Below are 56,053 nucleotides of genomic sequence, written 5' to 3' on the forward strand. Positions count from 1 at the left end.
GATCGAGATCGCCAATGATACGCCTTATGGTCTTGCAGCCTATGTTCAGGGTAAGCCGGAACATGCAAGGCAGATCGCGCCGTTCCTCAGGGCCGGATCGGTCTATCTCAACTATCCGGACTGGGACCTGTTTTCTTCCTTTGGCGGTTACAAGCAGTCCGGCAACGGGCGCGAATATGCCGACTGGGGCATTCACGATTTTCTCGAAATCAAGAGCGTCGTCGGTTACGGCAATTGAAATTCTGCGATCCGCGGGCGGCAGTGTCGCTCGCGGAGGCCCGGATGACCTCATCGACTATTTTCTGAGCAAGATTCTGTTAACTCTGGTTAAAGCTTTTCCCCTCTGCTTAGATCTCCGCTAATCCAACCTTATGTGCGAAACCGTACAGTGGTTTGGAAATGGTCAGCATGATGCTGACGTGAGGGTTATGCTTTGAACAGTCTCTGGGTCGGATTGCTTGCGAATATGGCGGTGGTGGCACTGGTCATTACGCTTTGGTCCAATATCCGCCTGCCGATCTTTGGCCAAAAGGGTGCAGTTCAGGGGTTGGCTTTCGGAATCCTGTTCGGACTGGGTGCGATCGGCGTGATGCTGATACCCTTCCAGCTCGGCGCGGGTTTCTTCATCGATCTCCGGATGACGATGATCGGAACCGCAGCGTTTATCGGCGGGCCGATTGCGGGTCTTGTCACCACAATCATCGCTGCAACTTTCCGTCTTTATCTCGGTGGGGCAGGGGCTGCTATCGGACTGGTCGGAATAGCGTTCGCATGTGCTGCCGGGCTTATCGGCTGGCGAGTGAAGGTAAAGGACGCGCCGACACTGAAGGCCAGCGTGCTGTTTTCACTGGTCATGGCAATAGGTGCCATGGCTCCGGCTTTTATCTACGCCATGTACCAGGATATCGATACCGGCCCGCAGATCCGCCTGCCTTACATGACGCTCGTCTTCGTCGCGACCCTGATGGCATCCGTGGCGCTTTCCAACGAGATCAGGCGGCGCGAGACGGAGGTGCGGAATCATATGTACCGGCATGTCATCGATAGCCTGCCGGAGGCGCTGAACGTGAAGGATCGCGAAGGGCGGTTCATCATGGCGAATCCTGCAACCGCTGTGCTGATGCAGGCGGAAAATGCCGATGCGCTGATCGGCAAGACGGATTTCGATTTCTACTGCCAGGACGTGGCTGCGGCTTTCCGGGCGGATGAGGACAAGGCGCTGAATGCCGGCAGCCCGATCGTCGAGGAGCAGATGCTCGCCCGGATGGACGGCAGCAGATCGTATCTATCAACTCTTAAGGCGCCATTTACCGATATCGACGGCAACATCATAGGGCTCATCACCCATAGTCGCGACACGACGGACAAGAAGCTGCTGGAAACAGCGCTCGCTCAAAGCGACCGGCGTGCCGCCGAAGCGTTGTCGAGCATTTCCGATGGACTCGTGATGTTCGACAAGGACCTTACGCTTGTCTTCTGCAACGAACGCTACCGCGCCATGTTCTCTGTCACTGCCGATCTTCGCGTTCCTGGTACGCCGGCTACAGCTATTCTTTATGCGTCGATTGCCCGCGGAGAACTGATCGGGATTCCGCAGGAACAGGTTGCTCAGTGGGTGGACAATGCGCTGGCCCGGTTGAAGCAGGGTGGCACCGTGCAGTTTCCGCTTGCCGATGGACGGTGGATCGAATCGCGCACGCGTCCGACGCCGGAAGGGGCCTGTTTCGTCATCTGCTCGGACATCACGGCGGCCAAGCTGCATGAACTGGAATTGCAGAACCTCAATGACCGTCTCTCGGTACTTGCAGAAACGGACAGCCTGACCGGTCTTTTGAACAGACGGGCTTTCGATGCGGTCATGGCAGAAGAGCTCGACAGGGTGGAGCGTGGCGATAGCTCGCTTGCGCTGCTGCTGATCGACGTCGATTATTTCAAGCGTTTCAACGACACTTACGGCCATGGCGCGGGTGATTCCTGCCTGAAAATGGTCGCGGATTGCCTGCGTGCCACCGCTCGCCGGACGGACGACCGGGCCGCCCGCTACGGCGGCGAAGAGTTGGCGCTTATCTTGCCGGATACCGACGAAAAGGCTGCCGTCATTATCGCAGAGGAATATTGCGAGCGGCTACGTGGTCTGCGCATTCCCCATACGGGAAGCGACAAGGGGATTGTCACCGTCAGCATCGGTGTTTCCACTCTTGGACGCGGTTCCATTCCAACGGATGCTGCGCGTCTCATCGCCCGGGCCGACGAAGCACTTTACACGGCCAAGCGGGACGGTCGCGACGGTGTCAGGCTCTGGGAGCCAAGCCGTCCGCGCATCGTGCATTCGGATAGCGCGCGGTCCTGAGCCTCTATTGTGGAGTGGAACCGGTAGAGCGGCCGGTCGTCCGCATGCGCTTTGCGCAACATTGAAAAGCCCGTGCGGGCTTCCCCATAAATCATCAGTAACCGCAGCCTTTCAGCTGCGCTGCATAGCGGGCCGCCATGCCTGCGGATTTCTGCGCCGTCTGCCTCAGGCTACCGCTGAAATTGCCGCGGTCATATCCTGCGTGTCCGGCATAATAGGCAAGATAGAGATTGTAGGCGTCGTTTCGCGCAACGCCGTTCCGAGCCGAGGTCTGGTTGTGGTACCAGCCGACGAACCGGATCGCGTCGCCAAAATCGTTGCGGCGAGCGCCCCAGCGGCCGGTGGCGCGCTGATAGGTCTCCCAGGTGCCGTCAAGCGCCTGGGCGTAGCCGTAGGCCGAGGATGCCCGCTTGCCGGGAATGAAGCCGAGGAACCATTTGCGGGGTGGGCGGGCATTGGATCGGAAACTCGACTCGACGTAGATCGTCGCCATCAGGATCGGGACGGGCACGCCATATTCGCGTTCCGCGGCACGGGCCTGTCGCTCCCAGTTGTTGAAGAAGCCGTCTCGCTGCTCGAAAATCGCGCAGGCATTGCTGATCCTGCTCGGCGCGCTGGCGCAGCCGGCGAGAGTGAGGAGCGCGATGAAAAACGCAATACGCATCGCAGAAACACGGGTCATTCCCGATAGATGACTCTTAAGATTTAATGAAAAGTTTAAGGACCGGCTATTCTGTCGGTATGTCGACTGCCGGTCATCTTGAAAAGCAGAGGGGAACGGCGTCTTCTGCGGCAAAGCGCCGCGTCGTGTGCTCACGTGTATTTGATAATAGTCAATCCTTGGATGGGCCGCGATGGTCCTGTTGGGGTGCCATGAATGTCGAAGCGCAGCTTTTCGTTTCCGGTCGCTGATGTAAGAGCGCGCGCGCTCGGTGAAATCCATGCGCGGCCCTATACGCTGCTGCCATTGCCGCGCGTCATTTTCCAGCTGGCGTTTCTCACCGAAGCCAATCTGGATGCAGACCATGCGATCCTGGCTGAACTGTCTTTAGGGCAGGGTGTGCCTGCGCCTTCTCCCGATACCAGCCACCACACGATGAGCTGGGGCAGTGGCACGCTGCGTTGGGAGCGGCATACGGAATTTTCGACCTATTTCTGGGATACGCCGGCGCCGGCTGCATTCGGTGGAGAGATTGCGGTCAACCCGTTCGGCGCGAGCTTTGCCGCGCCCGGTCCCTTCATTTCCGGTGTTCGTATCGAAGTCCGGCCCGCCGGCGATGACATGTCGGATATCACGTCGCGTTTCGATCCCACGAGCCTCTGTCAAAGTATGGTCGCCGACAATCAGGCGGTGCTGATCACCGATTTCCGTCAGGATGGCGACGGGCTGACGAAATTCCTCATTCTCGATCACGGCATGACCGATGCTGCGCGCGGCATGCTTGCCCAGCGTATTCTCGACATCGAGACATACCGCACGCTGGCGATGATGGGACTGCCGATGGCGCAGGGCCTGTCACCGGAAATCCGGCAGTTCGAGGCGCGCTTTACCGCGATCACGCAACGCATGAAGCAGCACGCCCGCGACGAGGCGGACGAGATGCTTCTCGAAATCACCACGCTTGCAGCCGAACTGGAAGCCAATGCCGCGTTCAGCCTTTACCGGTTCGGCGCCAGCCGCGCCTATAACGACATTGTTCTCGATCGCGTGGGCATGCTGGCCGAAAGGGCGCTGCCCGGCAACGAGACGCTGGGCGCCTTTCTCCATCGTCGTCTGGCGCCGGCGATGCGGACATGCCAGTCGGTCGAGGAGCGGCAGGTAAACCTGTCGCGCAAGCTGACCCGTGCGACGGCACTGCTGCGCAGCTGGATCGACGTCGATCTGCAGAAGTTCAACACCGAAATCCTTGCCTCTATGGACAAGCGCTCGCATTTGCAGCTGCGTCTGCAGCAGACGGTCGAAGGCCTTTCGGTGGCGGCGATTTCATACTACGTTATCGGTCTGGTCGGTTATCTCGCCAAGCTGATGCACTATACCGGTCTGGATATTACGCCGGAGGCGCTGACCGGAGCGTCCGTGCCTTTCGTGGTGGTTGCGATATGGCTGCTTGTCCGGCGTATCCGCAACAGGCATGACGACGACGGTGGGCGCAAGCTCAGCTGGCGTCAACGCTGTGCCGAGGCGCGTGAGGTCGACAAGCGGCCGACTGTCTAACGCTTTCTCCATATTGAGCGCCATGCCTCCTGTGCCAAGGCGGGAAAAACGGTCATTTCAGTAAAATTGCATCTTTCCATTTAAGCCCGCCGAAAAGTTGTGCGGCCTATTGTCGTGCCAGAACGAAACGCGATGGCCTCAGAGCCGTCCGTAAAACAGGGTTCAGGCAATGATCAGGAAGCTTATTATTTCGGCGGCTGTTCTGGCCGCGCTCATTCACGGCAAGGAAGCCAGTGCCGCCGGTCCAGGCGGTTTTGCGCGGGAGCTTGCGTCTATCTTCGTCAATCGGGCCGAAGTCGATCACGCGATCAGCGAAGTCGATGCCTATCTGGACACGTTTGTTGTCGATGAGGCCAAACCCGTGGCTCGGCAAGACTGTGTCGACTGCATCGATATCTGACGCTCGACGCATTTGCGGGAAACGGCCGGCCCTCAGGTGAGGGTCGGCTTTCCGCGTTCGGCTATGGCAATGCCGATCAATGCGAGTGCGAGTGCCGCAACATGGAAGAGTTGCAGGTCTTCGCCGAGAACGATGACTGACAGTAACGTGCCGAAGACCGGCACCAGATTGATGAACAGTCCGGCGCGGTTGGCGCCGATTTCCATGACACCGCGGATGTAGAGGACCTGCGCCACCAGCGATGCGAATATCGCCGTGTAGAGCGCCACCATCCAGCCCGTCGTATCCGGCCAGATCATGTTACCGCTCGAATATTCCCAGGCCGCAAGCGGAGTGCTGAAAACGAGAGCAAAAAGCGCCGGCACAGCCATCAGGCTCTTCCAGCTGATCGGCGGGCGCCAGCGCAGCGCGATCGTGTAAAGCGCGTAAGCGGCAATCGCTATTATCATGATCGCATCGCCGAAATTGACCGTCAGGGTGAGGAGCGTTGTGATGTCTCCGTGAGCGGCAGTCAGCAGGCTGCCTATGGCGGTTAGACTGAAGCCGAGGATCTGCAGCCATGACACCCTGGTTCTGAACAGGGCGAAATTCACCACGAAGATCAGAACCGGGATCAGCGTCTGTTCGACTGTGACGTTGATGGCACTGGTATAGGTGACGGCGGTGTAGAGCACCGCATTGAAGACGACATATCCGACCACGCCGAGAAAACCGAGAACGGGAATATTTCTGCGGATCACCGGCCAGTCATGGCGCAGGTCCTTCAGTGAAATCGCGAAGATGATGACGACGGCAAAGAACCATCTCCAGAAGGTCAGCATCATCGGGCTGATATGGCCGATCGCAAGCTTGCCTGCGACTGCATTGCCGCCCCAACACAAAGCGGCGATTACGAGAAACAGATAGGCTTGGCGATGCAAATGCGTTCTCCATGCGCCGTCCTGTCGGTTTCGGCGCCTTTGATATTACATGGCCAATAACTTGCGATTTCGGCGTCTGTCACGCAAAAACCTTAGCGGGGTCACAAACAGGTCGCTTTCCTCACGCCAAGGCATTATAGATGCGCGCGTTTGTGGAGCCGTTGGGTTATCCGATCGGCATTCGAGAAAAAACTGGTGTAAAGCTCGCCGTCGAGCCAGGTCCGGGGACCGGTACTGATGAGCGGGTTTCGTCCTAAGGGCAGGAAGCAGATATGACGAACTGTGTCGTAGTGGGTTCGCAATGGGGTGACGAGGGCAAGGGCAAGATTGTCGACTGGCTCTCGGAGCGTGCCGATATTGTCGTGCGTTACCAGGGCGGCCATAATGCCGGCCATACGCTCGTCATCGACGGCGTCAGCTACAAGCTTTCCCTGCTGCCCTCCGGCGTCGTTCGTCCCGGCAAGATGGCGGTCATCGGCAATGGCGTCGTCGTAGATCCGCATGCGCTGATTGCCGAAATGGGCCGCCTTGCAGCCCAGGGCGTCACAGTGACGCCTGAAAACCTCCGAATCGCTGAAAATGCCACGCTGATCCTGTCGCTGCACCGCGAGCTTGACGGGATGCGCGAAGACGCGGCCTCCAACAGCGGCACCAAGATCGGTACGACCCGCCGCGGCATCGGCCCGGCCTACGAAGACAAGGTCGGCCGTCGCGCCATCCGCGTCATGGATCTGGCGGATCCGGATGCGCTGGAAGCCAAGGTCGAGCGCATCTTGACGCACCACAACGCGCTTCGCCGCGGTTTCGGCGCGCCCGAAGTCGAACACAAGACGATCATGGAAGAGCTGACGTCGATCGCCGACACGGTTCTGCCGTTCATGGACAGCGTCTGGCAGCTGCTCGACAAGGAACGCCGCAAGGGTTCACGTATCCTGTTCGAAGGCGCTCAGGGTTCGCTGCTCGATATCGACCACGGCACGTATCCGTTCGTCACTTCGTCGAACACCGTTGCCGGCCAGGCTGCTGCTGGTTCCGGCATGGGGCCTGGTTCGCTCGGCTACATCCTCGGCATCACCAAGGCTTACACGACGCGAGTCGGCGAAGGCCCGTTCCCGACAGAACTGACCGACGAAATCGGCCAGTTCCTCGGTGAAAAGGGCCATGAATTTGGCACGGTGACGGGCCGCAAGCGCCGCTGCGGCTGGTTTGATGCGGCTCTCGTGCGCCAGTCGGTCGCGACCAATGGCATTACCGGCATCGCGCTGACCAAGCTCGATGTCCTCGACGGTCTCGAAGAGCTGAAGATCTGCGTCGGTTACACGCTGGACGGCCAGAGGATCGACTATCTGCCCGCTTCGCAGGCCGCTCAGGCCCGAGTCGAGCCGATCTACATCACGCTCGAAGGCTGGAAAGAATCGACGGTCGGAGCTCGCACCTGGGCCGAACTGCCGGCGCAGGCGATCAAGTATGTCCGCCAGGTCGAGGAATTGATCGGTGCTCCGGTTGCACTGTTGTCCACAAGCCCGGAACGTGACGACACGATACTTGTGACCGATCCGTTTGAAGATTAATGTCAAGAATTGATTATCCATTCAGCCGGCGGTTGTCGGCTACCATGAGAAAGTGCTGATGGCTGATTTTGTAGCGGTGATCCGCCGCGCTGTTGACGGTTTGGCGACCAACACGCCCGAGGCGCGCACGCGAGTTTATGAAAAGGCTCGCGGTGCCGTCCAGCGCCAGCTTGAGAACATGAAGCCGCGTCCGCCAGAGGAAATGCTGCGGCGGCAGATGGACAAGCTGGAAGCGGCGATCGTCGAGGTGGAGACCGAACATTCGGAAGCGCTCCCGGCTGAACCGGAAGTGTCTGCCGTCCCGGCACCGATATCGGATCCGTATCAGCCACCGGAGCCGGTCGAATACGCTCCCGTCGAAACAACTGCGGCGCCGGAACCTCATCCTGCGGAAGAGTACCCCGCGTCGCCTTCTCATGCGGAGACGTATCGCGAAGAGGAGCCCGTTGCCGCGGAGCCTGCCGCCGATACCTATCAGGCGCCGGACACCCACTGGCCGGAAACACAGCATTCCGAGGCCGTCGCTCAGCCAGCCGAGCATGATTGGCGCGAAGCTCCCGAAGAGCCGCAGGTCGTCGCTCATGCAGAGGAGCCGACAGCCGAACGTTACGGCGATTGGCGTGACGACGTTCCCGAAGAGCGGAACCAATATGCGCAGCCGGTCGCTCCGGCGGAGACGGATTACGGCTATCATCCGGCTGCCGCGAGCGAAGAGGTTTCTCCGGTTGCCGAAGAGCGCCATGAGACGCCATCTTTCGTTGAGCAGGAAACCGTATCCTCCGATTGGCAGACCGAGCAGCATGCTCCGACGCAGGATTATGTCGAGCAGGAAACCGTTTCGCCATATCAGGCCAAATGGCCGGAGCAGGAGCCCGAACCGGTTCATCCGGCCGAAGATAGCCGCGCTACCGCAGCATGGGATGAAGTCGACGATCTTACCCGCCATCTCGATACGGGGCATCGCAGCGAGCCTGTGGCCGCGCATTTCGGTGAAGAGATGCGCGCTTCCGCCGAGCCGGTCCGCATGCCGCCTGCCGCAGATATTCCGCAGGCTTCGCAGCAGACGCGCGACAACCGTGACGACGAAGATCCGTTTGCCGCTTATGTCGATGCCCAGCCGGCCGCGCCTGCAAAGCAGCCGACGCCGCCGCAGCAGGATGAGCGCGATCCCTGGAGCGATCTGGAAGACCTGATCGGCTACACCAAGGAAACACCCGCTTCCGAACAAAAGCCACAGAAGTCTACGCAGGAAGACGATTTCAGCGATCTGCTTTCGCCGCCTGCCAAGCCCTATCGTGTGACGCCCGTCCGCAAGCGCAATTATGCCGGCATCATTCTCGGCCTGCTCGCTCTGATCATTCTCGGCGGCGGCGCCTATGGCGCATGGATGTATCGCGACAAGCTCAACGACATGGTGGGCGGTCTGATCCAGTCCAGCACCGGCGCAAGTGAAACGGCGCAACAGACACCTGTTGCCAACGCTCCGTCCAGCCCTGCAACGACGCCGGCTACGCCTGCGCCGCAGACCCCTGCCGCTCAGCCACAGCAGGGGGCAACCGCGCCGACCCAACCACAGACGAACACACCGCCACCGGCGGACGGTTCGTCGACCGGGACCAAGTTTACCCAGCGGCTCATGGAAAACGGCTCCGAAGTCGATGCCGGCCCGGGTGATGCAGGTAGCCTGGCGCAGAATGCCGAAGGTCAATCGGTCGCGCAGCTCAATGCGCCGCCGGCCGATCCTGCGACGGCAACGCCGCCGGTAAGCGGCTCGGCTCCGACTGCTGGCGCTGCTACGCCCGCACCCGTAGCCCCAACCGCGACCACGACCGAAGCGCCGGCTGCTTCCGGCGAAAAGATGTTCCTTTACGAGGAGCGTATCGGCCAGTCCGCACCGACGGCAATCGAAGGTTCGGTCTCCTGGTCGCTACAGCGCGAACCCGCTCAGAACGGTGGGCCGCCTGAGCCCGTGGTGCAGGGACGCATCACCGTTCCCGGTCGCGGTCTGACCGCTCTGGTGACAGTCAAGCGCAACAATGACTCGTCACTGCCGGCAAGTCATCTGATCGAAATCGTGTTTGCCGTTCCGCCGGACTTTGAAGGCGGCGCGATTGACAGCGTTCTTCGTATCGCGATGAAGCAGACGGAGCAGGATAGGGGCAATGCGCTGGTTGCCGTTCCGGCGAAGATCACCGACGATTTCCATATGATCGCGCTGAACGACTTCCCGGATGCCCAGCGCACCAACCTTGAGCTGATGAGAACCCGCAACTGGATCGACATCCCGCTTGCCTACCGCAACGGCCGCCGTGCGCTGCTGACGCTGCAGAAGGGGCCTGAGGGCGTAAAAGCCTTCGACGAGGCCATTCGCGAGTGGAGCCAGGCTCCGGCAGCACCGACCGGCCAGTAATATCTGCCGTCACGACATTCAAAGCCCCGCGAGTTTCTGACTCGCGGGGCTTTTCTTTGTGCAGCCCTGATGAGGCACCACCAATCATGCGTTGCGGTTGCGCACGACGCGATATGTCGCGCGTCGATATGCGTTAATGTCGCATTGACAATCATCAGCTTCATCGCGATGAACTCCGGCCATGCGCGTCATTCGAGACCTGATCAGAGACGGATTTTGCGGCGGTCCGCTGGCCGCGCTGATCGGCGTTCTGATGGCGCTGCAGGCCCTGATCGGTGGCTTCGGCACCGGTGCCATGACCTATGCCTCCACTGACGAGGCGATTATCTGTTCCGCCGACGATTCCGGCCAACACTCGCAGCATGCGCTCGATCAGCATTCGGCGCATGGTTCCGGCGATGCTCCGGATCTGCCCCACACTCGGGACTGCTGTCTGACCGCCTGCCAGGTGGCGTCTGCGGTCCATGTCGGCATCCCGTCCAAGGCGCCGGCCCCTGCCGTTTTCGTAGCCATCCGTTCGGCAACGGCGGTTGTGACAACCGAAGCATCCACTCCACCGCGACAGCTTGGGCTTAGTGGGGATGCAAGAGGGCCGCCCGTTCTTCCAGTTTGACGTCACCTTCCTTGCCGGTTCTGCCGGCTGTCGTCCTATTGGAGATCATCATGACCTTTTCCCGGATCATCGTTCCGGCGCGCACTGTGCGGCGGCCCTGTCTGGAGGCGCGCATGTCCGCTGAAATCGCGCCATCGCAACCGGCTTTCGCAGCCATCAGGCAGCTTGTCACGCGTCTGCACTTCTATGTCGGCTTGTTTGTCGGGCCGTTCCTGCTCGTTGCTGCGATCACCGGCACGCTTTACGTGCTGACGCCGCAGATTGAGAACCTGCTCTATCGTGACCAGCTGGTGGCGCGTACCGACGGTCCGGCACGTGCTTTGTCCGAGCAGATCGAGGCGGCGCGTGCGTCGATCGGCGAGGGACCACGGCTGTTTGCCGTGCGGCCGGCGGTTGCATCGGGGCTGACGACACGGGTGATGTTCACCCAGCCGGATCTCGGCGAATCGGAGACGCGAACGGTGTTCGTCGATCCGGCGTCACTCGCCGTGCAGGGGGAGTTCATCACCTATGGTACAAGCGGCATTCTGCCGTTCCGCATCACGCTCGATTACCTGCACCGCAACCTGCTTCTCGGCGATATCGGCCGGCATTACAGCGAGCTTGCGGCCTCCTGGCTCTGGATTTCGGTCCTCGGCGGTTTGCTGCTCTGGTACTGGCAGCGGAGCACGAAACGGCCGAAGGCCGCCAAGGTCACAGCGTCAGCGCGCGCGCGCCGGCTGCATATGCTGATCGGCCTGTGGACGGCGCTCGGCCTGCTGTTTCTTTCTGCCACCGGACTTACCTGGTCGCGTTGGGCGGGTGGCAATATCGATGTCTTCCGCACCGAAGTCGGCTGGGTGACGCCGGCGATCACCACGGCCCTCAATCCTGAAGCGGAAGCGCCGGTGCTCGGTGAACATGCCGCTCATGGCATGGGCGGATCCGTGGATACTGCGCCGCCGGTTGCTGAGCGGGATATGGTCGCCCGCTTCGACGGCGTGGTGGCATCGGCGCGTGCTGCCGGTATCGATTCGCCGATGATCGAGATCCGTCCGCCGCGCACCGTCGGCCAGGCATTTCGTGTCAGCGAATACGATCGCAGCTGGCCCACGCAGGTGGATACGATCGCCGTCGATCCGACCGATTTCAAGGTCACGAGCCGGGCCGATTTCGAAACCTTTCCGATCGTCGCCAAGCTGATCCGCTGGGGCATCGACGCGCATATGGGCGTGCTGTTCGGCGTTGCCAATCAGGTGCTGATGGCGGCGCTCGGCATCGCACTGACGGCGATGATCGTCTACGGTTACCGCATGTGGTGGCTGCGTCGTCCGGCACCGGGCGGTTCGCCGCGCACTCTGATCCGCAGTTTTTCCTATCTCTCGCCGGTCGCCAAGGTGTCGGCGCTTTGTGTGGCTGTCGTTTTCGGCGTGGCTTTGCCGGTGATGGGTGTCAGCCTGTTGGTGTTCATGTTGGTCGATTTCTTCCGCGCCGCGTTGGCGGAGATGATGGCGGCCGACCAGCGCAAGATGCCGCCCGGCATGCGCTGAGGCCAGCCTGGGAAAAGAGCAAAGGAAAAGCCCGCAGCCAGTTGAATGACTGCGGGCTTTTGTGTGCTCGAGCGGTCGGTCCGTATCAGTCCGGCGCGCGCACCAGGATCTTGATCTGGGTCTTTTCCGCAACCAGCGTGTCGAACCCCTGGGTGACGATGTCATCCAGTTCGATGCGCTTCGTCACCAGCTTGTCGGCCGAGAAATAACCCTGGACCATCAGGTTCATGACGGCCGGGAAGACGTCGCGATAGGCGATCGTGCCCTTCAGGCTCTTCTCCTTGAGCACGACCGTGTTGGGCTGGAAGGGAGCTTCCTTTTCCCAGATCGAAACGATGATCGTCTCGCCCTCGTAGCGGGTCGCGTCGATGCATTGCTGCAGCACTGCCGGGACACCGGTGACCTCGAACGTGACATCGACGCCGCCGGGCGTCAGTTCACGGATGCGCTGGGCGGCATTTTCCTTGGATGGATCGATGATGCTGGTGGCGCCGAGTTCGAGCGCCTTGGCGCCGCGCTGCGGCGATAGTTCGACGACATGGATCGCCGAGGCGCCTGCCACCTTCAGGGCTTCGACCACGAGCAAGCCGATCGGGCCTGCGCCGAAAACGGCAGCGGTGCCGCCGGCCTTGAGGCTGGAGAGGCGCACGGCATGCAGCGCGACGGCTGCAGGCTCGACGAGGGCGCCCTGTTCGAACGAGAGGCCTTCCGGCATCTTGTGGACCCAGCGCTCGCCGACCGTCGTATAACCGGCAAAACCGCCGCCGCCGCCGGAAAGGCCATGAAAGCCGAGATTGTCGCAGAGATTGTACTTGCCATGGAAGCAGGCGTCGCACTTACCGCAGGCGAGGATCGGTTCGACCACCACACGGTCGCCCGGCTTGACGCGTTCGACACCTTCGCCGACCTCGGACACTTCGCCGGAGAATTCGTGGCCCATGATGATCGGTGCAATATCATGGCTGACGGGGTGCGGTGCCTTGACCGGCACGAAGATCGGTCCGGCCACATATTCATGCAGGTCGCTGCCGCAGATACCGGCCCATTTGACCTTGATCTTGACCTGTCCTGCTGAGGGCTTCGGTTCCGTCACTTCCTCAACGCGGATATCCTTGGCGCTGTACCAGCGTGCTGCTTTCATCAGTCATTCTCCTTCAGGCTCTGACGAGGGCAATCCGACGGGTGTAGCGCTGAAGCATGAGAAACTTGATAGGCAACAATTTTTCCGGAACATGAAAACAGTACAAAGTGTCGCATCCTTGAGACAGGTGCGGGCATAAAAAAGACCGCAACCCTGGGGTCGCGGTCTATCTAAATTAGCAAGGTATTCTGGATGCTTAGGCGTCGACGACGCGCAGGGCCTGAGCCTGGGCAAGCGCTTCCTTCTGGACCGCATCCTGCACCTTTTCGAAGGCGCGGACTTCGATCTGGCGTACGCGCTCGCGGCTGATGTCGAATTCCGACGACAGCTCTTCGAGCGTGATCGGATCCTCGGTGAGGCGTCGGGCCTCGAAGATCCGCCGTTCGCGATCGTTCAGCACGCCGAGCGCCTTGGCCAGCATCCGCCGGCGGGTGTCGAGCTCATCCTGCTCGATCAGCACGGCTTCCTGGCTTTCGCTGTCATCCACCAGCCAATCCTGCCACTGGCCGGATTCGCCTTCCGCTGCACGGATCGGAGCGTTGAGCGATGCATCACCGGAAAGCCGGCGATTCATCGATACGACTTCCTCTTCGGAAACGTTCAGCTTGGTGGCGATCTCGGTGACCTGGTGAGGCTTGAGGTCGCCTTCGTCGATAGCCTGGATCTTGCCCTTCAAGCGTCGCAGGTTGAAGAACAGGCGCTTCTGGTTGGCAGTCGTACCCATCTTCACCAGCGACCACGAACGCAGGATATATTCCTGGATCGAAGCCTTGATCCACCACATGGCATAGGTGGCCAGGCGGAAACCGCGTTCCGGATCGAACTTCTTGACGGCCTGCATCAGGCCAACATTGCCCTCGGAGACCACTTCGCCGATCGGCAGGCCGTAGCCGCGATAGCCCATGGCGATCTTGGCCACGAGACGAAGGTGGCTGGTCACCAGCTTGTGGGCAGCGTCGCGGTCGCCATGCTCGGCATAGCGCTTGGCAAGCATGTATTCCTGCTGGGGTTCCAGCATGGGAAACTTGCGGATCTCATCGAGATAACGATTGAGGCCGGCTTCACCGGCGGTAATGGAAGGCAAATTATTGCGGGCCATAAAGCACCCCTTTCCGAACGTTGTCGGCTCCCTCAGACGTAAGCTGTCCCTGTTCGAAGGCGAACCGAATATGGCGCGGATCGTTGCCGATCCCGCACCAATGCAGGTACCAAGTAAGTACGGCGGAACAGTGATTCAAGATATCACGAAGGCGTTATATCATTACGTTTTGGTAATGCTTCTGCGCCGTTTCAGGTCAGCGGTAAACCCGTTCCGAAAGGGATCGCATGCCTGACCTGACCATCATTTCATAGACCATGCGGCGGGCCATGGGATTGTGCAATCTTATTGCTTTCGAACCGAGAAAATCGGTTTTAATGTGGTCGAAGGCCATCAGGTCCGGCGCTTCGTCGATCACACGGCAATAGAAGTCGTGAAACTCCTTGCGACAGACGTAGGTCTTGTACTTCGTCATGCATAAGGTCGCGAGTTCGTCCTGCCGCTCTCGCAGAAAATCAGTCACGCCGACCGTCACTTCCGGCCATGCCGGATTGAAGGTGTCGTCGAAAGCGATGATGCCGTGGGGGGCAAGCGCATCAAGGGCTAGCACGCTGTCGGATGTCACATGATGCAGCATGTGGCCGCCGTCGATGCTGAAAAAGCGCGTGGTGCCGATCTTCTCGGTAATGTCGGTCGGCCGAAGCTGCGTACTGTCTCCGCAGATGACCAGATCCTGATCCACCGGCAGGCCCAGTCTTTCGCCGTTCTCGATGAAACGGTCATATTGCGTGACTGTTTCGCCGCCGCTCTGGTCGATATCGAAAAGGTCGATCGCCAGGATCTTTTCCTTATCGCCGCATACCTTCCTGTAGAGGAAATAGGAGCGTCCGTAGAACACGCCGATTTCGGCCACGCCGCCGCTCAGTCCGTGCGTGTTCTGCGCCTGAAGCAGCGCCAGAAAGACGAGCGCATCCGGAGGGTCGATATATCCCTCGACTGTCTGCAGATCCTTGAAGATGAATTTGCGGATATCTCCGTTCATGCTGCGTGTCTTCGATGTTGCAGAGCGCTGGCCTGAAGAAGATGAAGTCACAGAGGATTCCGATGCAGACATTGCCGCAAATGAAGCTTTTTTATCTTCCGCACGTATTTTGCGTTGCAGCAAGTGTGATAATTTAAGCAAAGGTTGTTCGCCCTGATGAAAGAATCATTCCCTCCTCGGATCGAACAATTAAGTACATCATTCCCATAAATAAGAAACGGCTTGTTTGCTATATTTATATGTCGCTTCGGTGTTGTTGATAAAGTCTCGGGTTTTCACTCGGCTTTGCTTTTTTCCTCCCGGTAAAGCCATGGATGGCCGGCCATGGACGACTTGTCATAAGACCCGCCTCGCGCTAACGGAATCGACGTTCGAGATCGTGTGAGTTGCTTTGCCGGTAGCGGCTGTACTCGCCATAGGCCTGGCAGCGGGAGACGCCGATATCCTTGAGCTGTTCGTCGTTCAGCTCCAGAAGTGCCAAGGTATTGCTACGCTGGCGCAGCCTTGCCGCAAGCCAGCGCGCGACACGGGCAAATAAATCTCGCCTGGGCGCAGAAAGGGACGCATCCCCTGTTTCTCGGGCCTCTTCGGTCGGCAGATCGAAGGCATAGTCTATGGGTTCCGGCGCGCGGTCGAAGACCGCCCGGTTCTCGTTTTTCATGATATCCTCCTGGGATCAGGTCGGCCTCGTCTTCGCGGGCCAAGAGGGGCGGTCAGTCAGCCGCTCCCGTTTCTCAAAATCGTTCTTGTTATTCAGCGACTGGTATGGGCACCAGCCGTCGCCGCGCGTGTGGCTGCTTCTGCTTCTCGCAAAACGACGGCGCATTCCTCACAGCAGACCTCGACGGTTCTGCCGCCGATCTTCACGGCGATGCGGGTGTCGTCGAGTTCGCAGTCGCATACGGCGCAGGTATTGTCCTTCATCTCATCTCTCCAGTGTTCGATGTCGATGATGTGAGAAAACACCGATTGGCGATTTCGCGCTGTCAGAATCTTTAGCGATCTTCTTCGCGATCGGTTTTGGGCGGTTATCGCAGGCCGGCGAAACGCTGGAACTCGGCCGGGGTGCGGCCATAAGCCTGCCGGAAGGATGAGGAGAAGTGGCTGTGGCTGGAAAAACCGAGATCGAGCCCGAGCTCGGTCAGGTCGTCGTAGCTGCCGAGCAGATCCAGAGCGCGCGCCAATCTGAGGCGCAGTTGATAGCGATAGAGCGGCATGCCTTCCACCTTACGGAAGACCTGGGTCAGATAGACGGGCGAAACGCCGGTCTCTTTCGCGATTTCCGACAATGTCCAGCGCCGGGCAAGATCGGATGACAGCAGGAGCTTGGCGCGGTTAACGAGTTTCTGGGTGCTGAATCCGGGTGTCGGCGGGCGTGCGGTCCGCTCGCCGACGGACCGGCGGACGAGCGTGAGTGCCAGGGCCTCGCCTTCCAGCGGCTCGGCGGTTCGGCTGACAAGGCTGTGCCGCAGCAGGGCTACCTGCGCCTGCGCGCGGGCATCGATGCCGAGGCGCTGCTTGTTGAAGCCGAACCTCTCTCCAGCACGGCGATGAACATCCGGCACCAGCTCGTCGAGCAATACTTCCGGCAGGTTAAGGCTGATTGAGGCATCTCCACCCTCGACCGGATGGCTGATGCGATAGATATCGCCCTTGTTGAAGAAAAGAACCTGGCTTGCCTCCGCCACCGCCTCGTCATTGCCGATATGGCGCATGAAGACGCCGCGATAGGGAAAGACGAGGCAGGTGTTGCTCGATGTTTCCTCTTCACTCAGATGCCGGCATTGCCCATCGCAAACGACATCCCAGACCGTCACAAGGTCAGTCTCCAGCAGCTTGGTCGAATGCATATGGCTCACGGACATCGGCGTGACGGCGTTCTCTTGGTGGTCGTCGTCGAGATATACGCTCGTTCGCGTTTTGTTTCCATCCCTGATTCAGACAATCAGTTCTCGCAATGCCGAACGACAGAACCGATCCCGCTTTTGCCGGAATGACCTTATTCGCGAAGTGCCTCGATCAGCGCTGCCATGTCTTCCGGTACCGGTGCCTCGAATTCCATGATCTCGCCGGTGCGCGGATGCTCGAATGCAAGCAGAAAGGCGTGCAGCGCCTGGCGCGGAAAGGCGCCGACGACGCTTCTGGCCGGTTCCGGCAGCCGATTGGCCTTGGTCTTGAAGCCGCCCGAATATTCCGGGTCGCCAACCAGCGGGTTACCTACATGCGCCATGTGGACGCGGATCTGGTGGGTGCGGCCCGTCTCCAGCCGGCATTCGATCAGGGATGCCAGCGCCGTGGCGTCGGGCGCCTCCTGGAAGCGTTCGATGACATCGTAGTGCGTGACGGCCTGGCGGGCGTCGGAGGAGTTCTCGCGTTTGACGGCGCGCTTGGTGCGGTCGCCGCTCGAGCGTCCGAGCGGCGCATTGATCGTGCCTTTCAACTGGCTGGGGCGGCCCCAGACGACAGCCTGATAGGCGCGTTGCAGATCGCCCGAACGGCCGTGGTCGGCAAACTGCTCGGCGAGATGGCGGTGGGCGATGTCGTTCTTTGCGGCCACCATGACGCCGCTGGTTTCCTTGTCGAGGCGGTGGACGATGCCGGGTCGCTTGACGCCGCCGATGCCCGACAGGCTTGCGCCGCAGTGATAGATAAGCGCGTTGACCAGCGTCCCGGTCCAGTTGCCGGCGCCGGGATGCACAACGAGGCCGGCCGGCTTGGCAATGACGATCAGGTCGTCGTCCTCATAAAGGACCTCGAGCGGAATATTCTCGCCCTTGGGTTCAGGATCCTCCGGTTCGGGCTGGACGAGTTCAACCACATCACCGGGCTGGATCTTCTTTTTCGGCTCGGTCACCACCTTGCCGTTGACGGAAACCGCACCTTCCTCGATGAGCGCCTTGATGCGGTTGCGGGACAATTCTCCGTCAACTTGCGCCGTCAGCCATGCATCCAGCCTGCCGCTGTCATCTTCGCCGGCATTCAGGACTTTCCTTGGCAGTCCGGCTTCGCTAAAGGTCTCGCTCATTCAATCATTCCGTTCAAAGGACAGTCCATGCCGCAGCCAGATATCGAGGATAAGGAACAGCCACTCGATCCGGCGATGGAGAGAATCCGCCAGAAGATGGTGCGCCTGCAGCTCATTTCGGGCGGTATCTTGGTGGTCTGCTTTATGGCGGTCATTGCCGCCATTGTCTACAAGATCTCCCTGCGCCCGGAAGCACCGGCGATCGCCGCTACTTCCGGTGGTTTTGCGGTTCCTGCCGATCAGCCGCTTGCCGCGACTGCAGCACTGCCACCCGGCTTCGATATCCAGCAGGTATCGCTTTCCGGCAGCCAGGTGCTCTTTTACGGAGCGCTTAACGGCACCCCGAAGGTCTACATCTTCGATCTTTCGGTCGGCCGGGTGATTGCCGACGTGACGGTCGGCCAGGGCCGCTGATGACTGTGATCCGCATCGAGCATGCGGAAGATCCCCGCATCGACGAATTCCGTTCCATCCGCGAACGGGATCTCGTCGGGCGGCATGGACGCTTCATCGCCGAAGGAACGGTGGTGCTGCGCATGCTGGCGGCCGCACATAAGCGGGGCGGCGAGTTCGCAGCCGAAAAAATCCTCATTCTCGAAAACCGGCTCGCCGGGGTTGCCGATATCCTGTCGGAGTTTCCGGAGGATGTGCCCGTCTATGTCGCCGACAGCGCGGTTCTCGACGGCATTGTCGGGTTCCATCTCCATCGCGGCATTCTGGCGGTCGGCAGGCGGGTGAGGGAGGTATCGGCCTCCGAACTGCTAGCCGGGCTCCCCGAAAATGCTCTGGTCGCGGCGGCGATCGGTATATCCAACCACGACAATATCGGCTCGATCTTCCGCAATGCGGCGGCATTCGGCGTCAGCGCCGTGCTGCTCGATGAAAGCTGCTGCGATCCGCTCTATCGAAAGTCGTTGCGGGTTTCGGTCGGCGCCGTGCTGCAGGTTCCTTACGCGCGCGGTGGAACGACACTGGAGCTTGTGTCAGGGCTTTTCGAAAACGGTTTTGCCGTCTGGGGTCTGTCGCCTGCTGGGCGCACGGAGATCCGAAAGGTTCCATCGTCTCCGCGGATGGCGCTTCTGACCGGCAGCGAGGGAAATGGCCTACCGCCAGCGCTGATGGAAAAGATCGAGACCGCCAGCATCGCGCAAACGCCGGGCCTTGATAGCCTCAATGCCGCGACGGCGACCGGTATCGCGCTTTATCAGATCGCCAGCGCCCAGGGGCGCATCTGAAACTTATTGGCCGGTGGCGGCCGGTCCGCTGGTCGTTTCGAGCAGGGAGCGGACGCGTGCCGCAAGGCTCTGACGTTTGCCGTCCACAGACTTGCCGGCAATCATGGCATTGATCGGGGAAGACCGGCCTTCGGCAAGGGAGGTCATCGCCGCCATGCTGGCGGCGATCGTTGCCATTTCTTCGCGCAATACATCATCATTGGCCGTCGTTTTACCATTCGCCACGCGCTCGGAAAGGGCGGTGGCACGGTTTCTGGCATCCCCGGCCAGCTGTGCGACGCGGGTTTCGATATCCGTATCCGTTCCCGACTTTACCGGGGCCGGCTTTGTCGGAGCTTGGGGTTTGCCGCTGGTCGCGGCTTTCTGAGGAGACGTTGCCTGAACCTCATCCTTGACGGTCATCTTGTCGCGCAAGCGGGCTAGCTCCTCGTTGCGACGCTCCAGCGCCGTTTCTTTGTCGGTCCGCAGGGATACTTCCCTGGTCAACTTCTCTTCCAGCTTCGTGGACCGGTATTCCTCATTGGCAAGCCGCGTTTCGGCTTCCTTGGCCCTTGCGGTCTGGATGCGCGCATCCTTGCGCAGGATGTCGCGTTCTTCGCGCAAGGCGCTGACACGAAATTTCAGGTTTTCGACTTCGGTTTCGCGCGTCGACAGATCGATCCGGGCATTGTCTCTTCTCGCCGAAAGAAGCTCGATCTGCTGGCGCAGCTGTTCGATATCGAGGTCCTTTGCGATACTCTGTTCTTCCGAGGTTTCGAGCGCGCCCTTCAGTTCGGCGATATAGCTGCCTTCCTGACGCAACTGCGACTTGAGGTCTGATGCTGCCACATCGAGATTTTCTGCCGCGGCCTTCAACTCGATATTGTCGGCAGTCAGCTTGCGGATTTCGTCCTTGAGGTTGTCGCCCTTCAATGTCAGCGAAACGACCCGGTCCTTTTCCTGCAGCAGCTCCTGCTTGGTGCGTGCATTTTCCGCGGCATAAACGGCGCGCGCCATGTCACGCTGGGCACGTACTTCCTGCGGGCTGATCGGTACCGTTGCCCTGATGCGATTTTCGGTGAAAGAAACGATCCGGCGATGGATTGCCGGGGCAACCAGCATCGCGATCAGCAGGGCGCTCAAAAAACCAAGGCCAAAAAGCAGAGCAAATTCGATCACGATCGGGCCGTCTTGGTGTGGATATGCGGGAATGCACGTTTAAGCATGCAGACGAGACAGCGGCAAGCGCGCTCTTCATCGACTGGCCGCCTCAAACGGCAAAGAAAATCAGAAGGGGTTCCAGGTCGGCGAACGGGTCAGCTTCAGATAGCCGATGTTGACGCCCAGCCTTGCACCGACGCCGGTGCGGATCGGAACAAGCACGACATTCTCGTTGCGCAGCACGGTCATGCCGACGCCTGCGACGACGAAAGCGGAGCCCGATACGCCGCCGAAACGGGCATAGAGGGAATCGACCGACGGGAGGTCGTAGACGAGCATCATTACGCGCGTGCCCTGGCCGCCATAGTCGATACCAAGCGACGGGCCCTGCCAGAAGCTCGGATGCTGGCCGGCATTCTTGGTGTAGAGCTGGCCTTCGCCATAGGTAAGGCCGGCGATGAACGCTCCGGAGCCTTCCTGGCCGAGGATATAACCGTTCGGCAGGCCGAATTTCTGGAAGGCGTTTTCCACGACCTTTGCCAGCCCGCCACTGGTCGAACCGAAGAAGCCGTGACCCGCGTCAACGACTTCCTGCAGCGAATACTGGCTGCTGTTCTGCTGCGCGGCAGCCGGCATGGCGAAAAGCCAGACGGCCGCAAAGGCGACGATCAGGGCTTTCAGGCGAAGGGCGAGAGCGGAGACTTGGAGGCGGCGCATGTTCAGGTCCGTTTTTAAATCGTCCATAGGGCGTAGCATCATGCTTCAGCTGGCACCATTCTGGCGACATGATATTAACAACCAGTTAAGCATTTGAAAGACTAAGATCTTGATATCGTTGATGCTGGATGTCTTAATCCGCCATCGAGCCGATCTCCAACGGCCTTTCGGCTGCGATCGGCGGGCTGTGGCCGTCGCTTGATACGCATGTCGAACTTGTCTTTGTTGAGGCGCTGAGCGGTGGTCTGCATCGAGAGAAGAATGTCGAATTAAGACAATTCGACGATGTTTGTCGTCATCGTGAGCGTGGCTTAATGGTCAGTTTACCAAACGTAGTGTCATTATGCCGGCCTTATCGTTCCATCCCCGCGCAATCTTGCCATGGCAAAGAGCGGCTATGGGCACCAGATGCATCAGGAGAATAGCATGCCGAAAAACCCCAATCTCACCCTGAGCGGTCCGGATCTGGCGGCACTCCTGTGCAGCCGTGTCTGCCATGACGTGATCTCGCCGGTCGGCGCAATCAACAATGGTCTCGAGCTGCTCGACGAGGGCGCTGCCGACGCCGACGCTCTCGACCTGATCCGTACCTCTGCCGTGAATGCCTCGGTGCGGTTGAAATTCGCCCGCCTTGCCTTCGGTGCTTCCGGTTCGGTCGGCGCGTCGATCGATACCGGTGAGGCGGAGAAGGCGGCGAAAGACTTTGCTATCGCCGAGAAAAAGACCGAGGTGACCTGGACCGGCCCGCGTGCCATCATTCCGAAGAACCGGGTCAAGCTGCTGCTCAATCTGTTTCTCGTGGCGTATGCGGGCATCCCGCGCGGCGGCTCCGTGGACGTCGAACTCGAAAATCCGGAAACCGATGCCCGCTTCACGATTACGATCAAGGGTCGGATGATGCGCGTTCCGGCAAAATTCGTCGAGATCTGCAGCGGCGTTTTGGAAGAAGCCGTCGATGCTCACACGATCCAGCCCTATTATACGGTTCTGCTGGCCGACGAATGCGGCATGGACCTCAAGCATGTCGTGTCCGAAGACAAGATCACCTTCATTGCGGAACTCGCTACCGAGTAACTCCGCTTACGTCTGCGCGCTCTTAACGGGGCGCGTAACCTTTCGTTAGCTGCGATCCACTATATCTTTGGGGTCTACCGCCATGGCGGTCGCTGAAGGGGAGCGGGTTATGCAGCGTCTGATGATCGCAGATAGTTCTGATATTGTGCGAAAGGTCGGCAAGCGCATTCTTTCCGAACTGGGCTTCCTGATCGCCGAAGCCGGTGATTCGCGTGATGCTCTCAGGGGCTGCCAGACGGAATTGCCGAATTTCATGATCGTCGATGCGAGCCTCGAAGGTGCGCTGGATCTGATCGCAGCCGTGCGTGCTCTGCCGGATGGAAAAAGCGTGAAGATCTTCTACTGCGTCATCGAGGCGGACCTGAAGCGAATGATGGCCGGCAAAAGGGCAGGGGCGGACGAGTTCCTGCTGAAGCCGTTCGACCGCAAGATTCTCACCTCGGTTTTCTCTCCCTACGCTGCCGCCGCCTGAGTTCAGGCAGGTCCCAGATATGTAAATTTCACGGCGGCTTCGGTCGCCGTTTCATTTTGTGCGCCGGAAAACTCGAAACAACGGACAAAATAAAACCCGCCGGGCTTACCAGGCGGGTCTTAAGGCAAAGGGGATTGTCTTTCGCGTCAAGCCGTTTCGGCGAGTTCCGCACCGTCCGGCTCGCGCAGCACGTAGCCGCGGCCCCAGACCGTTTCGATGTAGTTCGCACCGCCTGCGGCATTTGCAAGCTTCTTGCGCAGCTTGCAGATGAACACGTCGATGATCTTCAGTTCCGGTTCGTCCATACCGCCGTAAAGGTGGTTGAGGAACATTTCCTTGGTGAGCGTGGTACCCTTGCGGAGCGAAAGCAGCTCCAGCATCTGGTATTCCTTGCCCGTCAGGTGAACGCGCTGGCCGCCGACTTCGACGGTCTTGGCGTCGAGATTGACGATCAGTTCGCCGGTGATGATGATCGACTGGGCGTGGCCCTTGGAGCGGCGGACGATCGCATGAATGCGAGCGACCAGCTCATCCTTGTGGAAGGGCTTGGTCATGTAGTCGTCGGCGCCGAAGCCGAGACCGCGGACCTTGTCCTCGATGCCGGCCATGCCGGACAGGATGAGGATCGGCGTCTTGACCTTGGAGAGCCGAAGCGTCCGGAGAACTTCATAACCCGACATGTCGGGCAAGTTCAGGTCAAGAAGAATGATGTCGTAGTCGTATAATTTGCCAAGATCGACGCCTTCTTCACCAAGATCAGTGGTGTAGACGTTAAAGCTTTCCGATTTCAGCATCAGCTCGATGCTCTGCGCTGTCGCGCTGTCATCTTCGATGAGTAGAACCCGCATAATTTTCCCCTTTACCGCCGCGCAAGGTTACTTTTGCCCCCTCACTCGTTACGGATCCAGACTGTGCCTGATTTGGAAGCTGCCACCAAATGGTTAACAAACTGTGACCTGATTTGGCAAGGTGCATCAATTTATTAAGCAAAATAAGTAGTAGCCTGTTTTCCTTTACGGATTGGACATCACCATGTTGAATCAGCGGACGAGGTTTCTCCGCTAAGTGATTCTTGCGACTGACACATTGCCGCTGTCCGATTCGGACTTGGTATTTACCGACCCTTAAACGATCGTCTTTATCATTAATGATGCCCGTAAACGAAAAGTTAATGCCGCGTCAAATTTATTAACGTGTCTGAAGTTTTTTGATCTGCACTGTAACAGGCAGATCACGGGCCGGGGTGTTGGTATCCAGGAGTATTGCGTATGAAATCGCGTGACAGCCTTGTTCGCCTGAAAGGATTTCAGGTTAACGAAAAGCGTCGTCAGTTGCAGCAGCTGCAGATGATGATGGCAGAATTCGAACGGATGGCGAAGGAACTGGAACACCAGATCACGCTTGAAGAGAAAAAATCGGGAATTACGGATCCCGGTCATTTCGCTTATCCGACATTTGCAAAAGCCGCGCGCCAGCGTGCGGATAATTTGCAGGTCTCGATTCGGGAACTGAGAGTCCAGCAGGATAGTGCCGAACTGGCACTGGAGGAGGCGGAGGCAGAACTTGCCAAGGCTTCGGCGCTCGAAGAGCGTGACGGCGGAATGCGCGCCCGCGCCTAAGGCGGGGACGTATCAATTTGGATGAAGAGGGCGACCCGCAAGGGGCGGCGCCCTTTTTCCATTTTCTGTACGGCTGCAGATTATCCGGCCGCAGCATCTCCCGCTTTGAAACGGCGGGGTGATTTATTTGATGACATCCTGCCATTCGGGATGACGCTCGACCTGGGCCTTGAAGAACGGGCAGAGCGGAATGATCTTCCAACCGCCCTCACGCGCATCCTCGACTGCAAATTTTGCCAGAGCCTGGCCGACGCCCTTGCCGCGCAAGGCATCCGGTACGCCGGTGTGATCGATGATGACCAGTTGCGGCGAGGTGCGGGAATAGGTCATTTCCGCCTCATGTCCTTCGACGGTGGCGGCATATCTTCCGCCTGACGGCTTTTCTTCGCGATTGATTTCCATTTCGGCCTCGTTTGTGATCGCATTCAGGTCTCCGCTTGGAGCATAACCCGATTTGCGCCATGGTATGAAGGTTCGTCTTTGACGAAACATTCGAGGCAGTTTTTTCAGGGAGTTTGCTTGAGCCGGATTGTACCGTTTTCGATCCTCGGCCTGTCAGCGGTGCTGCTCGCACTCGGGGTAACCTTGCCGATCATGCGGTTCGAGCAGCTTTACTTTTTCAGCAACGAGCCATCGCTGCTTCAATTGGTCGGCGAGTTGTGGTCGGATGGCAGCGCGGGACTGGCCATTGCCGTCTGTGCATTCTCGCTGGTGTTTCCGGCCGCAAAACTGATCGTGCTGGCTGCGGAAGTGGTGGCGGGAGATGCCCGGTCCGGGGTTCTCCACCGTGCCATGCCGCATCTTTCCAGATGGTCGATGATGGACGTCATGCTTGTGGCGATCGTCATCTTCGCGGCAAAGACCAGCGGTCTTGCGACAGCCGTCACCCTTCCCGGTTTCTGGTGTTATGCGGCGTCTGCCGTGATTGCGGCCATCTTTCCCTCTGTGGTCAAACTGGGAAAGACGGATCGGCAATCGGAAAAGGGATAAAACAAAGGATGCCGCGACCTTGGTCACAGCACCCCGCAACGGGTGGCTTTTCGCCGGATGCGCCTAGTGGCGGTACTGCTGGATACGCGTCGTACGCAGGCCGGCAAGGCCATGATCATTGATCGACGACTGCCAGGAGAGGAATTCTTCGACGGTAAGCGTATAACGGTCGCAGGCTTCCTCCAAGCTCAACAAGCCACCGCGAACAGCCGCGACAACCTCTGCTTTACGACGGATAACCCACCGGCGCGTATTGGCCGGCGGAAGGTCCGCAATCGTAAGCGGGCTGCCATCGGGGCCGATGACATATTTAACTCGTGGACGGATCATTTCGGTCATTGGAACTCTCTACACAACACAAGACCACGCCAATGAGCCTAGTCCGGCAGTTTTAACATTTGACTAAACAGGTTCGGCAAATGTGACCTAACTCGCAAAGGTCGTATTTTTTGGCTGTTGCAGCCCCGGATCCCCTGCAAAATAAGGCCGGCAGGGGAGGGGGAGAGATGGAATTACCGTGTTTGGACGGCTCTCGCTGTGCGATATTGGCACGGGTGCTCGATCATTTTTTGAAGTTTTTTCGCTAAATCATTGCCAGGGAAAGGATAGTTCCTGTTGCGCCTGCATTGATCGTGGCGGAACCGGAATGGGTGAATGTCAGCGTATCCCCTTGTTGCAATTGAGCGATAGCCGAAGAGGACAGCGTGGTGGCATTTCCGGCCGAACCGGCCAATGTCAGCACGGCAGAACTACCATTGCGCGAAACTGTCACACCATAAGCGGCGGATGCCGTGGCCACCGATAGGGTGAGGGCGAGAAGGTAGAGGCCGGTTGCAGGCACGACGAGCGTATTACCGCCACCGGCGACCGCGGAGCCGAGGGTGAAGCCGCCCTGGTTCACCGCGAAGGCCGATACGCCGCTCTGCTGCCCGGCTGTTGGAGTGAAACTCGTGCCGCTACGATAGACGCGCGCTGCGGGCTGGTTGGGTTTCGAGACGCGACCCGCACCATCGATCGCAAGGCCGGTCTTCCATTCGCTGCCATTGCTGACCTTGATGGAAAAATCGGTGTTTCCAGCCAGTCCCATTTCTGCGTGGCCGGTCCAGCCCGACTGGAACAGCAGCGTCGCGGTATCAGTCGCCGCCGCCTTGTTGACCTTGATCTGGTGGCTGTTGCCTGCGTGATTGAAAAGGCTGGCGGGAGAAGAAACCGAAATCCTGTTGGTGTCGTCGGCCGTGGCAGAGACGCCGAGGGTTGTAACGCCGGCATTTTCCGGCAGAGGCAGATCCTCCCATCCCGACCCGTTAAAGACCTTCAGTCGGCCGCTGTTTTCGAACCAGGCGCGCCAGCCGGCCTGAGGTGTCACATAGGCCCAGTAATCATCCTGCCAGATCGCGATCTGGCCGGCGCGACCGGCCCATGAACCCGTGGGGGCCGAAGCGATGACGAAGCGATCTCCCGGTTGGGGCGTGCTCGCAGGGCTGCCGCGCTCCTCGACGACGGACAGATGGACGATCGCGTCCAGCAGCAGCAGCGCCTGATTATGGGTTACGTGCTTCTGCGCCTGCGAGGGCATGATGAAGGGCATTTTCAGATTTGTGCTGCGGTCGCTCATGGTCATCTCCGGTAATCGTTTCTGCCGGATTTTATCGCCGTGTTCGGCATGTGGGGACGAAGTTGAGGTCAAGCTATTGAAAGCACTGAGGCGAGCTTGCTATTCATCCCCGCGGTTCTGCGTCGTATCGGCGCAACAGCCTGACGATGCAGGGAAAGTTGTCGCAAACAGGTCGGTCGATGTCCTGATTGCGCTTGTCCTTTCCCATGCATATGCGAAGGTGGGCCGGGCATGAACGGGACGGATGGATGCGGTATTCGGCATATTCGATCATCAAGCAGGCGCTTTCGGGCAACCGGTTGTGGACGCCGGCATGGCGTGAACCGGAGCCGAAACCGCATTACGATGTAATCATCGTCGGCGGCGGCGGGCATGGCCTTTCGACGGCCTATTATCTCGCCAAGGAATTCGGCATCACCAACATAGCGGTGCTGGAAAAAGGCTATATCGGCTCCGGCAATGTCGGCCGGAATACGACGATCATCCGTTCAAACTATCTGCTCGAAGGCAATATCCCTTTCTACGAATTTTCGCTGAAGCTCTGGGAGGGGCTGGAGCAGGATTTCAACTACAATGCCATGGTCAGCCAGCGCGGCGTGATGATGCTGGCACATTCCGACGGGCAGCGTGACGCCTATGCACGGCGCGGCAACGCTATGCGCATGCACGGCGTCGATGCGGAATTGCTCGATCGCAAGCAGCTTCAAACGCTGATGCCCTATCTCAATTACGACCATGCCCGTTTCCCGATCCTGGCCGGCCTGTTGCAGAAACGCGGCGGAACCGTCCGCCACGACGCGGTCGCCTGGGGTTATGCGCGCGGTGCCGACATGCGGGGCGTCGATATCATCCAGCATTGCGAGGTGAATGCCATCCGCCGTGACGAGCAGGGGCGGGTGACTGGCGTCGAAACCAACAAGGGGTTCATCGGCTGCAACAAGCTGGCGCTGGCGACTGCCGGCCACTCATCCGAGACCGCCCGCATGGCCGGGCTGGAACTGCCGATCGAAACCCATGTGCTGCAGGCCTTCGTCTCGGAAGGGATCAAACCGGTGGTCGATCATGTGATCGTCTACGGCGCCGGGCATTTCTACATTTCGCAGTCGGACAAGGGCGGCTTGGTCTTCGGTGCGGATATCGATTATTATTCGTCCTACGCCCAGCGCGGCAATCTCGCGACTGTCGAACATACGATGGAGGAGGGCGTTTCGCTCATCCCCGGCCTGTCGCGCGGCAAGGTTTTGCGCGCCTGGGGCGGTGTCATGGACATGTCTATGGACGGTTCGCCGATCATCGATCGTACGCCGATCGACAATCTCTACCTCAATGCGGGATGGTGTTACGGCGGGTTCAAGGCGACACCCGCCTCGGGCTTCTGCTTCGCGCACCTGATTGCCAAGAACGAGAGCCACCATGTTTCGCGCTTCCTGCGGCTCGACCGCTTCGAGCGCGGCCACATGATCGACGAAGCGGGCAAAGGCCCCCAGCCGAACATTCATTGAGATAGACCATGGCAAGCCTCATTACCTGTCCGCATTGCGGGACCAGACCCAAGGAAGAGTTCTCCATCCGCGGCACGGCGCTTGGACGACCGCATCCGGCCGTGAGCGAGGAAGACTGGCATCGGTATGTCTATCTTCGCGACAATCCAAAGGGGCGTTATCAGGAATACTGGCACCATGCCGCCGGCTGCCGCCGCTGGCTGGTCGTCGACCGTGATAACGTGACCCATGATGTGTTCGGCGTAACCGATGCTGCAACGTTCGGGAGGGTCGGCGAATGACCTCCTATCGTCTCGGTAATGCGGGCAGCGTCAATCGCGGCCAGCCGCTGACTTTCACCTTCGACGGCAAAAACTACAAGGGTTTCGAGGGCGATACGCTCGCCTCGGGGCTGCTGGCCAATGACCAGATGCTGATGGGCCGCAGCTTCAAGTATCACCGCCCGCGCGGGCCGGTGACGGCGGGCTCTTCCGAGCCGAACGCGCTGATGACGATCGGCACCGGGGCACGCTCCGAGCCGAACGTGCGGGCGACCGTTGCCGAACTCTACAATGGACTGACTGCCGTCAGTCAGAACCGCTGGCCGTCGCTGACATTCGACGTGGGTGCGGTGAACGGCCTGCTTTCGCCGATGCTGGGCGCGGGGTTCTACTACAAGACCTTCATGTGGCCGGCAGCGCTTTGGGAAAAGCTTTATGAACCGGTAATCCGCCGGGCGGCTGGTCTCGGCAAGCTGGCGATGCAGGCCGATCCTGACCGTTATGAAAAATCCTGGGCGCATTGCGATCTGCTGGTTATCGGCTCCGGGCCGACGGGCCTGATGGCGGCGCTTGCCGCCGGGCGTGCCGGTGCGCGGGTCATTCTCGTGGATGAAGGGTTCCGGCTTGGTGGCTCTCTGCTGTCCGAAAGCGCTTCTATCGGCGGCGTTTCCCCTGCCGATTTTGCCGCTGCGATGATCGAAGAGCTGGAAGCGCTTCCCAATGTTACGCTGATGCCGCGCACGACCGTGTTCGGCTGGTATGACGACATGGTGTTCGGCGCGGTCGAACGGGTGCAGAAACATGTCGGCACGCCATCGCCGGACCTGCCGATGGAGCGCCTGTGGCGGATCGCGGCCAAGCGCGCCATTCTGGCAACCGGCTCGGAAGAGCGGCCGCTGGTTTTCGGCGGCAATGACAAGCCGGGCGTGATGACGGCGAGCGCTGTGCGAACCTATGCCAACCGTTACGGCGTGGCGGCTGGCGGCAAGATCGCCGTCTTCACCAATGGCGGATCGGGTTACCGGACTGCTGCGGATCTTGTGGCCGCCGGTGTCGATGTCACTGCAATCATCGATGCCCGGGCGCAGTCTGCGGATGCCGTTCCGGACAATGTGCGGGTGATCCGCAATGGTGCGGTAGTCAGCACCAAGGGGCGCAAGCGTCTCGAAGCGCTGATTGCCGAGCGCTCAGGTTTTCAAGAGCAGATCGCCTGCGATGCGCTCGCCATGGCTGGCGGCTGGTCGCCTATCGTGCATCTGATGTGCCAGCGCGGTGCCAAGCCGGTCTGGTCCGACGAGGCCCAGGCCTTCCTGGCGCCGGATGTCGGTGCGGCTTTCATCGCCGCCGGTTCTGCCGCAGGGCAGGACAGGATTTCGGCCTGCCTGAAAGACGGTGCGACGAAGGCCGTGGCGCTTGCACGCGAACTCGGCTTTGCAGCTTATGAAATGAACATTCCCGAGGTGGAAGGCGAATACGATCCCGCCTTCGCGCCGATCTGGTATGTGCCGGGGGCCAGGGACAAGGCCTTTGTCGATTTCCAGAACGACGTGGCGGTAAGCGATCTCGGGCTCGCCCAGCGCGAAGGTTTTCGCCATATCGAACACACCAAGCGTTATACGACCGCTGGCATGGCGACCGATCAGGGCAAGCTCGGAAACGTTGCGACGATCGGCATCGTTGCCGGCATGCGGGGCGTGTCGCCCGCTGCGATCGGCACGACGACCTTCCGGCCTTTCTACACACCCGTCTCCTTCGGCGCGTTGGCGGGAACATCGCGCAGCGAACATGCGGCACCTGTTAGAACCTCGCCGCTGCACGACTGGGCGAAAAAGAACGGTGCGACCTTTGTCGAAGCCGGCCTTTGGCATCGCTCTGCCTGGTTCCCGCGGGAAGGCGAGAAGGGCTGGCGCGACAGCGTCGATCGCGAAGTCAAGAATGTTCGCCGCAATGCCGGGCTCTGCGATGTCTCGACGCTCGGCAAGATCGAGATCTTCGGCAAGGGGGCTGCGGAATTTCTCAACCGCATCTATTGCAACAATTTTCTCAAGCTGCCGGTCGGAAAGGCACGTTACGGGCTGATGCTGCGCGAGGACGGGATGATCTTCGACGACGGTACGACCAGCCGGCTTTCCGAAACCCACTATGTGATGACCACGACAACGGCCTATGCGGCCGAGGTGATGTCGCATCTGGAATTTGCCAGCCAAACCTTCTGGCCGGAACTCGACGTCCGTTTCGTTTCCTCGACCGATCAGTGGGCGCAGATGTCGCTCGCCGGCCCCAAGGCGAGGGCGATCATCAGCCGCGTCGTGGAAGACGATATTTCCGATGCTGCCTTCCCGTATCTGGCAGCAAAACCGGTGACGCTTCGCGGAGGCCTCAAGGCTCGGCTGTTCCGCATCTCGTTTTCGGGCGAACTGGCCTTTGAACTTGCCGTTCCCGCCGGTTATGGCGAGGCGGTTGCGGATGCGCTTATGGAGGCCGGCAAGGACGAGGGAATCTGCGCCTATGGCGTCGAGGCCCTCAACGTATTGCGCATCGAAAAAGGCTTCATCACCCATAACGAGATCGACGGCCGCACGACACCCGATGATCTCGGTTACGGCCGGATGTTGGCGATGCAGAAAGCGGATTTCATCGGCAAAAGGCAGTCCAGCCGGTTCGGCCTGACCGCCGCAGACCGCATGCAGCTCGTCGGCCTGAAGCCGGTGGAAGTGGACAAGGAATTCATGGCGGGTGCTCATCTCCTGAAGGAGGGGGCCACGCCCTCAATGGCCAATGATCAGGGCTGGGTATCATCCGTCTGTCATTCGCCGACGCTCGGCCACGTCATCGGTCTCGCGATGCTGAAATCCGGCCGCGAACGTTATGGCGAAAAAATCGTCGTCTGGGACGGGTTGCGCGGAAAAGAAGTGGCGGCGGCAGTCTGCCCGCCCGTTTTCGCCGATCCAGACAACCGCAAGCTCCAGGAGTAGGCCGCCATGTCGCTCACTCTTTTTCACCAGCATGTGCTGGAAGATCATCTTTCGGGCTTCGAGGCCAAGGCCAATCCGAACCACCTGGCGGCGATCCGTCGTCCCGCGATCTTTTCCGTGCTGGCGCATCGCGGCCACGAGGTTTTCGTGAAAAGCGGTCTCGCTTCGATCGAAGGCGTTCAGGTGCGCGATTGCGCGCCTGGCGAATGGCTGGTCGTCTCGACGGGTCTGGGGGCGGTGGTGATGGAAAATACGCTGGCCGAGATCGCCGGTGCCTCCGTCATCGACCAGAGCGACGGGCGGGCGTTGCTTCGCATTCACGGGCCGAATGTGCGCAGAATACTGGCGAAATGCGTGGCGGTGGATCTGCACCCCGACGGTTTCGCCGTCGGTACATCCACCAACATGCTGTGCTGCCATGTGGCGGTCAACCTGGCCCGTAGCGGAGGCGATACGTTCGAGATCGTCGTTCCCCGCTCTTTTTGCGGTTCGGTATTCGAAGAAATAATGGAAATGGGACGTGAGTTTGCGCTGACCGCTGCATTTGCGGATAGCTGAGTTTCAGTAGCTGTCCCGCACGAAGTACCACAGAGCTTTTTCCGGTGTGGCCGGCAGGACGAGGTCCGGGCGTCTTTCAAGCGCCGGAACGAGCGCCTGCAGGCCCTCCACGCGGCTCAGAAGGTCGATATAGCCGGGTGCCTGATCCTCGGCGAAATCGCGGCAGAAGCCGTGGATGACGCCGAATTCGATCGTCTTTCTCGGCGTGATGTCCCGCGCCTCGGCCAGAACATTGCCAACCAGTTCGTCGAAACTCAGTACGGTCTTCATGGTGCGGCCCCTTTGTTTGTTGGCGCTCATGAAACCCTATACGCAACCGTCGCAGAATAAGTTTCAGCCATTCGATCGAAATGGCGCGAACCGAACACTGACTATGTCGGAAACGACAAATCCTGCTTCGCAGAACAGCCTATTGGCTGCGGATCAGACACTCTAGGCTCGCTCACATCTTTCGTTTTTCCCACCGGAGAATTTGAATGAAGAGCCATGCCCGGGTTGTCGTGATCGGCGGCGGTGTCGTCGGATGTTCCATCCTCTATCACCTGACCAAATTCGGCTGGACCGACGTGGTTCTGGTCGAGCGCTCCGAACTCACTTCCGGCTCCACCTGGCATGCGGCGGGCGGCATGCACACGATCAACGGCGATCCGAACGTCGCCAAGCTGCAGAAATATACGGTCGAACTCTACAAGGAGATCGAGGAATATTCCGGCCAGGATATAGGGCTGCACATGACCTCCGGCCTGATGCTGGCGGCAACCAACGAGCGGTTCGACTGGTTCAAGTCGCTGTTGGCCAAGGGTAAATATGCAAATGGCGAGGCGCGGCTGGTGTCGGTCGAGGAAGCGCATGCGATGATGCCGCTGCTTGACCCGAAGGAATTCGTCGGTGCCGTGTTCGATCCGCATGAGGGCCATCTCGACCCTTATGGAACGACGCATGCCTATGCGAAATCGGCGAAGAAGAACGGCGCTGAGATTTATCTGCATACCAAGGTCGATGAACTGATCCAGCTGCCGGACGGCTTGTGGCGGGTCATCACCGACAAGGGCGAAATCCGCGCAGAGCACGTGGTCAACGCTGCCGGGCTCTGGGCGCGTGAGGTCGGCCGCATGGTTGGGCTCGAACTGCCGGTACTTGCCATGGAGCATATGTACCTGATCACCGAGGACATGCCCGAAGTCATCGACTTCAACAAGACCGCCGGCCGCGAGCTGATGCATTGCGTCGATTTCGACGGCGAGATCTATATCCGCCAGGAACGCAACGGCATGCTGATGGGCACCTATGAAAAGGACTGCCGCCCGTGGTCGCCGATCGAAACGCCGTGGACCTTCGGCCACGAGCTGCTGGCCGAGGATATCGAGCGGATTTCCGGCGAGCTGGAAGTCGGTTTCCGGCATTTCCCGGCCTTCAACAATGCCGGTATCAAGACGATCATCAACGGCCCCTTCACCTTCTCGCCGGACGGCAATCCGCTGGTGGGACCGGTTCGCGGCATGACGAATTTCTGGTCGGCCTGCGCGGTCATGGCGGGCTTTTCCCAGGGCGGCGGCGTCGGTCTGGCGCTGGCGCAGTGGATCATCAACGTCGATCCGGGTTTTGACGTTTTCGCCATGGATGTCTGCCGTTACGGCGATTACGCGACGCTCGGTTATACCAATGCCAAGGTGCGCGAAAATTACTCTCGCCGTTTCTCGATCCGTTATCCGAACGAGGAATTGCCGGGCGCACGTCCGCTTCTGACCACGCCGATCTACGACAAGCTGAAGGCGGCCGGTGCCGTGTTCGGCGCATCCTACGGGCTGGAAACGCCCCTGTGGTTTGCGCCCGAAGGTGTGGAGGACGCATTTTCGTGGCGGCGCTCGACCGATTTCGAGCATGTCGGAAACGAAGCGAAAGTCGTGCGCGCCTCTGTCGGCATGATGGAAACCTCGGGTTTCGCCAAATATCTGATTGCCGGCGAGGGCGCGCGCAACTGGCTGGATGGCATTTTGGCGGGCAGGATTCCGCCGGAAGGCCGCATGGCGCTGACGCCGATGCTGAACGAGGCCGGCAAGCTGATCGGCGATTTCACGCTGGCGGCGCTGGAAGACGAGGAATTCCTGCTGATCGGCTCCGGCATTGCCGAGGATTATCACATGCGCTGGTTCGACCAGCATCTGCCCGAGGATGGCTCGGTCGAGGTCGATGCGCTCAATCTGGGCCTGCTGGGGCTTTCCGTCGCCGGGCCGAAGGCGCGCGAGGTGCTGCAGAAGCTGACGCATCTCGATCTGTCGGATGCCGCGATGCCGTTCATGGCGGTTCGAGAACTCGATCTGGGCATGGCGCCGGTCATTCTCGGCCGCGTCAGTTATACCGGCGATCTCGGTTACGAGATATGGATGAAGCCGGAATACCAGCGTTATCTGTTCGATCTCATCATGGAGGCCGGTGCCGAATTCGGTATTTCGCTTTTCGGTCTGCGGGCACTTAATGCCCTTCGCGTCGAAAAATCCTTCGGCAGCTGGTCGCGCGAATATCGTCCGCTCTACGGGCCGCTGGAAGCCGGGCTTGGCCGGTTCATTTCCTATAACAAGCCGGCCGACTTCATCGGCAAGCAGGCGGCGCTCGACGAAAAGGCGTCGGGCGGCACGATGCGGCTCGTCACCTTGATCGTCGCGGCCGGGGATGCGGACGTCATCGGCGACGAGCCGATCTCGCTTGACGGAGAGGTGAAGGGATGGGTCACTTCGGGCGGTTATGCCCATGCGTCGGGTGTGTCTGTTGCCATGGGCTATGTGCCCAGGGAGATCGCCGAGGTGGCTGACGGGTGGCAGATCGAGATACTGGGAGACATGCTTTCCGCGCGTCTGCAGCCAGTGGCACTGTTTGACTCGAATGGTTCGCGAATGCGCTCTTGATAGTTGTAAACTCTATAGAAAATCAGCGGTTGGAAACAGCGTTTTTGCACGTCAAAAATGCTTGTTTTCTGTGAAGTTGATGCCGCATTTCTGGCATTTTTGGGCGTAATTGCGCCATCGCGGGCAAAAGCTCGTGAAAATTGATCTGCCTCTTTCTTTTGCACTTCACATTTTTAAGGAAACGGATAGGAATCAAAAAAATTGAAGATCCCATAAGGTCTTCGAAAGAATGGTGCGGCCGCTAAAGGACCGCATTAGGGGAAAATATATGGAATACTTTATCCAGCAGCTCATCAACGGGCTGACTCTCGGATCCATCTATGGCCTCGTCGCAATCGGCTATACGATGGTTTACGGCATCATCGGCATGATCAACTTCGCCCATGGCGATATTTTCATGCTCGGCGGCTTTGCCGCCCTGATCATCTTCCTGATCCTGACGTCCTTTTTCGCCGGCATACCGGTCGCGCTGCTGCTGCTGCTGATGTTGCTGGTCGGCATGCTGATGACGGGTCTGTGGAACTGGACGATCGAGCGTGTGGCCTATCGGCCTTTGCGCGGATCCTTCCGTCTTGCGCCGTTGATCACCGCGATCGGCATGTCGATCGCGCTGTCGAACTTCATTCAGGTGACGCAGGGGCCGCGCAACAAGCCGATCCCGCCACTGGTGACCGATACCTACCATTTTGGTGATATCACCATTTCGCTGAAGCAGATCCTGATCGTTGTGATCACCTCGATTCTGCTGTTCGCCTTCTGGTATATCGTCAACAAGACACCGCTCGGCCGCGCGCAACGTGCCACGGAGCAGGATCGCAAGATGGCGGCGCTGCTCGGCGTCGATGTCGACAAGACGATCTCGATCACCTTCATCATGGGTGCAGCCCTCGCGGCGGTCGCCGGTGCGATGTACCTGATGTATTACGGTGTCGCATCGTTCAACGACGGGTTCATTCCGGGCGTCAAGGCGTTCACCGCGGCCGTTCTCGGCGGTATCGGCTCGTTGCCGGGCGCTGTTCTCGGCGGGCTTTTGATCGGCCTGATCGAAAGCCTCTGGTCGGCCTATTTCTCGATCGCCTACAAAGACGTCGCAACCTTCGCCATCCTTGCCATCGTGCTGATCTTCAAGCCGACCGGCATTCTCGGCCGTCCGGAAGTGGAGAAGGTCTGATATGGCTTACACCACGGAAAACAACCAATCCGGCCTGATGGCAAAAGCTATCAAGGAAGGCATTTTCGCGGGCTTGATCGCGTTCGGCATGTTCCTCCTGTTCGTCGGAATCGAGACCTATCAGGATATCAACAACCAGCTGGTCTGGCGCACGCGCTGGGGTCTGCTTGCCGTCTTCGTGGCCGTCGCCGCTATTGGCCGCTTCGTGACGGTCGGCTTCATCAAGCCGCATCTCGACGCCCGCAAGCTTGCCAAGGCAAAGACCGGCGTCCTGGAAATCTCTGACAAGAAGAGCTTCTTCCACAGGCATTTCCTCAAGATCGCGCTGGTCTTCCTGCTTTGCTATCCCTTCCTGGCGATGCTGATTGTCGGCCGCCAGGGCTCGCTGAAATATGTCGACAATTTCGGCATCCAGATCCTCATCTACGTGATGCTTGCCTGGGGCCTTAATATTGTCGTCGGCCTCGCAGGCCTGCTCGATCTTGGATATGTCGCCTTCTATGCGGTGGGTGCCTATTCCTACGCGCTGCTGTCGTCCTATTTCGGCTTTTCGTTCTGGCTGCTTCTGCCGATGGCCGGCATTCTGGCCGCACTCTGGGGTGTTATTCTCGGTTTTCCGGTGTTGAGATTGCGAGGCGACTATCTGGCGATCGTGACGCTGGCCTTCGGTGAAATCATCCGGCTGGTGCTGATCAACTGGACGGACGTTACCCGCGGCACGTTCGGCGTCTCGGGCATCGCCAAAGCGTCGTTCTTCGGTATCTGGTCGTTTGACGTCGGGGCCGCGAACAACTTCAACAAGGCCTGGGGACTTCCGTCGTCCTCAGTCTATTACAAGATGTTCCTGTTCTACATCATCCTGGCGCTCTGCATGCTGACGGCCTATGTCACGATCCGCCTGCGCCGCATGCCGATCGGCCGCGCCTGGGAAGCTTTGCGCGAGGACGAGATTGCCTGCCGCTCGCTCGGCATCAACACCGTCACCACCAAGCTGACGGCCTTCGCCACAGGCGCGATGTTCGGCGGTTTTGCCGGCTCGTTCTTTGCCGCCCGTCAGGGTTTCGTGTCTCCAGAAAGCTTCGTCTTCCTGGAATCGGCCGTCATCCTTGCCATCGTCGTTCTCGGCGGCATGGGTTCGCTCACAGGCATCGCCATTGCGGCGGTCGTCATGGTCGGCGGTACGGAATTGCTGCGCGAGATGGAATTCCTCAAGCATATCTTCGGGCCTGACTTCACGCCTGAGCTCTACCGCATGCTGCTGTTCGGACTGGCGATGATCATCGTCATGTTGTTCAAGCCGCGTGGCTTTGTCGGCACCCGTGAACCGACGGCCTTCCTCAAGGAGAGAAAAGCTGTCTCCGGCAGCTTCACCAAGGAAGGCCACGGCTGATGACGACCGGGACCACGACAATGACAAAAGAAACGATCCTCAAGGTCGAACACCTGTCGATGAAGTTCGGTGGCCTGATGGCGATCAACGACTTCTCTTTTGAAGCCAAGCGCGGCGAAATCACCGCGCTGATCGGCCCGAACGGTGCCGGCAAGACCACGGTGTTCAACTGCATCACCGGCTTCTACAAGCCGACCATGGGCATGATCACGCTGTCGCGCAGCAACGGCAAGGAGCTTCTGCTCGAGCGCCTGCGCGACTTCGAGATCAACAAGGTGGCGGGTGTCTCCCGTACCTTCCAGAATATCCGGCTGTTTTCCGGCCTGACTGTTCTGGAAAACCTGTTGGTGGCGCAGCATAACGTGCTGATGAAGGCCTCGGGTTACACGATCCTCGGTCTGCTTGGTCTGCCGACCTACAAGAATGCTGCCAAGGCTGCGATCGAGAAGGCAGAATACTGGCTGAACAAGGCCGATCTGACCGACCGTGCCGACGATCCGGCGGGTGACCTTTCCTACGGTGCGCAGCGCCGTCTGGAAATCGCCCGCGCGATGTGCACCAGCCCGGAATTGCTCTGCCTGGACGAGCCGGCCGCGGGTCTCAATCCCAAGGAGTCGCTGACGCTCAACGCACTTTTGCGCGACATCCGTGACGAGGGCACCTCGCTGCTGTTGATCGAGCACGACATGTCGGTGGTCATGGAGATTTCCGACCATGTCGTCGTTCTGGAATATGGCCAGAAGATTTCCGACGGCACGCCGGATCATGTGAAAAACGACCCGAGGGTGATTGCTGCCTATCTCGGCGTCGAGGATGATGAAGTTGAAGAAATCGAGGAAAAGCTCGACAAGGGCATTATCGAAGAGGGGGCCGTCTGATGGCCGGTGAAACCCTCCTGAAGGTCCAGGGTGTCGAGACCTATTACGGCAATATCCGCGCCCTTTCCGGCGTCGATGTCGAGGTCAACAAGGGTGAGATCGTCAGCCTGATCGGCGCCAACGGCGCCGGCAAATCGACGCTGATGATGACTATCTGCGGCTCGCCGCAGGCGAAGAACGGCCAGGTCATCTTCGACGGCGAGGATATCACCAAGCTTCCGACGCATCTGATCGCCCGCAAGCGCATCGCCCAGTCACCGGAAGGCCGACGCATCTTTCCGCGCATGACCGTGCTGGAAAACCTGCAGATGGGCGCCAATCTCGACAACCTGAAATATTTCAAGGAAGACGTCGAGAAAGTGTTCGTGATGTTCCCGCGCCTGAAAGAGCGCCAGAGCCAACGCGGCGGCACGCTTTCGGGCGGCGAACAGCAGATGCTGTCGATCGGCCGTGCGCTGATGTCGCGTCCGAAACTGCTTCTTCTGGACGAGCCCTCGCTTGGTCTCGCGCCGCTGATCGTCAAGGGCATTTTCGAGGCGATCAAGACGCTCAATAAGGAGGAGGGACTGACCGTCTTCCTCGTCGAGCAGAACGCATTCGCGGCGCTGAAACTGTCGGACCGCGCCTATGTCATGGTCAACGGCAAGGTCACGATGAGCGGTTCGGGCAGGGAGTTGCTTGCCAATCCGGAAGTCCGTGCTGCCTATCTCGAAGGGGGCCGACATTGAGCATGATCACTATCTTCACGGCGAGCGGGAGTAACTAGGATGCAGGGCCTGTTTTTCGAAACGGATACCGTGGTTCGTTATTTCCTGCGTGGCATCGTGCTGCTGCTCGGTTTCTGGACTGCATGGCGTTCCGGCAAGGCGGCGGCCGAGGGTTGGAACGGCTATCGCGAAGTCGTGATCTATGCGGTTCTGCTCGCCGCCGCCATGCAGTTCCTGCACTATGCGCTGTTCCAGGGGCCGTTCATCAACGCCTTCTACTTCATTCTGGACCTCATTCTCCTGTTCGGCTTTGCACTGGCGGGCTTCCGCATCCGGCGCACCCGGCAGATGGTTCAGAATTACTACTGGCTCTACGAGCCAACCTCCGCATTTTCGTGGAGGAAGAAAGATTGACAGCCGGTCTTTTCTGAATTCAGATCGGTTTGGGCAAACATAATAATACACCAAAAGGTGGAACATCTTTCCGGCGCAGTGATGGTGGGTATTGCGCTGGATCCCAAAAAACACTCACCTCATAATAACTGGGAGTTATTCTATGAAGAAGTCTCTTCTTTCCGCCGTCGCGCTGACGGCCATGGTTGCCTTTAGCGGCAACGCATGGGCTGACATCGTCATTGCCGTCGGTGGTCCTCTGACCGGCCCGAACGCCGCATTCGGTGCGCAGCTGCAGAAGGGTGCCGAGCAGGCGATTGCCGACATCAATGCCGCTGGTGGCATCAACGGCGAAAAGCTGACCATCGCGCTTGGCGACGACGTTTCCGACGCCAAGCAGGGCGTTTCGGTTGCCAACAAGTTCGTTGCTGACGGCGTCAAGTATGTGGTCGGTCACTTCAACTCCGGCGTCTCGATCCCGGCGTCTGAAGTTTATGCCGAAAACGGCATTCTCGAAATCACGCCTGCTGCGACCAACCCGGTCTTCACCGAGCGCGGCCTGTGGAATACGTTCCGTACCTGCGGTCGTGACGACCAGCAGGGTGGCGTTGCCGGCAAGTATCTTGCCGAAAAGTTCGCTGACGCGAAGATCGCCATCATCGATGACAAGACACCTTACGGCCAGGGCCTCGCTGAAGAGACCAAGAAGGCTTACAACGCGCTCGGCAAGAAGGAAGTCATCCGCGAAGGCGTAAACACCGGCGACAAGGACTTTTCCGCTCTCATCTCCAAGATGAAGGAAGCTGGCGTTTCGATCATCTACTGGGGCGGTCTCCACACCGAAGCCGGCCTGATCATCCGTCAGGCGAAGGACGCAGGCCTCAAGGCAACGCTCGTTTCGGGTGACGGTATCGTCTCCAACGAACTTGCCTCGATCGCAGGCGACGCAGTCGAAGGCACGCTCAACACTTTCGGTCCCGACCCGACGCTGATCCCGGAAAACAAGGCACTGGTCGAGAAGTTCAAGGCCGCCGGCTTCAACCCTGAAGCCTACACGCTTTACTCCTACGCGGCCGTCCAGGTCATTGCCGAAGGCATCAAGGCCGCCGGCAGCGCGGAAGATGCTGAGGCTGTTGCCAAGATCCTGCACGAAAAGGGTCCGTTCAAGACTGTTCTCGGCGACCTCGCATTCGACGCAAAGGGCGACCCGAAGCTTCCGGGCTACGTCATGTACGAATGGAAAAAGGGTCCGGACGGCAAGTACAGCTACTTCCAGCAGGGCAGCTAAGCTTTATTCGAGAACATAAAATCAATGGAAAAGCCCGGTGCAAGCCGGGCTTTTCTCGTTTTCGGGGCCTGTAAAGGCTTCGTTGGTCAAGCAAACCCGTAAAGCCAAATCTTTACGGGTCAGAAACTGTAATTTACGGATTTAGAATGTTCTAAAATAAGAGGGCTGAGAATATTTCAGAAAAGGATTCGCATGTTACCGCTGAATGCCGAACTCAATGCTGCATTACTGTCCTGCGGGATGGCCTTCTTCAGCTGGGAACTTGCTACCGACAAAGTGTATGGCGACGTTACACTTGCAGAGCTTTTCGATGTCGAGGCCGGCGCCATGGCTACCGGGGTGCCGATTCTTTCATTGGTCGAACGGATATCGATCAATGACCGGGCGCGGGTTGCGGCGTCCGTCCACAGAGCCATTACCGGCGGGCATCTTTATCAGGAGAGATATCATATCGATCACAGTCAACGCGGTGCTGTCGACGTTGTGGCGATCGGGCGCTGCCTCAAGGACGACACCGGGGTGCCGTTCATATACAACGGGGCTGTGATGGAGGTGTCGGGTGCCGCCACCGCGTCGATGGTCGATCCGCTTCCAGGCCACTGCCAGTCGGCTCTCGACCTTGCCCAGAAGCGCGGCAATGAGCTCGCGGCTCGCTATCTCTCTTCGGCTCTGAAAGTGATCGGCACCGGCTGAGCGGCAATCGGCAAAGGCTGGAAGCGGGATAATTTTTCGATGACGCCCGAAATTCTCGCTTCCTTCTCCGATGCGGACAGGCTCTGCCGATCGCTATCGCGCTTCAATGTCTTGACGAGGCTGAGTAGGGACGTGAGAGAGTCGTTTTTTGGGTCGGGGATCATCGATGCTGCCTTGTGGATCCGCGATCCTCTATCTGCTTCGTTGCAATGCAACAACGAATGCCTGATTGTAATAGCGATATGAGTATATTCTAATTGGCGAATGTAACTATTGCGCACATTTTTTCCGTGCTACCCGCCTTATTGCGTAACTCTTTGTGCGGGAAGCCTGTTTCCAGTTCTTATCGTCTGATGCAGATCTCGCCGGGCATCGCCTGTGCCTTGGTCGTCACGAGTCTTCATGCAGCACGCGCGCAGCCTTGACGGCTGCGGAGGCGCGATTCTCGACTCCAAGCTTGACGTAAATCTGCTCCAGATGTTTGTTGACCGTCCGGGCCGACAGGCCAAGAATTTCACCGATATCGCGGTTCGACTTGCCTTTGGCGATCCAGAGAAGAACTTCGGACTCCCTTGCAGTCAGCGGGAAACTCTGGCGCAGCGCTTCCGGGTCGGAGCGACGGCTGCTTGCCGTTAGACGGAAGAGAAACTCATCGGCACTCAGGCCGCCGAGATAGGAAAGCTGCAGGCCCTTTTCCTCTCCGGCGTCCAGAGAAAAAGCCGCATCGCGCGAGAAGCCGGGGCGGTCGCGTTCGACCATCCACGTTGCAATCCTTTGCGCCACCAGATCCAGGCCGTCGTCGCGATTGGTTGCCGCGTTGATCAGGCGGGTCGCCTGTGGCGTCGACCACTGGATGCTGCCGTCGGCTCTCACCGCAAGCAGATGGCGGCCTGCAGCGTCGAGTGCCACGCGGGCGCTTTGGGCCGACCGGGCATTGGTCAGGTGGACGCGGATACGGGCGCGCAATTCGTCGATATTGATCGGCTTCGTGAGGTAGTCGACGCCGCCGGACCCGAGCGCGTGGACGACATGTTCCGTTTCCGTCAGCCCGGTCATGAAGATCACCGGTACCTGGGAAATTCCGGCATTGGTCTTCAGTTTTCGGCAGGTCGCGAACCCGTCCATGCCGGGCATGACGGCATCGAGAAGAATGAGATCGGGCGTGATCTTGTCGACGATGTTGAGCGCCGACTGTCCCGATGTCGCGATGAGGACGGAGAAGCCTGACTGTTCCAGCGCCTCGGTCAGGAAACCCAGCGCTTCCGGGCTGTCATCGACCAGGAGAACGATGTCGCGGGGCGTTGCGGTGTCAGCCATCGCTCATCTCCTCCTTGTCCAGGCGCTCCAGGAATTTCATGTAGCCGGCCATGTCGAAGGCCTTCAGGTAAAGGCCAAGCTCGTCGGCGAAGGGGCGATGGGTCTCGTCAGCGGCAAGATCGGCAAGTTTGGCTTCTATCCCCCGCACGTAACCGATCTCTCCGAGACGCAGCAAGTCCTGAAGGTGGTTCGTCCCCGGACTTATGACGGGCTTTTGGGCCGCAGAGACAGGCGCTGGCGGCAGTTCGTCGTCATAGACCCAGGCAAGACCGAGATGGGAGGCGAGCTTGTCGGCCAGCCGGCGCAGGTTGACCGGCTTGGACAGTGTATCGTTATGGCCTTCACCTGCGGCATCAGCCGTGGTGCCGTCGCCGATATTGGCCGACAGCATAATGATCGGTGCCGCCTGTCCTAGGGCGCGCAGACGGGCGACGAGTTGCCAGCCGCTCATGCCGGGCATCGAAATGTCGATCAGGAAAATGTCCGGCTTCACACCCTCGATCAGTGTCAGGCATGCCGGGCCATCCGCTGCGGTCAATACGACGAAATCCATAGGTGCTAGCACTTCACGCATCAGGTCGCGGTGGTCCTGATTGTCGTCGACGACGACAATGGTGCGGCGCGGGCCGGTGTAGGAAACGATCTTGCGTTCGGCGGCCGGTGTCGTGTTCGGCCGCTCGACGGCGGACAGCATCAGTCGGACCCGGAAGGTCGATCCCTCGTCCTTGGCGCTCACCACCGAGATCTCGCCGCCCAGAGTGTTGGTGAGAAGCTGGGTGATGGTCAGCCCGAGGCCAAGCCCCGGCATTGGCCGCACGTTATCTGCCTCACCGCGCTGGAAGGGTTCGTAGATGCGGCCGAGATCCTTTTCGGCAATGCCGCGCCCGGTATCCGAAATGGTGAAGGTCGCGACCTGACTGCGATAGGCAATCTCGAAACGCACCTTGCCTGCATCGGTGAATTTGATGGCGTTGGACAGAAGGTTGACGAGGATCTGCCGCAGACGTTTCTCGTCGGTCCGGACATAATGCGGTAGCGACTGCGCGCGGATGTGCTCGAATTCCAGGCCCTTGGCTTGCGCCTGCAGCGAAAACATCTCGACGATCTGGTCGAGAAAATCCTGGATGTTGATCTCGTTGGAATAGACCTGCAGTCGCCCCGCCTCGATCTTGGAAATGTCGAGCAGGCCGTCGATCAGGCCCGAGAGGTGATCCGCCGAGCGCTTGATGACCTTGATCGCGGATTGGCGCGGGGCAGGGATCGTCTCGTCGCGCTCGAGGATCTGGGCATAACCGAGCACGGCGTTGAGCGGCGTGCGCAATTCGTGGGACAGGCCGACGACATACCGGCTCTTGGCGCGGTTGGCGGCCTCGGCCGTTTCCTTGGCGTCCTGAAGCGCTGCGTCGGTCTTCTTGTGGGCAGAAATTTCTTTCAGCAAAAGGGTGTTCTGCCGCGACGATTCCTCTTCCGCGACGACCCGGCTGTCGTGCGCCAGCACGTAGAACCACGAGAAAATCCCGGTGATGATGGCGAAGACAAAAAAGACGATCAGGATCGTGCCGTAGATCACCTCGGCATTGGCAGGGGCTGCTTCCCCCACCTGATAGGCGATCAGCGCCAGGATCGCAGCGATCGTCGAGATCGACAGGGTGGCGGTCATGGCATAACGGCCGAGCCGCGTGGTGAGGCGGGAGATGATGCTTTCGGAGAGGAAGGACCGTGCGACAGTGCCGATCTGCGTGTTCAAGCGTGCATGCGGTTTGCACATGTCGTGACAGCGGCTGTCGAGCGAACAGCAGAGCGAACAGATCGGCGCCGCATAGGCGGGGCACCAGGCCATGTCCTCGTGTTCGAAAGGATGCTCGCAGACGGAGCAGGTGATCGAGCCCAGCGTCTTCCAGCTCTGGCGCGGCTTGCGGGCAAGATAATATTTTCCACGCGTTGCAAAGGCGATGGCCGGAGAGAGCAGGAAAGCGGTCAGCGTGAGATAGGTGGCAAGCGAGGCCATCAGCGTGCCGAACAGGCCGAAATGCGCGGCCAGCGCAATCGTTGTCGCGCCCATCATGGCGCCAAGGCCCACGGGGTTGACGTCGTAAAGATGCGCGCGCTTGAACTCGATGCCGGGAGGCGACAGGCCGAGCGATTTGTTGATGAAAAGGTCGGCCGAAATCGTGCAGAGCCAGCTCATCGCCACGATCGAGAATATGCCGAGCGTCTCTTCCAGCAGCCGGTAGATACCGAGTTCCATCAGCAGAAGTGCGATCGCGACATTGAAGACGAGCCAGACGACACGTCCAGGATGGCTATGGGTCAGACGCGAGAAGAAGTTCGACCAGGCGAGCGACCCGGCATAGGCATTCATCACGTTGATCTTCAGCTGCGAAACGACAACGAAGGCGGCCATCAGCAGCAGCGCCGCCGTGTCGTTGGGGATCATGTAGCCGAAGGCTGCGAGATACATATGGGCCGGATCGGCCGCGTCGCTGACCGGGACTGCTGTCGACAGCGTCAGGACCGCCAGGAACGAGCCGGCCAGCAGTTTTGGTACGCCGACGACGACCCAGCCGGGTCCGGCCAGGAAGACGGCAAGCCTGTGGCGCCATTTCCTCAGGCCTTCCGGAGGAAGGAAGCGCAGGAAGTCGACCTGTTCGCCTATCTGCGGCATCAGCGCCAGAATGACGGCGGAGGCTGCTCCGAACTCGACGATATCGAAGGGTGCTGTGCCGCCAATCTCTCCATTGGAATGCCCGACACCGGCAAATGCCCGCCAGAGATCGAATTTCTCCCAATCGAGAAAGGCGATGAAAATGAACGGCAGGACGTTGAGGATGATCCAGAAAGGCTGTGTGAGAAGCTGAAAACGGGAGATCAGTTGCACGCCGTAGATAACGAGCGGGATCACCACGATGGCGCTGATGATGTAGCCGATCCACAGCGGAATGCCGAAGGCGAGCTGCAGCGCCCCGGTCATGATCGAGGCTTCGATGGCAAACAGCATGAAGGTGAAGCTTGCATAGATCAGCGAGGTGATCGTCGAGCCGATATAACCGAAGGATGCGCCGCGGGTGAGGAGGTCGATATCGACGCCATGGCGGATCGCGTAACGGCTGATCGGCAAGCCGACGACCAGCATCACAATTGCCGCCACGATGATCGCGAAAAAGGCGTTGGTCGTGCCATAGGACAGCGTTATCGCGCCGCCTATGGCCTCCAGTGCCAAAAAGGAGATCGCGCCGATTGCCGTTTGCGAGATGCGGCTGGACGAAAAGCGGCGCGCGCTCTTGGCGGTGAAGCGAAGGGCGTAGTCTTCCAGAGTCTGGTTGGCGACCCAGCGGTTATATTCCCGCCGGACCGGGATGATCCGCTGCCGCGCTGCCATGCCTTGTTTTTGATCCCTTGGGAGGAGTGATCGTCAAAAAGGCACTCTCGGTGCTGGCTTGAGCTTTTGCAACCGAATTGACGTGTTCAGTGTGCGACTGTCTTCGAAAACACGTTTACGATGATAACGCCGGCGATGATGAAGCCGAGGCCGATCATGGCCGCCATGTCGAGGCTCTGGCGAAAGACGATCAGGCCGACGACCGAAATCAGCACGATGCCGAGGCCGCTCCAGATAGCATAGGCGATGCCGACCGGCAGCACGCGGAGCGTGATCGACAGACGATAGAAAGCAGCGCCATAACAAAGCGCCATGCCAAGCGTCGGCAGGATGCGGGTAAATTGCTGGCTCTGCTGAAGGAGCGTGGTGCCGACGACTTCAAGTGCGATGGCGGAGAGCAGAGAGCCGTAGGTGATGAGGGCGGGATTCACGTCTGTTTCTTTCGTGTCAATGAGATCAGTTGTTCGATCAGGGCATCGTGGCCTGTCGCCTCGACGCCGGAATATTCCAGCAGCCCGGCAAGCCAGAGGCCGTCTGCGGCGTAACGGGCTATGCCGAGTTCAGGCCCGGCATCGCTTTCGGCGTGGCGCGCGAGGCGGGACGCGTACCATTCGGACCACATCGCCTTCATCTCAGGATCGGTGTGCGAGGAGAGGGGAAGGGCGTTCCAGTTGCACGCACCTTCGCTTTCGGCATTGGCGAATGCGCGGATATAGGCCCGCGTGAAGCGGCCGTAAGATTCCGGGTCGTCTTCGAGCAGAAGGTCGATCTGGGTGTCGAGTTGCTTGAGCAGGTCATGGAAAACGGCCTGAACAAGGGCCTGCTTGTTGGGAAAATGATGCAGCAGGCCGCCCTTCGTCACATGCGCAGCATCAGCCACCGCCTGCAGCGTGACTGCGGGCAGCCCCTGTTCCTGCGAAATCTGTGCGGCGCAATCCAGTAGTGCGCGCCGGACGATCTCGGGCTGTTTCTTGCGTTCGTGAGCTTCGGTCATGCCCTAAACATACCAGATGGTCGGTTTGTTTTGCAAGTGTCTTGCTGATCAGATGTTTTGGCTGCGGCGGTGAGCATTCACCGGGTTGATTCAGTAAGGAGTGGAGCGATGTTGCACGACGCTTGCAACAAATTGGGGCGACAGTTCGCGTTTTAGTTTTTGGCGGATCGCGAGCGCGTAGTCGGCCTGGCTTTTGACAGTCATGGTGAAGCCGCCGGTTCCATGCACCACCTGCTGCGCATAATAGGCAGCGAGGTCCTCATCCTCGTCGGCGATCGCCAGCGCGTTGATCGTCACCCCCATCTGAATGGTCCGCAGGCGGGCTTGATAGAGAGTGGCCCTGATGCGCTGTTTCGGCACCATGGTTTCCCTGCCGTCGCCGGACAGATTGATGACCAGGCGCCTGGCGCAGATGCCCGGCTCCGAGAGCTTGTCGAGGGCGGCCCAGAGACCACTGCCGATATTGGTATCGCCGTAGACGTGCCGTTCGTTGCGTTCGAGTGCCCGGGCGAAATCCTCTGCGCCCAGTCCGCCGTGGACGACGAACCAGTCGAGGCTTTCGGTCGGAAACTCGCCGTCTCCCCAAAATATCGCAGAAAGCATGACGGTGCCGGCATCCTTCATTGCCGAGATGATCGCATCATCCCTGAAGGCAGCGGCAATCGCCGATTTCTGAAACCGATATTCGCCGTCTGTGACGCTGCCCGATCCGTCGATCGCCAGAACAAGGGCCACATCGGCACAAAGCGGCGGTGCCGCTGCCGCGTTGCCACACGTAGACAGCAGCAGCGCCAAAGGCGCCGCTCTCCCCCATCGAGACATTATGTTGCCCTCCAGCCCCTCTCGATATTTGTGTTTTAGCATGTATTAAATTTCAGGCATATGATGAAATCCGCTCGCTGACGTCGCCTATTTCGAACAGGCCTATGCCGGAACTATCGCGGCGATGGGAACTTTGACATCTCGCCCCGTGGACACTTTCCCCCTCTCCATACGTCATTTTGCGTATGTGGTTTTGCGCCGCCGCACCCGATAGTCCCCTTAAGCAGTGGTTAAGTTTTGCCGCTGTGCAAACAAACCAAAAAGAGGGGGTTTGAGACCATGAATTTCCGGATGAAACTAGGCGGCGCACTGCTTGCAGCCGCACTTTCGACGACGGCCTTCCACGGCGCATTCGCGGCCGACGACACGATCAAGATCGGCGTGCTGCATTCGCTTTCCGGTACGATGGCGATTTCCGAGACGACGCTCAAGGACGCCATGCTGATGCTCATCGAAGAGCAGAACAAGAAGGGCGGCGTTCTCGGCAAGAAGCTCGAAGCCGTCGTTGTTGACCCGGCTTCCGACTGGCCGCTGTTTGCCGAAAAAGCCCGCCAGCTGATCTCCCAGGACAAGGTCGCCGCCGTTTTCGGTTGCTGGACCTCGTCCTCGCGCAAGTCCGTCCTACCGGTCTTCGAAGAGCTGAACTCGATCCTCTTCTACCCGGTCCAGTACGAGGGTGAAGAATCCTCGCGCAACATCTTCTATACGGGTGCCGCTCCGAACCAGCAGGCAATCCCAGCCGTCGATTATCTGGCTGCGACCGAAGGCGTCGAGCGCTGGGTTCTGGCCGGCACCGACTATGTCTATCCGCAGACGACCAACAAGATCCTGAAGGCCTATCTGATGTCGAAGGGCGTCAAGGAAGAGGACATCATGGTCAACTACACGCCGTTCGGTCATTCCGACTGGCAGACGATCGTCTCCGACATCAAGAAATTCGGCTCTGCCGGCAAGAAGACCGCCGTCGTTTCGACCATCAACGGTGACGCCAACGTGCCGTTCTACAAGGAACTCGGCAACCAGGGCATCAAGGCCGAAGACATCCCGGTCGTCGCCTTCTCCGTCGGTGAAGAAGAGCTTGCCGGTCTCGATACCAAGCCGCTTGTTGGCCACCTTGCCGCCTGGAACTATTTCCAGTCCGTCGATGCGCCGGTCAATGCCGAGTTCATCAAGACCTGGCACGCCTATACCAAGAACGACAAGCGCGTGACCAACGACCCGATGGAAGCCGCCTATATCGGCTTCAACGCATGGGTTAAGGCGGTCGAAGCGGCCGGCACGACCGATACGGATGCAGTTCTCGATAGCATCATCGGCGTCGCCGTACCGAACCTGTCAGGTGGCACCTCCACCGTCATGCCGAACCATCACATCACCAAGCCGGTTCTGATCGGTGAAATCCAGGCCGATGGCCAGTTCGACATCGTTCAGGAAACGCCTGCCGTCGTCGGCGACGAATGGTCGGATTACCTGCCGGACTCGAAGGACCTGATCTCCGATTGGCGCAAGCCGATGTCCTGCGGCAACTTCAACGTCGCCACCGGCAAATGCGGCGGCAAGGGTAGCTGATCAGGCAATCGCGTTGGTGGGGGAGGTTAGCCCCTCACCCTAACCCTCTCCCCGTAAACGGGGCGAGGGGACGTGCCCAGCTCGACGCTGGAGGGGGCGGCACGGTCGCGGCATATGTCCTTCTCTCCGTCTGTACGGGGAGAAGGTGCCGGCAGGCGGATGAGGGGCAGACGCATCCTCGACGTCAGGTCATCCGGGGGACGAAAGCATGCTCATCCGTCTATTCTCTATGATTTTTCTGTTCCTGTGTTTTGCCGCATCTTCCTTCGCGCAAGGGCCGGATCCAAAACCGCTGCTCAACCAGCTGGCAGATGCCAATTTCAGCCAGGCGGAAACTCTGGTGGGACAGATCGCCACCATCGGCGATCCACGCGTCGTTCCGGCGCTTGAAGCCTTCGCCGAAGGTGATCTCTATTTCCGCAAGTCCGACAAGGCGGTGTTCCTGGCCAAGGCTGCCGGTTCACAGCTCGAGCTGATCGATCCGGTGACGGGTGAAAGCGCAGGCCAGGTCGCCAAGGGCGCGGTGACGAAAATCCGCGTCAATAACAATCTGCGACGCGCCATCCGCGCGGCGCTCGGCGGCCTGACGCTGATGAGCCCGGATCGCGGTGTCCGCCTTTCCGCTGCCGATTCCATCCTCCGCTCCCCCAGTGCCGAAGCACTTGAATTGGTTGAGGCGGCGCTCGCCAAGGAAACCGATGCTGAAGTGAAGGCCCGGATGGAAGAGGCGCGCGCTGTGTCGCTGCTCTCCTCCGACCGTTCCGTCGACGAAAAACGCGCCGCCATCGAGACGATCTCCAGCCTCGGCGGCCGCGAGGCGATGCGCATTTTCTCGACCGTCTCGTCGTCGATCGACGAAAGCCTGAAACCCGAGGTCGACAAGGCCATCGCGAAGATCCAGGGGCAATTGCAGATCTGGGATCTGGCGCAGAACGTCTGGTACGGCATGTCGCTCGGCTCCGTCCTGCTTCTGGCGGCGATCGGACTGGCCATCACCTTCGGCGTGATGGGCATCATCAACATGGCGCATGGCGAAATGGTCATGCTCGGTGCCTATTCCACCTTCATGGTGCAGGACGTGATCCGCGATAATGCGCCTTATCTGTTCGACTGGTCGCTCGCCATCGCACTGCCGGTCGCCTTCCTGGTAACGGGTCTTGTCGGCTTCGTCATCGAGCGCGGCGTGATCCGCTTCCTCTATGGACGGCCGCTGGAAACGCTGCTTGCCACCTGGGGCGTATCGCTGATCCTGCAGCAGGCGATCCGCACGATCTTCGGCCCGACCAACCAGGAAGTCGGCAACCCGTCGTGGATGTCCGGTTCGTTCCCGCTCGGCGGCATGACGATCACCTATAACCGCATGTGGATCATCGTCTTTTCGCTGACGATCTTCTTTACGCTGCTGTTCGTGATGAAGAAGACGGCCTACGGCCTCAACATGCGCGCCGTCACCCAGAACCGCCGCATGGCGTCTTCGATGGGCATCCGCACTCCCTGGGTCGATGCGCTGACGTTTGCGCTCGGTTCGGGCATCGCCGGCATTGCCGGCGTGGCGCTCTCCCAGATCGACAACGTCTCGCCGAACCTCGGCCAGAGCTACATCATCGATAGTTTCATGGTCGTGGTCTTCGGCGGGGTGGGCAATCTGTGGGGCACGCTGGTCGGCGCTTTGTCGCTCGGCATCCTCAACAAGTTTCTCGAACCTTCGGTCGGTGCCGTGCTCGGTAAGATCCTTGTGCTCGTTCTCATCATCCTGTTCATCCAGAAACGTCCGCGCGGCCTGTTCGCGCTCAAGGGAAGGGCGGTGGAAGCATGATCTCCGGCTTCATTCTTCGCGCGCTCGAAGGCAAGATTGTTATCGCTGCAGGCATACTGCTTGCCGTCGCCATGCTCGTCCCGGCACTCAACCTGCTGACCCCGCCCGACAGTGCCTTCCATATTCCGACCTATGTCATGGCGCTGATGGGCAAATATCTTTGCTATGCGCTCTTGGCGCTGGCACTCGATCTGGTCTGGGGTTATTGCGGCATTCTCTCGCTCGGCCACGGCGCCTTTTTCGCGCTCGGCGGTTATGCGATGGGTATGTACCTGATGCGCCAGATCGGTTCTCGCGGCACCTATGGCAATCCGGACCTGCCGGATTTCATGGTCTTCCTCAACTGGAAGGAGTTGCCGTGGTTCTGGTACGGGTTCGACATGTTCCCCTTCGCCATGCTGATGGTGCTTGTCGTTCCAGGCCTGCTCGCCTTCTTCTTCGGCTGGTTTGCTTTTCGCTCAAGAGTCAACGGCGTCTATCTCTCGATCATCACCCAGGCGATGACCTATGCCCTCATGCTTGCCTTCTTCCGCAACGACATGGGGTTCGGCGGCAATAACGGCCTGACTGATTTCAAGGATATTCTGGGCTTTCAGGTGCAGGCCGGCGGCACGCGGGCGGTTCTGTTTGCCATGTCGGCGATCATGCTGGCGCTCTGCCTGATCGTTGCATCGGCCATCACAAGGTCGAAATTCGGCAAGGTTCTGGTCGGCGTTCGCGATGCGGAAAGCCGGGTGCGTTTCCTCGGCTTCAGGGTCGAGAACATCAAGCTCTTCACCTTCGTTGTGTCGGCCATGTTCGCCGGCATTGCAGGCGCGCTGTTCGTGCCACAGGTCGGCATTATCAATCCCGGCGAATTCGCCCCGGCCAACTCGATCGAAGTCGTCGTCTGGACCGCTGTTGGCGGACGCGGGACCCTGATCGGGCCGATCATCGGCGCGATCCTCGTCAACGCTGGCAAAAGCTACTTTACCGGCGCATTCCCCGAATTCTGGCTGTTTGCGCTCGGCGGCCTGTTCATTGCCGTCACGTTGTTCCTGCCGAAGGGCATTGTCGGAACGATCCAGCATGGCTGGAATGCCCGCAAGGCATTGAAGGCTGCGGCCGAGGCCGAAAAGGGCAGGGATGCCGGCACCCCGCCGGTCACGCAACAGGTTCAGGCAGCGGAGTGAGATGATGAACACGATTGCCGAAACCAGAACAAAAAGCCTGCTTTACCTCGAAGACGTCTCCGTCTCCTTCGACGGGTTCAAGGCGATCAATTCGCTGTCGCTGGTGATCGAACCCGGCGAACTGCGCGCCATTATCGGCCCGAACGGCGCCGGCAAGACGACGATGATGGACATTATCACCGGCAAGACGCGGCCCGACACCGGCAAGGTGATCTTCGAGGACGAGATCGACCTGACCAAAAAGGACGAGGCCGATATCGCCCAGCTCGGCATCGGCCGGAAATTCCAGAAGCCTACCGTGTTCGAAAGCCATACGGTCTGGGACAATCTGGAACTGGCGCTGAACCGTTCCCGCGGGGTCTTCGCGACGCTGTTCTATACGTTGAGCGCCGAGGACAAGTCGCGGATCGAGGAAATCCTTTCGACGATCCGCATGACCCACCGCGCCCATGAATATGCCGCCAATCTCTCCCACGGCCAGAAACAGTGGCTGGAGATCGGCATGCTTTTGGCGCAGGAACCGAAGCTGCTGCTGGTGGACGAGCCGGTGGCCGGCATGACCGATGCCGAGACGGCGGAAACGGCGATTCTGCTGCGCGAGATCGCCAAGACCCGCTCGGTGGTGGTGGTCGAACACGACATGGGCTTCATTCGCGATCTGGGTGTGAAGGTGACGTGCCTGGCGGAAGGCTCGGTGCTGGCTGAAGGATCGATCGACTTCGTCTCCAGCGATCCGAAGGTGATCGAGAATTATCTGGGGCGGTGATGGAGAGCGCAGTGGTCTTGATACCCCCCTCTGCCCTGCCGGGCATCTCCCCCACAAGGAGGGAGATCAGCTGGGCGCGCGCTTTTCGCCCCGAGCTGGCATCTTTGTCGGCTTCGATTTCCGCGCAGGATGATGTCTGGCCTTCACTCAACCTTCAACGGGGGGCGAGTGGTTGCCTCCTTCTGATCTCCCCCCTTGTGGGGGAGATGCCCGGCAGGGCAGAGGGGGGGAATGCCACCCTCCTGGTTAAACAGGGAGGCACCCCATGCTGACAGTCAACAACGTCAATCTCCACTACGGCGCAGCACAGGCTTTGCGCGGTGTCTCGATCAATGCCGAGATGGGCAAGATCACCTGCGTGCTCGGCCGCAACGGGGTCGGAAAATCCTCGCTGCTCAGGGCCGTCACCGGCCAGCATCCGGTCTCCGGGGGCACGATCAGTTTTCAGGGCGAGGTGCTGAACGGGCTGGCGCCCTATTCCCGTGCCAAGCACGGTATCGGTTACGTGCCGCAGGGCCGCGAGATCTTTCCGCTTCTGACCGTTCAGGAAAATCTGCAGAGCGGGTATGCACCGCTTGCCCGCAAGGACAAGTTCATTCCCGACGAGATCTTTTCGCTGTTTCCGGTGCTGAAAACCATGCTCGGCCGTCGCGGGGGCGATCTTTCCGGTGGCCAGCAGCAGCAGCTGGCGATCGGTCGCGCCATGGTGACGCGCCCCAAGATTCTCGTGCTGGACGAGCCGACCGAGGGCATCCAGCCGTCGATCATCAAGGATATCGGTCGGGCGATCCGCTACTTGAGGGATTCCACCGGCATGGCGATCCTGCTTGTCGAACAGTATCTTGACTTCTGCCGCGAGCTTGCCGATCAGGTCTATATCATGGACCGTGGCGAGATTGTGCATGAAGGCCCCGCTGAAACCTTGGATACGGCAGAAGCAAGGCGGCATCTAACAGTTTAATGGTGAATGTTTGCATTGCTTCTATTGATCCAAGGCGTATCAATGCTTCAACAGGTGTGCTAGATGAACCGCAGATGAACGACATCTCCGAACATCGTTGACAACCCGCACCCCATGATGAGGCGCTGATGGTCTTTGCATGCATTCCTGGTCACCGTTCCCGATCCGCTCTTGTTCGCCTGACCGCGACTGGGGCGTTTTTCCTGGCCGCCGGCTCGGCTTTCGCCGCCTGTGGTCAGCCGCTGGCGCCGGGTCGCCATGCGATGACGATCGAAAGTGACGGCGTCGCCCGTCAGGCTGTATATTATGTGCCGTCCTCCTATACGGGCAAGGACAAGGTGCCGGTCGTGTTCGATTTCCACGGCAGCAACAGCAATCCTGATGGTCAGCTGAACCGCTCTTCCTGGGACAAGGTCGCCGAAAAGAACGGCTTCATCGCGGTTGCGCTGCAGGGCAGCCTGCCGGGCAAGACGCCGGGCACCTATGCCTGGAACGTGCCTTTCGTTCAGGTCAGCAAGGCGATCATTCCGACCGGTGCGCAGGGCGGTCTCGACGAGATCGGCTTCATCGACGATGCTGTCGATGAAGTGAAGGAAGAGTTCTGCGTTGATCCGAACCGCTTTTTCGCGTCGGGTTATTCCGGCGGTGGCCGCATGCTGTCGGCCTATGTCTGCTCCGGCCAGGATGATTTTACCGCTGCCGGTTTCGTCAACTCGCTGCGTGCCGGCCGTCCCGTCGAAACCGACGGCAAGTGGGGACCGGACAAGGCGAACTGCAATCCGGCCAAGCCGATCTCCATCGTCGCCTTTGCCGGCGAGAAGGACGCGCAGAACCCTTATGCCGGCGGCGGTTCCGCTTATTGGCAGTATGGTTTCAACACCGCGATCCAGCGCTGGAGCGATCTGGACGGCTGCAAGGGCAATGGTGACCCCAAGACTGCCGATGGCGTGACCTACACGATATACGGCACCTGCAAGAATGGCGCCCGTATCGCTACTTACGTCTTCGAAAAAGGTACCCATGACTGGCCGAAGCCGGTTGCGGCCAAGCAAGCCGTGATTGCTGCCGCCAAGGATGGTGCCGCGAGCGTGACCAAGGTTTCGGCTGTCTTGCCGGCAAAATCGGCCTTCGACGCCAATGTTGATCCCGCCTTCCGCATGTGGGACTTCTTCGGCAAGGCCGACTCGACGGATCTCGTTGCGACGGCCGTTCCTGCCAAATCTGCATCGGGCGCGAAGTCTGGCACGTCCATTGCTTCTGACTGCGCAACACAAGCAGAACTCGAAGGTACGTCGTGCAGCAGCCCACAGCCGATCAATATGCGCCGCAGCGGGCAAGGGGTACAGGACGCCTTGTAACCAAGGCTTTTGGCGGGCGGACAAGGCTCGACGAATTCTTTCAGGAAGGCTGCGCAAAAATACG

Annotated in this window: 55 protein-coding genes (2 of these 55 cut by a window edge); 34 read left to right on the forward strand and 21 right to left on the reverse strand. The window is 59.5% G+C overall.

The features are described from left to right. Together FHP24_RS16060 and FHP24_RS16065 are read left to right on the forward strand one after the other, a co-directional pair. Positions 1-238 carry the end of an aldehyde dehydrogenase family protein gene (locus FHP24_RS16060; protein WP_139677234.1) on the forward strand. 1,187 nt of this gene lie to the left of the window's left edge, so 238 of the gene's 1,425 nt are visible here — the last part of the coding sequence; the start codon falls outside the window, past its left edge; its stop codon occupies positions 236-238. Positions 239-433: 195 nt separating this feature from the next. Further along, positions 434-2,350 carry a diguanylate cyclase gene (locus FHP24_RS16065; RefSeq protein WP_139677235.1) on the forward strand — a complete coding sequence of 639 codons (1,917 nt, stop codon included), beginning with the start codon at positions 434-436 and terminating at the stop codon, positions 2,348-2,350. 94 nt (positions 2,351-2,444) lie between these two features. Here the strand turns inward: FHP24_RS16065 and FHP24_RS16070 are convergent, their stop codons facing one another. Continuing rightward, positions 2,445-3,014, reverse strand: a complete 570-nt coding sequence (locus FHP24_RS16070; RefSeq protein ID WP_139677593.1) for a transglycosylase SLT domain-containing protein — start codon at positions 3,012-3,014, stop codon at positions 2,445-2,447. Positions 3,015-3,227: 213 nt separating this feature from the next. On the opposite strand from FHP24_RS16070, the gene FHP24_RS16075 reads away from it, so the two are divergent. Both FHP24_RS16075 and FHP24_RS16080 read left to right on the forward strand, forming a co-directional pair. Beyond that, positions 3,228-4,565, forward strand: a complete 1,338-nt coding sequence (locus tag FHP24_RS16075; RefSeq protein WP_139677236.1) for a DUF3422 family protein — start codon at positions 3,228-3,230, stop codon at positions 4,563-4,565. Positions 4,566-4,734: 169 nt separating this feature from the next. Then, on the forward strand, positions 4,735-4,965 hold the full coding sequence (locus tag FHP24_RS16080) for a hypothetical protein (RefSeq protein WP_139677237.1): 231 nt from the start codon (positions 4,735-4,737) through the stop codon (positions 4,963-4,965). Positions 4,966-4,997: 32 nt separating this feature from the next. On the opposite strand, the gene FHP24_RS16085 is transcribed toward FHP24_RS16080, so the two are convergent. Beyond that, positions 4,998-5,885, reverse strand: coding sequence for a DMT family transporter (locus FHP24_RS16085; RefSeq protein WP_139677238.1), 888 nt, complete (start codon positions 5,883-5,885; stop codon positions 4,998-5,000). A gap of 272 nt (positions 5,886-6,157) precedes the next feature. Here FHP24_RS16085 and FHP24_RS16090 point away from each other — a divergent pair, with 272 nt between their 5' ends. The 4 genes from FHP24_RS16090 to FHP24_RS16105 all read left to right on the forward strand — a co-directional run bounded on the left by FHP24_RS16090 (position 6,158) and on the right by FHP24_RS16105 (position 12,008). Then, positions 6,158-7,456 carry an adenylosuccinate synthase gene (locus FHP24_RS16090; RefSeq protein ID WP_139677239.1) on the forward strand — a complete coding sequence of 433 codons (1,299 nt, stop codon included), beginning with the start codon at positions 6,158-6,160 and terminating at the stop codon, positions 7,454-7,456. 58 nt (positions 7,457-7,514) lie between these two features. Continuing rightward, positions 7,515-9,866: a hypothetical protein gene (locus FHP24_RS16095; RefSeq protein ID WP_139677240.1), complete on the forward strand. Its 2,352-nt coding sequence runs from the start codon at positions 7,515-7,517 to the stop codon at positions 9,864-9,866. 181 nt (positions 9,867-10,047) lie between these two features. Beyond that, entirely contained in the window at positions 10,048-10,479 is a 432-nt protein-coding gene (locus tag FHP24_RS16100) for a DUF2946 family protein (protein ID WP_139677241.1), read from the forward strand. 50 nt (positions 10,480-10,529) lie between these two features. After that, positions 10,530-12,008 carry a PepSY-associated TM helix domain-containing protein gene (locus FHP24_RS16105; protein WP_246091779.1) on the forward strand — a complete coding sequence of 493 codons (1,479 nt, stop codon included), beginning with the start codon at positions 10,530-10,532 and terminating at the stop codon, positions 12,006-12,008. Between the two features lie 85 nt (positions 12,009-12,093). Here FHP24_RS16105 and FHP24_RS16110 read toward each other — a convergent pair whose 3' ends face one another. The 3 genes from FHP24_RS16110 to FHP24_RS16120 all read right to left on the reverse strand — a co-directional run bounded on the left by FHP24_RS16110 (position 12,094) and on the right by FHP24_RS16120 (position 15,230). Beyond that, the gene (locus FHP24_RS16110; RefSeq protein WP_139677242.1) at positions 12,094-13,149 is read right to left on the reverse strand and encodes a 2,3-butanediol dehydrogenase; all 1,056 of its coding nucleotides are present in this window, start codon (positions 13,147-13,149) and stop codon (positions 12,094-12,096) included. Between the two features lie 196 nt (positions 13,150-13,345). Further along, positions 13,346-14,248, reverse strand: coding sequence for an RNA polymerase sigma factor RpoH (gene rpoH / locus FHP24_RS16115; protein ID WP_139677243.1), 903 nt, complete (start codon positions 14,246-14,248; stop codon positions 13,346-13,348). A gap of 196 nt (positions 14,249-14,444) precedes the next feature. Beyond that, positions 14,445-15,230 carry a class I SAM-dependent methyltransferase gene (locus FHP24_RS16120; protein WP_139677244.1) on the reverse strand — a complete coding sequence of 262 codons (786 nt, stop codon included), beginning with the start codon at positions 15,228-15,230 and terminating at the stop codon, positions 14,445-14,447. On the opposite strand from FHP24_RS16120, the gene FHP24_RS28760 reads away from it, so the two are divergent. Then, on the forward strand, positions 15,229-15,387 hold the full coding sequence (locus tag FHP24_RS28760) for a hypothetical protein (RefSeq protein WP_180356025.1): 159 nt from the start codon (positions 15,229-15,231) through the stop codon (positions 15,385-15,387). The two genes, FHP24_RS16120 and FHP24_RS28760, sit on opposite strands and share 2 nt — an antisense overlap. 198 nt (positions 15,388-15,585) lie before the next feature. Here FHP24_RS28760 and FHP24_RS16125 read toward each other — a convergent pair whose 3' ends face one another. The 4 genes from FHP24_RS16125 to FHP24_RS16135 form a co-directional block, all read right to left on the reverse strand. Then, positions 15,586-15,891 (reverse strand): DUF1127 domain-containing protein, encoded by a 306-nt coding sequence (locus FHP24_RS16125; RefSeq protein ID WP_139677245.1) that lies wholly within the window; start codon positions 15,889-15,891, stop codon positions 15,586-15,588. Between the two features lie 92 nt (positions 15,892-15,983). Next, on the reverse strand, positions 15,984-16,154 hold the full coding sequence (locus tag FHP24_RS28765) for a hypothetical protein (RefSeq protein ID WP_180356026.1): 171 nt from the start codon (positions 16,152-16,154) through the stop codon (positions 15,984-15,986). A 104-nt stretch (positions 16,155-16,258) separates the two neighbouring features. Then, positions 16,259-17,089, reverse strand: coding sequence for a helix-turn-helix transcriptional regulator (locus FHP24_RS16130; RefSeq protein ID WP_394344638.1), 831 nt, complete (start codon positions 17,087-17,089; stop codon positions 16,259-16,261). 140 nt (positions 17,090-17,229) lie between these two features. Then, positions 17,230-18,255, reverse strand: coding sequence for an RluA family pseudouridine synthase (locus tag FHP24_RS16135; RefSeq protein ID WP_139677246.1), 1,026 nt, complete (start codon positions 18,253-18,255; stop codon positions 17,230-17,232). Positions 18,256-18,282: 27 nt separating this feature from the next. Here FHP24_RS16135 and FHP24_RS16140 point away from each other — a divergent pair, with 27 nt between their 5' ends. Together FHP24_RS16140 and FHP24_RS16145 are read left to right on the forward strand one after the other, a co-directional pair. Next, on the forward strand, positions 18,283-18,669 hold the full coding sequence (locus FHP24_RS16140) for a hypothetical protein (RefSeq protein ID WP_139677247.1): 387 nt from the start codon (positions 18,283-18,285) through the stop codon (positions 18,667-18,669). Then, the gene (locus FHP24_RS16145) at positions 18,669-19,490 is read left to right on the forward strand and encodes a TrmH family RNA methyltransferase (protein ID WP_139677248.1); all 822 of its coding nucleotides are present in this window, start codon (positions 18,669-18,671) and stop codon (positions 19,488-19,490) included. Before FHP24_RS16140 ends, FHP24_RS16145 begins: the two co-directional genes overlap by 1 nt. Positions 19,491-19,493: 3 nt before the next feature. Here the strand turns inward: FHP24_RS16145 and FHP24_RS16150 are convergent, their stop codons facing one another. Further along, complete coding sequence (locus FHP24_RS16150; RefSeq protein ID WP_139677249.1) at positions 19,494-20,648, reverse strand: hypothetical protein; 1,155 nt, start codon at positions 20,646-20,648, stop codon at positions 19,494-19,496. A gap of 108 nt (positions 20,649-20,756) precedes the next feature. Beyond that, positions 20,757-21,266 (reverse strand): DUF1134 domain-containing protein, encoded by a 510-nt coding sequence (locus FHP24_RS16155; RefSeq protein WP_394344639.1) that lies wholly within the window; start codon positions 21,264-21,266, stop codon positions 20,757-20,759. Between the two features lie 507 nt (positions 21,267-21,773). On the opposite strand from FHP24_RS16155, the gene chpT reads away from it, so the two are divergent. After that, positions 21,774-22,421 (forward strand): histidine phosphotransferase ChpT, encoded by a 648-nt coding sequence (gene chpT, locus FHP24_RS16160; RefSeq protein ID WP_139677251.1) that lies wholly within the window; start codon positions 21,774-21,776, stop codon positions 22,419-22,421. 109 nt (positions 22,422-22,530) lie between these two features. Further along, positions 22,531-22,893, forward strand: coding sequence for a response regulator (locus tag FHP24_RS16165; RefSeq protein ID WP_139677596.1), 363 nt, complete (start codon positions 22,531-22,533; stop codon positions 22,891-22,893). Between the two features lie 146 nt (positions 22,894-23,039). On the opposite strand, the gene ctrA is transcribed toward FHP24_RS16165, so the two are convergent. Continuing rightward, positions 23,040-23,741, reverse strand: a complete 702-nt coding sequence (gene ctrA, locus FHP24_RS16170) for a response regulator transcription factor CtrA (protein ID WP_139677252.1) — start codon at positions 23,739-23,741, stop codon at positions 23,040-23,042. Positions 23,742-24,161: 420 nt separating this feature from the next. Here ctrA and FHP24_RS16175 point away from each other — a divergent pair, with 420 nt between their 5' ends. Then, the gene (locus FHP24_RS16175) at positions 24,162-24,512 is read left to right on the forward strand and encodes a flagellar export protein FliJ (protein ID WP_139677253.1); all 351 of its coding nucleotides are present in this window, start codon (positions 24,162-24,164) and stop codon (positions 24,510-24,512) included. A gap of 123 nt (positions 24,513-24,635) precedes the next feature. On the opposite strand, the gene FHP24_RS16180 is transcribed toward FHP24_RS16175, so the two are convergent. Continuing rightward, positions 24,636-24,914 (reverse strand): GNAT family N-acetyltransferase, encoded by a 279-nt coding sequence (locus FHP24_RS16180; protein ID WP_139677254.1) that lies wholly within the window; start codon positions 24,912-24,914, stop codon positions 24,636-24,638. A gap of 117 nt (positions 24,915-25,031) precedes the next feature. On the opposite strand from FHP24_RS16180, the gene FHP24_RS16185 reads away from it, so the two are divergent. Further along, a complete protein-coding gene (locus FHP24_RS16185; RefSeq protein WP_139677255.1) occupies positions 25,032-25,502 on the forward strand; it encodes a paraquat-inducible protein A in 471 nt (156 codons plus the stop codon). 63 nt (positions 25,503-25,565) lie between these two features. On the opposite strand, the gene sciP is transcribed toward FHP24_RS16185, so the two are convergent. Both sciP and FHP24_RS16195 read right to left on the reverse strand, forming a co-directional pair. Further along, the gene (gene sciP / locus FHP24_RS16190) at positions 25,566-25,841 is read right to left on the reverse strand and encodes a CtrA inhibitor SciP (protein WP_105414767.1); all 276 of its coding nucleotides are present in this window, start codon (positions 25,839-25,841) and stop codon (positions 25,566-25,568) included. A gap of 244 nt (positions 25,842-26,085) precedes the next feature. Then, positions 26,086-27,117 carry a DUF2793 domain-containing protein gene (locus FHP24_RS16195; RefSeq protein ID WP_180356027.1) on the reverse strand — a complete coding sequence of 344 codons (1,032 nt, stop codon included), beginning with the start codon at positions 27,115-27,117 and terminating at the stop codon, positions 26,086-26,088. A gap of 248 nt (positions 27,118-27,365) precedes the next feature. Here FHP24_RS16195 and FHP24_RS16200 point away from each other — a divergent pair, with 248 nt between their 5' ends. From FHP24_RS16200 to FHP24_RS16215, 4 genes are read left to right on the forward strand one after another with little or no spacing between them, the layout of a single operon-like run. Further along, positions 27,366-28,619, forward strand: a complete 1,254-nt coding sequence (locus tag FHP24_RS16200) for a sarcosine oxidase subunit beta family protein (protein WP_139677257.1) — start codon at positions 27,366-27,368, stop codon at positions 28,617-28,619. An 8-nt stretch (positions 28,620-28,627) separates the two neighbouring features. After that, complete coding sequence (locus tag FHP24_RS16205) at positions 28,628-28,900, forward strand: sarcosine oxidase subunit delta (RefSeq protein WP_139677258.1); 273 nt, start codon at positions 28,628-28,630, stop codon at positions 28,898-28,900. Next, positions 28,897-31,854, forward strand: coding sequence for a sarcosine oxidase subunit alpha family protein (locus tag FHP24_RS16210; protein WP_139677259.1), 2,958 nt, complete (start codon positions 28,897-28,899; stop codon positions 31,852-31,854). Before FHP24_RS16205 ends, FHP24_RS16210 begins: the two co-directional genes overlap by 4 nt. 6 nt (positions 31,855-31,860) lie before the next feature. After that, the gene (locus FHP24_RS16215; RefSeq protein WP_139677260.1) at positions 31,861-32,412 is read left to right on the forward strand and encodes a sarcosine oxidase subunit gamma; all 552 of its coding nucleotides are present in this window, start codon (positions 31,861-31,863) and stop codon (positions 32,410-32,412) included. Between the two features lie 3 nt (positions 32,413-32,415). Here the strand turns inward: FHP24_RS16215 and FHP24_RS16220 are convergent, their stop codons facing one another. After that, positions 32,416-32,682, reverse strand: coding sequence for a hypothetical protein (locus FHP24_RS16220; RefSeq protein ID WP_139677261.1), 267 nt, complete (start codon positions 32,680-32,682; stop codon positions 32,416-32,418). A gap of 206 nt (positions 32,683-32,888) precedes the next feature. Between FHP24_RS16220 and FHP24_RS16225 the strand changes: the two genes are divergently transcribed. The 8 genes from FHP24_RS16225 to FHP24_RS16260 all read left to right on the forward strand — a co-directional run bounded on the left by FHP24_RS16225 (position 32,889) and on the right by FHP24_RS16260 (position 41,835). Then, complete coding sequence (locus FHP24_RS16225; RefSeq protein WP_139677262.1) at positions 32,889-35,315, forward strand: GcvT family protein; 2,427 nt, start codon at positions 32,889-32,891, stop codon at positions 35,313-35,315. Positions 35,316-35,583: 268 nt separating this feature from the next. Further along, positions 35,584-36,486 (forward strand): branched-chain amino acid ABC transporter permease, encoded by a 903-nt coding sequence (locus FHP24_RS16230; RefSeq protein WP_139677263.1) that lies wholly within the window; start codon positions 35,584-35,586, stop codon positions 36,484-36,486. A gap of 37 nt (positions 36,487-36,523) precedes the next feature. Continuing rightward, positions 36,524-37,876, forward strand: coding sequence for a high-affinity branched-chain amino acid ABC transporter permease LivM (livM, locus tag FHP24_RS16235; RefSeq protein ID WP_394344640.1), 1,353 nt, complete (start codon positions 36,524-36,526; stop codon positions 37,874-37,876). Then, positions 37,876-38,754 carry an ABC transporter ATP-binding protein gene (locus FHP24_RS16240; protein ID WP_139677265.1) on the forward strand — a complete coding sequence of 293 codons (879 nt, stop codon included), beginning with the start codon at positions 37,876-37,878 and terminating at the stop codon, positions 38,752-38,754. Before livM ends, FHP24_RS16240 begins: the two co-directional genes overlap by 1 nt. Beyond that, positions 38,754-39,482, forward strand: coding sequence for an ABC transporter ATP-binding protein (locus FHP24_RS16245; protein ID WP_139677266.1), 729 nt, complete (start codon positions 38,754-38,756; stop codon positions 39,480-39,482). Before FHP24_RS16240 ends, FHP24_RS16245 begins: the two co-directional genes overlap by 1 nt. A 39-nt stretch (positions 39,483-39,521) precedes the next feature. Beyond that, positions 39,522-39,875, forward strand: a complete 354-nt coding sequence (locus FHP24_RS16250; protein ID WP_139677267.1) for a DUF6867 family protein — start codon at positions 39,522-39,524, stop codon at positions 39,873-39,875. A gap of 142 nt (positions 39,876-40,017) precedes the next feature. Beyond that, the gene (locus FHP24_RS16255; protein WP_139677268.1) at positions 40,018-41,142 is read left to right on the forward strand and encodes a branched-chain amino acid ABC transporter substrate-binding protein; all 1,125 of its coding nucleotides are present in this window, start codon (positions 40,018-40,020) and stop codon (positions 41,140-41,142) included. A 192-nt stretch (positions 41,143-41,334) separates the two neighbouring features. After that, entirely contained in the window at positions 41,335-41,835 is a 501-nt protein-coding gene (locus FHP24_RS16260) for a hypothetical protein (RefSeq protein ID WP_139677269.1), read from the forward strand. 390 nt (positions 41,836-42,225) lie between these two features. Here the strand turns inward: FHP24_RS16260 and FHP24_RS16265 are convergent, their stop codons facing one another. From FHP24_RS16265 to FHP24_RS16285, 5 genes are all read right to left on the reverse strand, one after another. Continuing rightward, the gene (locus FHP24_RS16265; protein ID WP_139677270.1) at positions 42,226-43,152 is read right to left on the reverse strand and encodes a response regulator transcription factor; all 927 of its coding nucleotides are present in this window, start codon (positions 43,150-43,152) and stop codon (positions 42,226-42,228) included. Continuing rightward, positions 43,145-46,531, reverse strand: coding sequence for a hybrid sensor histidine kinase/response regulator (locus FHP24_RS16270; RefSeq protein WP_139677271.1), 3,387 nt, complete (start codon positions 46,529-46,531; stop codon positions 43,145-43,147). Before FHP24_RS16270 ends, FHP24_RS16265 begins: the two co-directional genes overlap by 8 nt. Before the next feature lie 86 nt (positions 46,532-46,617). After that, on the reverse strand, positions 46,618-46,962 hold the full coding sequence (locus FHP24_RS16275) for a DMT family transporter (protein WP_139677272.1): 345 nt from the start codon (positions 46,960-46,962) through the stop codon (positions 46,618-46,620). Then, positions 46,959-47,525 (reverse strand): TetR/AcrR family transcriptional regulator, encoded by a 567-nt coding sequence (locus FHP24_RS16280; protein ID WP_139677273.1) that lies wholly within the window; start codon positions 47,523-47,525, stop codon positions 46,959-46,961. Before FHP24_RS16280 ends, FHP24_RS16275 begins: the two co-directional genes overlap by 4 nt. A gap of 90 nt (positions 47,526-47,615) precedes the next feature. Beyond that, on the reverse strand, positions 47,616-48,347 hold the full coding sequence (locus FHP24_RS16285; protein WP_180356028.1) for a DUF1194 domain-containing protein: 732 nt from the start codon (positions 48,345-48,347) through the stop codon (positions 47,616-47,618). A gap of 279 nt (positions 48,348-48,626) precedes the next feature. Here FHP24_RS16285 and urtA point away from each other — a divergent pair, with 279 nt between their 5' ends. From urtA to FHP24_RS16325, 7 genes are all read left to right on the forward strand, one after another. Next, positions 48,627-49,916: an urea ABC transporter substrate-binding protein gene (urtA, locus tag FHP24_RS16290; protein ID WP_139677275.1), complete on the forward strand. Its 1,290-nt coding sequence runs from the start codon at positions 48,627-48,629 to the stop codon at positions 49,914-49,916. Positions 49,917-50,124: 208 nt separating this feature from the next. Further along, positions 50,125-51,732 (forward strand): urea ABC transporter permease subunit UrtB, encoded by a 1,608-nt coding sequence (urtB, locus tag FHP24_RS16295; protein ID WP_139677276.1) that lies wholly within the window; start codon positions 50,125-50,127, stop codon positions 51,730-51,732. Next, positions 51,729-52,904, forward strand: coding sequence for an urea ABC transporter permease subunit UrtC (gene urtC, locus FHP24_RS16300; protein ID WP_139677277.1), 1,176 nt, complete (start codon positions 51,729-51,731; stop codon positions 52,902-52,904). Before urtB ends, urtC begins: the two co-directional genes overlap by 4 nt. Positions 52,905-52,908: 4 nt before the next feature. After that, positions 52,909-53,670, forward strand: a complete 762-nt coding sequence (gene urtD, locus FHP24_RS16305) for an urea ABC transporter ATP-binding protein UrtD (RefSeq protein WP_139677597.1) — start codon at positions 52,909-52,911, stop codon at positions 53,668-53,670. A gap of 265 nt (positions 53,671-53,935) precedes the next feature. Then, positions 53,936-54,631 (forward strand): urea ABC transporter ATP-binding subunit UrtE, encoded by a 696-nt coding sequence (gene urtE / locus FHP24_RS16315; RefSeq protein WP_139677278.1) that lies wholly within the window; start codon positions 53,936-53,938, stop codon positions 54,629-54,631. A 128-nt stretch (positions 54,632-54,759) separates the two neighbouring features. Then, the gene (locus FHP24_RS16320; RefSeq protein WP_139677279.1) at positions 54,760-55,989 is read left to right on the forward strand and encodes an alpha/beta hydrolase family esterase; all 1,230 of its coding nucleotides are present in this window, start codon (positions 54,760-54,762) and stop codon (positions 55,987-55,989) included. Further along, positions 55,926-56,053, forward strand: the 5' portion of a protein-coding gene (locus tag FHP24_RS16325; protein ID WP_139677280.1) for an urease accessory protein UreD. It continues 697 nt past the right edge of the window; the window shows 128 of its 825 coding nt (coding positions 1-128); the start codon lies at positions 55,926-55,928; the stop codon falls past the right edge of the window. The genes FHP24_RS16320 and FHP24_RS16325 overlap by 64 nt, the downstream gene beginning before the upstream one ends.

This window comes from Aliirhizobium smilacinae (genome assembly GCF_006335145.1).
In the GTDB taxonomy this organism is placed as follows: Bacteria; Pseudomonadota; Alphaproteobacteria; order Rhizobiales; family Rhizobiaceae; genus Neorhizobium; species Neorhizobium smilacinae.

Coding starts and splice junctions, on each gene's coding strand:
- FHP24_RS16070 (WP_139677593.1), bottom strand. CDS start 3,014: ATGCGTATTGCGTTTTTCATCGCGCTCCTCACTCTCGCCGGCTGCGCC.
- FHP24_RS16075 (WP_139677236.1), top strand. CDS start 3,228: ATGTCGAAGCGCAGCTTTTCGTTTCCGGTCGCTGATGTAAGAGCGCGC.
- FHP24_RS16080 (WP_139677237.1), top strand. CDS start 4,735: ATGATCAGGAAGCTTATTATTTCGGCGGCTGTTCTGGCCGCGCTCATT.
- FHP24_RS16090 (WP_139677239.1), top strand. CDS start 6,158: ATGACGAACTGTGTCGTAGTGGGTTCGCAATGGGGTGACGAGGGCAAG.
- FHP24_RS16095 (WP_139677240.1), top strand. CDS start 7,515: ATGGCTGATTTTGTAGCGGTGATCCGCCGCGCTGTTGACGGTTTGGCG.
- FHP24_RS16100 (WP_139677241.1), top strand. CDS start 10,048: ATGCGCGTCATTCGAGACCTGATCAGAGACGGATTTTGCGGCGGTCCG.
- FHP24_RS16105 (WP_246091779.1), top strand. CDS start 10,530: ATGACCTTTTCCCGGATCATCGTTCCGGCGCGCACTGTGCGGCGGCCC.
- FHP24_RS16110 (WP_139677242.1), bottom strand. CDS start 13,149: ATGAAAGCAGCACGCTGGTACAGCGCCAAGGATATCCGCGTTGAGGAA.
- rpoH (WP_139677243.1), bottom strand. CDS start 14,248: ATGGCCCGCAATAATTTGCCTTCCATTACCGCCGGTGAAGCCGGCCTC.
- FHP24_RS28760 (WP_180356025.1), top strand. CDS start 15,229: ATGCTGCGTGTCTTCGATGTTGCAGAGCGCTGGCCTGAAGAAGATGAA.
- FHP24_RS16120 (WP_139677244.1), bottom strand. CDS start 15,230: ATGAACGGAGATATCCGCAAATTCATCTTCAAGGATCTGCAGACAGTC.
- FHP24_RS16125 (WP_139677245.1), bottom strand. CDS start 15,891: ATGAAAAACGAGAACCGGGCGGTCTTCGACCGCGCGCCGGAACCCATA.
- FHP24_RS28765 (WP_180356026.1), bottom strand. CDS start 16,154: ATGAAGGACAATACCTGCGCCGTATGCGACTGCGAACTCGACGACACC.
- FHP24_RS16135 (WP_139677246.1), bottom strand. CDS start 18,255: ATGAGCGAGACCTTTAGCGAAGCCGGACTGCCAAGGAAAGTCCTGAAT.
- FHP24_RS16140 (WP_139677247.1), top strand. CDS start 18,283: ATGCCGCAGCCAGATATCGAGGATAAGGAACAGCCACTCGATCCGGCG.
- FHP24_RS16145 (WP_139677248.1), top strand. CDS start 18,669: ATGACTGTGATCCGCATCGAGCATGCGGAAGATCCCCGCATCGACGAA.
- FHP24_RS16155 (WP_394344639.1), bottom strand. CDS start 21,266: ATGCCGGCTGCCGCGCAGCAGAACAGCAGCCAGTATTCGCTGCAGGAA.
- chpT (WP_139677251.1), top strand. CDS start 21,774: ATGCCGAAAAACCCCAATCTCACCCTGAGCGGTCCGGATCTGGCGGCA.
- FHP24_RS16165 (WP_139677596.1), top strand. CDS start 22,531: ATGCAGCGTCTGATGATCGCAGATAGTTCTGATATTGTGCGAAAGGTC.
- ctrA (WP_139677252.1), bottom strand. CDS start 23,741: ATGCGGGTTCTACTCATCGAAGATGACAGCGCGACAGCGCAGAGCATC.
- FHP24_RS16175 (WP_139677253.1), top strand. CDS start 24,162: ATGAAATCGCGTGACAGCCTTGTTCGCCTGAAAGGATTTCAGGTTAAC.
- FHP24_RS16180 (WP_139677254.1), bottom strand. CDS start 24,914: ATGGAAATCAATCGCGAAGAAAAGCCGTCAGGCGGAAGATATGCCGCC.
- sciP (WP_105414767.1), bottom strand. CDS start 25,841: ATGACCGAAATGATCCGTCCACGAGTTAAATATGTCATCGGCCCCGAT.
- FHP24_RS16195 (WP_180356027.1), bottom strand. CDS start 27,117: ATGAGCGACCGCAGCACAAATCTGAAAATGCCCTTCATCATGCCCTCG.
- FHP24_RS16200 (WP_139677257.1), top strand. CDS start 27,366: ATGCGGTATTCGGCATATTCGATCATCAAGCAGGCGCTTTCGGGCAAC.
- FHP24_RS16205 (WP_139677258.1), top strand. CDS start 28,628: ATGGCAAGCCTCATTACCTGTCCGCATTGCGGGACCAGACCCAAGGAA.
- FHP24_RS16210 (WP_139677259.1), top strand. CDS start 28,897: ATGACCTCCTATCGTCTCGGTAATGCGGGCAGCGTCAATCGCGGCCAG.
- FHP24_RS16215 (WP_139677260.1), top strand. CDS start 31,861: ATGTCGCTCACTCTTTTTCACCAGCATGTGCTGGAAGATCATCTTTCG.
- FHP24_RS16220 (WP_139677261.1), bottom strand. CDS start 32,682: ATGAAGACCGTACTGAGTTTCGACGAACTGGTTGGCAATGTTCTGGCC.
- FHP24_RS16225 (WP_139677262.1), top strand. CDS start 32,889: ATGAAGAGCCATGCCCGGGTTGTCGTGATCGGCGGCGGTGTCGTCGGA.
- FHP24_RS16230 (WP_139677263.1), top strand. CDS start 35,584: ATGGAATACTTTATCCAGCAGCTCATCAACGGGCTGACTCTCGGATCC.
- livM (WP_394344640.1), top strand. CDS start 36,524: ATGGCAAAAGCTATCAAGGAAGGCATTTTCGCGGGCTTGATCGCGTTC.
- FHP24_RS16240 (WP_139677265.1), top strand. CDS start 37,876: ATGACGACCGGGACCACGACAATGACAAAAGAAACGATCCTCAAGGTC.
- FHP24_RS16245 (WP_139677266.1), top strand. CDS start 38,754: ATGGCCGGTGAAACCCTCCTGAAGGTCCAGGGTGTCGAGACCTATTAC.
- FHP24_RS16250 (WP_139677267.1), top strand. CDS start 39,522: ATGCAGGGCCTGTTTTTCGAAACGGATACCGTGGTTCGTTATTTCCTG.
- FHP24_RS16255 (WP_139677268.1), top strand. CDS start 40,018: ATGAAGAAGTCTCTTCTTTCCGCCGTCGCGCTGACGGCCATGGTTGCC.
- FHP24_RS16260 (WP_139677269.1), top strand. CDS start 41,335: ATGTTACCGCTGAATGCCGAACTCAATGCTGCATTACTGTCCTGCGGG.
- FHP24_RS16265 (WP_139677270.1), bottom strand. CDS start 43,152: ATGGCTGACACCGCAACGCCCCGCGACATCGTTCTCCTGGTCGATGAC.
- FHP24_RS16270 (WP_139677271.1), bottom strand. CDS start 46,531: ATGGCAGCGCGGCAGCGGATCATCCCGGTCCGGCGGGAATATAACCGC.
- FHP24_RS16280 (WP_139677273.1), bottom strand. CDS start 47,525: ATGACCGAAGCTCACGAACGCAAGAAACAGCCCGAGATCGTCCGGCGC.
- FHP24_RS16285 (WP_180356028.1), bottom strand. CDS start 48,347: ATGTCTCGATGGGGGAGAGCGGCGCCTTTGGCGCTGCTGCTGTCTACG.
- urtA (WP_139677275.1), top strand. CDS start 48,627: ATGAATTTCCGGATGAAACTAGGCGGCGCACTGCTTGCAGCCGCACTT.
- urtB (WP_139677276.1), top strand. CDS start 50,125: ATGCTCATCCGTCTATTCTCTATGATTTTTCTGTTCCTGTGTTTTGCC.
- urtC (WP_139677277.1), top strand. CDS start 51,729: ATGATCTCCGGCTTCATTCTTCGCGCGCTCGAAGGCAAGATTGTTATC.
- urtD (WP_139677597.1), top strand. CDS start 52,909: ATGAACACGATTGCCGAAACCAGAACAAAAAGCCTGCTTTACCTCGAA.
- urtE (WP_139677278.1), top strand. CDS start 53,936: ATGCTGACAGTCAACAACGTCAATCTCCACTACGGCGCAGCACAGGCT.
- FHP24_RS16320 (WP_139677279.1), top strand. CDS start 54,760: ATGGTCTTTGCATGCATTCCTGGTCACCGTTCCCGATCCGCTCTTGTT.